This is a genomic window from Streptomyces marokkonensis (genome assembly GCF_008312835.1).
GTDB lineage: Bacteria > Actinomycetota > Actinomycetes > Streptomycetales > Streptomycetaceae > Streptomyces > Streptomyces marokkonensis_A.
In genome coordinates this window covers 284,475-342,145 of record NZ_VSKS01000005.1, presented here as the reverse complement: position 1 = coordinate 342,145, position 57,671 = coordinate 284,475, and the positions used below count along the sequence as shown (strand labels likewise).

Below are 57,671 nucleotides of genomic sequence, written 5' to 3'. Positions count from 1 at the left end.
GTCACGTCCTGCCTCCCGTCCTCCGATACCTGTGTGTCCCAGGAGAGGCACATTAGCGACGCAAGGTGAGACGAGTCTGAGAAGACGCGGCGGCCGGCCTGCCGTCCGCGCTCAGTCCACGAACAGCCCGCGTGCCGCCGCCTTCGCGTCGAACTCCTCGAGCCGCGCCTGCGCGTCGGGCAGGTCGTCGCACATCGCCTCCAGCAGCACCCGGCCCAGCAGCATCGGCGCGCACGCCGTGTCGAAGGCCAGCCCGGTGCCGACGGCGGCGGGCAGCAGCAGGTCGGACACCTTGGCGACCGGCGCGAACGGGGAGTCGGCGACGCTGACGACGGTCAGCCCCGTCTCCCTGGCGTGGGCGAGGGCGTCGACGACCTCCCGGGGATGGCGGGGCAGCGCGAAGCACAGCAGGGCGCTCGCCCCGGCGCGGGCGGCCGCGTCGATCCGGTCGTGGAGCATCGTGCCGCCCTCGTTGAGCAGCCGGACGTCCGGATGGACCTTGGCGGCGAAGTAGGCGAAGCCGTGCGCCTGTGCCGCCGCGGCCCGCAGCCCCAGCACGGGCAGGGGCCGGCTGGCCGCGAGGACCCGTCCCGCCCGCCGCACCGGGCCGGTGTCGGCCAGCGCCTCCGCGAGATGGCGCAGGTTCTCGATCTCGGCCTCGACGGCCTGCTGGTACTCGTTGTACGAGCCGGTCTCCGGCGCCGGTTCGGCGGGCGCGATCTCGCGCAGGTGCCGGCGCAGGGCGGGGTAGCCGTCGAAGCCGAGGGCGACGGCGAACCGGGTCACGGAGGGCTGGCTGACCCCGGCCAGCTCAGCCAGCTCCACGCTGGACAGGAACGGCACGTCGGCGGCCCGCCGCACCATGCTGTGCGCGATGCGCCGCTGGGTCGGTGTCAGCCGATGCCCCTCGAAGAGCGCCTGGAGGCGCGCGGCGGGGCTCTCGGTGCCGCTCATGACCTGACTTCCCCCTCGGCCCTTCGGCCCATTCATCGATCGCTACGTCTGCATGCCGTTATACAGGCGAACGGGACGTCGCGCCGTACACGCGTCGTGATGGGCGGAGATCACGCACTGTGCCCGGCCGGGGACAGATCCGGATCTCGACGATTTTGCTACGACGTCGGCGCATCCCGTACGGGCCGGATAGCGTAACGCCTCGAACAATTAAGCGCCTTGAGACGCAGACGCCCCCGGGGCGCCCGACGGAGGACTGGTACGAGCGTGGACGCGCGAAGCCGTGGGCAGGCGGACGGGACCGACCCCGCCGACCAGTGGGTACTCAACCCGGAGACCGGCGAGTACGAACTGCGGCTGAACGGTTCGCCCGGGCCGCCGCCGTTCCCCGGGCAGCGCGGCGCGTCCCGCCCCGGTTCCACCGCCCCCGCTCCCGGCCGCGTCCCCGGGCAGCGCGGTCGCCGCACCGTTCCCGCTCCCGCGCCCGCCCCGGACGACGCGCGTGACACCGGCCACCACGGGCGCCGGCAGCCGAACCGGAGGAACGGCAGGAAGAAGGCGCTGGTGTGGACGGGAGGCGTCCTGGGCCTGGTCCTCGTCGGCGGCTCGGCGTTCGCGTACTACTGGTACGACCGCCTCTACGGCAACATCGACACCGTCGACATCGGTGACGTGGGCAGTGACGAGGTGCTGGCGGACGGCCCGGTCAACATCCTGATCATCGGCAACGACGTCCGCACCGGCGAGGGCAACGAGGCCTACGGCAACCGGGACAACGTCACCGGCCACGCCGACACCACCCTCCTCTTCCACGTCTCGGAGGACCGCACCAACGCGACCGTGGTGAGCATCCCCCGGGACCTCATGACGAGGATCCCGGACTGCGAGACCAGGCAGCCCGACGGTTCCACCGAGGTCGTCGCCGGCTCCAGGGGGACCACCAGGTTCAACGAGTCCTACGGTGTGAACGGCCGCGACCCGGGCTGCACCATGCGTACGGTCGAGGAGATCGCCGACGTCGACGTCGACCACTTCATGATGTTCGACTTCAACGCGGTCAAGACGCTGTCCACCGCGGTCGGCGGTGTCAAGGTCTGCCTGGACAAGCCCCTCAAGGACCTGGACGGCGGGACCAGGCTCGACCTGCCCGCCGGGGAGAGCACGATCCAGGGCGAGGACGCGCTGGCGTTCCTGCGCAACCGGCACGGCCTAGAGAACGAGAGCGACCTGGACCGGATCGGGATGCAGCAGAAGTTCGTCGCGTCGATGATCCGCCGGCTGAAGGAGGACACCCTGGACAGCCCGTCGAAGATGCTCGACGTGGCCGACGCCGCCACCAAGTCCCTCACCGTGGACAAGGGGATAGGCAGCCCCGGGAAGCTGCTCACCCTCGCCAAGGAACTCGCCGGGATCGACCTGAAGAACATCACCCTGATGACGATGCCGGTGATCGACAACCCGGCCGAGCCCACGCCCGTCACCGTCGTCCCGCACCCGGTCAAGGCCCCGCAGCTGTTCAGCATGCTGCAGAACGACGTCTCCCTCACCGAGGTGAGGAAGAAGGAGAAGGACGCCAAGGACAAGCAGGCCGCGCTGCTGGAGGGTCCGCGGGCCGAGGCGTCCGCCGTCCGCGTCGACGTCCGCAACGGCGGCGGTCCGCAGGGCGCCGCGCAGGAGACCCTGGTCTGGCTGCAGACCGGCGAGGGCGTCTCCCGGTCCACGAACAAGGGGAACGCCCCGGCCGAGGTCGGCAGGACGACCCTGGAGTACGCGCCGGACCAGGCCGACCAGGCCCGCACGCTCGCCGACCTCATGGGCCTGCCCGCCGCCGCGCTGAAGCCCGGCCCGGCGGGCGCGGACGCGACGGCGCCGATGACCCTCACCCTGGGCCCCGACTTCAAGAAGGCCGGTGTTCCCGTCGCCGCCCCGAAGAAGGTGGACGTCGAGCAGTCCCGGGCCGACGAGAAGATGTGCGAGAAGTAGGGCGCGGCGAACCCGAGGGCCGAGACGGGGGTTACCCCCAGTGCCCCCGGCCTCCCGCCTGCCTACCGTGGAGCGCATGACCGGAATGGACGCGCGCGACGCCGAGCTGAAGAAGGAACTCAACGCCTCCCTGCAGGCGCGCAGGGAACTGGGCGAGGAGTACGAATCCGCGCTGGTCGACTCGTTCCTGGAGAAGGTCGACGAGCGCATCGACGGCGCGGTGGATCGCCGGGTGCGCCGGCAGCTCGCCGAGCGGCAGCTGACGGTGGCCCGGGACGCGCGGTCGCCGAGGGTCACGGACTCCTGGGGCGAGCGGTTCGGCTTCGGGATCGTGTCGCTGGTCCTCGCGGTGCCGCTGTCCGCGATCGGCGGGGGCGTGGGCCATCTTCCCGGTCTGCTGGTCACCTGGCTGGGCATCGTCGGCGTCAACGTCGTCCAGGCCGTCCGGACCAACCCGGGCCTGTTCGGCCGCCGTGAGGCCGCCAAGGACGGCGACTGGGACGACTGAGAGAGGTCTTGCGCGGGGACCGCCGCACCCCCGTGACCGGGGGGCGGGACGACGGCGGTCCCCGCGAGGGACGCGCGCCCGCTGAGGCGGACTGCGCGTCCGAGGCGTCCTTGGAGGTCCGGGAGCCGCTCCGGAGGTCCTTCGACGCCGTGTGGCCGCCGGCCGGAACGGGGAGCCGCTCCCGTCCCTGCCGACACCCACCAATGTGCCTGTCCCGTGTTAAGCGAGTGCTGCGCGAACGTGACGCCCTCGTACCACTTCCGCGAAGTCCACGAAGATCACGAACGCGGCAACACCCCGCCGTTCACGGCGGGTTCACCGGCGCTCGGCCCGACGTCCCGTCACTTCTCGTGCCTGGCGAGGAAGGACAGCAGGTCCTGGCGGCTGACCACACCCGTCGGCTTGCCCTCGACGATGACGATCGCCGCGTCCGCCTTGCCCAGGACGGCCATCAGGTCCGCGACGGGCTCGCCGGAACCGACCTGCGGCAGCGGCGCGGACATGTGCTTCTCCAGCGGGTCGTCGAGCGAGGCGCTCTTGCTGAACAGCGCGTCCAGCAGGTCCCGCTCCACCACCGAGCCGACGACCTCGGCGGCCATCACGTCCGGGTGACCGGCGCCCGGCTTGACCACCGGCATCTGCGAGACGCCGTACTCGCGCAGCACCTCGATGGCCTGGCCGATCGTCTCGTCGGGGTGCATGTGGACGAGGGAGGGGATGTGGCCGCCCTCCTTGTCCTCGAGGACGTCGCCGACGCGGGCGCTGGGGCCCTCGTCCTCCAGGAAGCCGTAGTCGGCCATCCACTCGTCGTTGAAGATCTTGCTGAGATAGCCGCGCCCGCTGTCCGGCAGCAGGACGACGACCACGTCGTCCTCACCGAGCCGGGAGGCCACCTCCAGCGCCGCCACGACCGCCATGCCGCAGGAGCCGCCGACCAGCAGGCCCTCCTCCTTGGCGAGGCGCCGGGTCATCTGGAAGGAGTCCTTGTCGGAGACGGCGACGATCCCGTCCGCGACATCACGGTCGTAGGCGGTCGGCCAGAAGTCCTCACCGACGCCCTCGACCAGGTACGGCCGCCCGGAGCCGCCGGAGTACACGGAGCCCTCGGGGTCGGCGCCGATCACCTTCACGCCGCCGTCGCTGACCTCCTTCAGGTAGCGCCCGGTCCCGGAGATGGTGCCGCCGGTGCCGACGCCGGCCACGAAGTGGGTGATCCTCCCCTCGGTCTGCTCCCACAGCTCGGGGCCGGTGGAGTGGTAGTGGGAGAGCGGGTTGTTGGGGTTGGAGTACTGGTCGGGCTTCCAGGCCCCCGGCGTCTCGCGCACCAGCCGGTCGGAGACGTTGTAGTAGGAGTCGGGGTGCTCCGGCGCCACGGCGGTCGGGCAGACGACGACCTCGGCCCCGTAGGCCCGCAGCACGTTGATCTTGTCCGTGGACACCTTGTCCGGGCACACGAAGATGCACTTGTAGCCCTTCTGCTGGGCCACGATGGCGAGGCCGACCCCGGTGTTGCCGCTGGTCGGCTCGACGATGGTGCCGCCCGGCTGGAGCTCCCCGCTCTTCTCCGCCGCCTCGATCATGCGCAGGGCGATGCGGTCCTTCACGGAACCGCCCGGGTTGAAGTACTCCACCTTGGCCAGGACGGTCGCCCTGATGCCCTTGGTCACGCTGTTGAGCCGCACCAGCGGGGTGTTGCCGACGAGGCTGATCATCGAGTCGTGGAATTGCACCGTTGTCTCCGGATGCTTTTAAAAGATGTGGTCGTGGTGGTCGAACCAGCCTAGGCCCTTCCGCGCCGGGACCCGCCCGGGTCGTTCACTCCCCGTTGGGATTGGACCACCGTCCGTACGGGGCAAGCACTGGGTACGGCTTCGAGGAGGTGGCGGCGGGCATGACGGGCATGTCGAGGGCGCGGGTGGCCCGGCGGATCGCGGCCGGTGCGGCGTACGGCGGCGGGGGCATCGGCCTGGCCGGCGCGGCCACCGTGGGGCTGCTGCTGGCGGAGGCGCAGCTGGCGCGGCGCCGCGTGGGCAACGGCACGAGCCCTCACGTCCCGAACGCGGACGGTCTGTACGGCGCCGCGTACACGGTGCCCGGCGTGCCGGCGCTGCGGCTGACGATGCTGGGCGACTCCACGGCCGCCGGGCAGGGCGTGCACCGGGCCGGGCAGACGCCGGGCGCCCTGCTGGCGTCCGGGGTCGCGGCGATCGCGGAACGTCCGGTGGGGCTGAGCACGGTCGCGCTGCCCGGGGCGCGCTCCGACGATCTGGACCGGCAGGTGACGCTGGCGCTGGCGGATCCGTCGCGGGTGCCGGACATCTGCGTGATCATGATCGGCGCCAACGACGTCACCCACCGGATGCCGCCCACCCAGTCCGTGCGGCACCTGTCCTCGGCGGTGCGCCGGCTGCGGACGGCCGGTGCGGAGGTGGTGGTCGGCACGTGCCCCGATCTCGGCAGCATCGAGCCGGTGCAGCAGCCGTTGCGCTGGCTGGCCCGGCGTGCGTCCCGGCAGCTGGCGGCGGCCCAGACGATCGGCGCCGTGGAGCAGGGCGGGCGGACGGTGTCGCTGGGCGATCTGCTGGGGCCGGAGTTCGCGGCGAATCCGCGGGAGCTGTTCGGGCCCGACAGTTATCACCCCTCCGCGGAGGGGTACGCCACGGCCGCGATGGCGGTGCTGCCGACGGTCTGCGCGGCGCTGGGGCTGTGGCCGGCGGACGAGGAACGGCCGGACGCCGCGCGCCGCGAGGGGTTCCTGCCGGTGGCCCGGGCGGCGGCGGAGGCGGCGTCGGAGGCGGGCACGGAGGTCACGGCGGCGATACCGTCCGGGCCGCGGGGGCCGTGGGCCCTCCTGAAACGCCGTCGCCGGCGCCAGGTCCCGGAGCCGGAGCGGGAGCCCTCGCCCCAGCGCGCGCCGTAGCGACGTGCGCGGTGGCGGCGGGCACCGTGGCCGCGGGCGGCCCTTCGGCCCGCCCACGCGGACAGCCCCCGACGCACCGCATGGCGAGCGCCGCGAGCGGTGTCGGTACGGGCCGGGGGGTGTCGCGCAGCCCGGCGCCCGCGGGGTTCCGTCGCGCCCACCCGCGCCGCCCCGGCGGCACGACTGCCCGCGGCCGTGGCGGCGGTTGCGGCAGTTTTGGCGGTTGGGGCGGGGCACGGTGTTGCGGCGGGCGCGGGGGCGGTGGACGCGGGGGCGGCGTCGCGGGAACCAAGCAAGCGCTTAGACAGTTGCGGTCCATGTCACACCGTGAGGGTCGTGACCCCGCTCATACGGCCGGGTAACTTCCCAGGAAGCCCTGTACCAACCCACTGGTATGCCCTCCCGTCGCCCGACCACCACCCCTCAACGAGGCGCTACGCGCCGCCCCAACCGTCTGGAGCCGTGATGCCCGAAGCCGTGATCGTCTCTGCCGCCCGCTCCCCCATCGGCCGCGCCTTCAAGGGCTCCCTGAAGGACCTGCGCCCGGACGACCTGACCGCCACGATCATCCAGGCCGCCCTGGCCAAGGTCCCCGGGCTGGACCCGAGGGACATCGACGACCTGATGCTCGGCTGCGGCCTCCCCGGCGGCGAGCAGGGCAACAACCTCGGCCGCGTGGTCGCCGTACAGATGGGGATGGACCACCTCCCCGGCTGCACCATCACCCGTTACTGCTCGTCCTCGCTGCAGACCTCCCGCATGGCCCTGCACGCCATCAAGGCCGGCGAGGGCGACGTCTTCATCTCGGCCGGTGTCGAGACGGTCTCCCGCTTCGCCAAGGGCAACTCCGACAGCCTCCCGGACACCCGCAACCCGCTGTTCGCCGAGGCCGAGGCCCGCACCGCAGCCGTCGCCGAGTCGGAGGGCTCGACCTGGCACGACCCGCGCGAGGACGGCCTGGTCCCCGACCCCTACATCGCGATGGGCCAGACCGCCGAGAATCTCGCCCGGCTCAAGGGCGTCACCCGCCAGGACATGGACGAGTTCGGCGTCCGCTCGCAGAACCTCGCCGAGGAGGCCATCAAGAACGGCTTCTGGGAGCGCGAGATCACGCCGGTGACGCTCCCCGACGGCACGGTGATCAGCAAGGACGACGGCCCCCGCGCCGGCGTCACCATGGAGGGCGTCCAGGGCCTCAAGCCCGTCTTCCGCCCGGACGGGCTCGTCACGGCCGGCAACTGCTGCCCGCTCAACGACGGCGCCGCCGCGCTCGTCATCATGAGCGACACCAAGGCCCGCGAGCTGGGCCTCACCCCGCTCGCCCGGATCGTCTCCACCGGCGTCTCCGGCCTCTCCCCGGAGATCATGGGCCTGGGCCCGGTCGAGGCGAGCAAGCAGGCCCTGTCCCGCGCCGGCCTGACCATCGACGACATCGACCTGGTCGAGATCAACGAGGCGTTCGCCGCCCAGGTGATCCCCTCCTACCGCGACCTCGGCATCCCGCTGGAGAAGCTGAACGTCAACGGCGGCGCCATCGCCGTCGGTCACCCCTTCGGCATGACCGGTGCCCGCATCACCGGCACGCTCATCAACTCCCTCCAGTTCCACGACAAGCAGTTCGGTCTGGAGACGATGTGCGTCGGCGGCGGCCAGGGCATGGCCATGGTCATCGAGCGCCTCAGCTGAGCGTCGCAGCCGCACGGTAGCCACCCGGCCACCGTCCGTGAGACATCGGCCCGGCACCCCGGTCGCACCGGGGTCCGGGCCGTTCCGTGATCCAATCTCCCCCAGGATGTGACCTATCCCTCTTGCCGAGGGAATCCCCGCAGGTCAGCGCCACACCCCTACCGGACTCACGACCAAAGAGCTGTCCGTTTCGTGACGTTACGCACTGACAGAAGGTTAGTCCGCCCTTCAAGCTGATGTAGGAAGTCGGGGGTCGACTTTGAACCGGGAGTACGTCAGTGAGCGCCATGCCGATCGCCCTGCTGATCACCACGGCCGCCACCGGCGCCGTGGGCGTCGCCGTCCTGCGCAGCATCATGGTGCTGCGCCGACAGGTCACGGCCCTGCACACCGAGCTGGCCAGGGACCAGGCCGCCGCCACGCGCGCGCACGTCCCCGCCGCCCGCTCGGCCGGGACCGACGAGATACGCGCCGCCGTCGCGGAGGCGCTCGCCGAGGAGCGCGAGCGTGAGCTCGCCGAGGCGCGGGCCTTCTGGGCCGCCCAGGAGGCGCGTGACGCCTCCGACGCGCCGTCCCTGCTGGGCCTGGCCGACAGCGAGCTGTTCCTGCCCCGGCAGGCCGATTTCGTGGGTCTGGAGCCGGTGAGCGAGCCGGGCGCCGACGCCCCCGAGGAGTACGCCGGGGACTCCCCCGAGCTGGCCGCGGCCCGCCGCCGGCACCCCTCGCACCCGGACTTCGTGCCCCACCCGTCACCGGTCGCGAACGACCACGAGCGCACCGTGGCCGCACTGGAGGAGCTGGCCTCCTCCCGCACCGAGCTGACCGACGTCCGCCCGGGCCCGCTGGGCACCCTGGACGTCTACGTGTTCGCCGACGGTACGACGCTGTGCATGACGCCGGGCCACCGCGAGACCTCGGAGCGCCTGGCCGCGGCCCTGCGCGCGGGCGAGACCCCGTTCCTGCTGGGCGGCTCCGGCATCTCGGGCGCGTACACGCTGACCTTCGCGTGCGGCGAGGAGAGCGTCTACATCCTGGCGGACCGCGTCATCGCGTCCCTCTAGCCTCCGCGGCCCCCGGAGCGGCTAGACCCCGGCGCGTTCGCGTGCCTCCTCCACGAGGCGCACGGCCTCCTCCACCTCGTCGCCGCTCTTCAGTACGAGGGCCAGGTCGTGCCCGGCGACGGTGATCTGGTCGGCGGCGGCGAACATCCCGGCGTCGGGCATCTCGCGGTGTTCGGTGCCCGGCTCCTCGACCAGCTGGGTGCGCCGCGCCAACTCCCTGGCCAGCGCGAGCGCTTCGGCGGCACCGCCCCGTTGCAGCCGGCTCTGCGGCGCGGCCCGGAGGCGGTCGGCGAAATGATCCACGGCACGGGTGAAGGGCGTCGTATCAACCACGCGGTGAGCGTACGCGGCGCGGCAGGACTGTTGCCAACGGGCGAACGCTCAGGCACGGTGACCTGAAGGACCGGCTTACATCCCAGCGTCCGGAGGCGCCGATGTCCCAAGTCTTCTCCACAGAGACCCACCGCAACATGCTCGCCCGCATCCCCCATTGCACCGGTCGTGAGATCTCCGACTGGCTGCGCACCGTCGAAGAAGGCCCCTCGCTCTTCCGCTTCGAGGAGAAGGTCAGCTGGCTCCGGCACGAGTACGACCTGGCGTACGGCCACGCCAAGGCGATCGTCCACGAGTACGACCTGAGAAGGGCCGCGCGCAAGCTGCGCTAGCTTCCGGCGCACACGACGAAGGGCCCCGGTGAACCGGGGCCCTTGCCTGTGACGTGGCGTACCAAACGCCGACTGCCGTCAGTCGCTGCTGTTGAAGATCGCGATGAGCCGCAGGAACTCCATGTAGATCCACACCAGCGTCAGCGTGAGACCGAAGGCGGCGAACCAGGCCTCCTCGCGCGGGGCACCGTAGGCGATGCCGTCCTCGACCTGCTTGAAGTCCAGGGCGAGGAAGCAGGCACCGAGGATGATGCCGATGACACCGAAGACGATGCCGAGCGGACCGCTGCGGAAGCCGAGGCCGTCACCGCCGCCGATCACCGCGAACAGCAGGTTCACGGCCATCAGCAGGATGAAGCCGAGCGCGGCCGCCATCACGAAGCCGTAGAAACGGCGGTTGACGCGGATCCAGCCCGCCTTGTACGCCACCAGCACGCCGGCGAAGACCGCCATGGTGCCGAGCACCGCCTGCATGGCCGCACCGTCGGCGATGCGGTTGTCGACGATGCTGGAGATGACGCCGAGGAACACACCCTCGAACGCCGCGTACGTCAGGATCAGCGCGGGTGTGGGCTTGCGCTTGAAGGACTGCACGAGCGCCAGGACCATGCCGATCAGCGCGGCGCCGATACCGATGCCGTAGGACCGGCTGATGTTGGCGTCGTCGACCGGCAGCAGCGCCCAGGAGAGCGCGGCGGTCACGATGAGCAGGCCGAGCGTGCTCGCCGTGCGCACGATGACGTCGTCGATCGTCATCCGTCCGGCGGCGGCCGGGGCCTGCGGCGGTGCGCCGTACTGCAGGTCCTGCTGTGCGTACGGGTTCTGGGCGTACGGGTTGCCAGTCGGCTGCGCGTACGGGTTGGCCTGCGTGGCGACAGCGGGACCCCCGGCCTGCGGCGCGGTGTTGAAGCCCGCGTAGCCGTTGTCGCGGCTGAACCCCCGTCGCGAGAAGACCGGGTTTCTGCTCCTCATTTCACTCCTCCATGGCCACTCGATGCGGCCTTGGCTCAAGAGTAATAGGTAGGCAAAGGATTGACCCTAATGCTTGGGGAGGATCTTTCCCTCGTCTTGCTGCGCAACACGCTACGCGGCCCGGCGATTCCCCTCACCACGAGGGGCCGGACCATGACCGACCCGGTACCTGCCCGGAACCGGCAGGAGATCATCCGCTTGCTCCGGTTACTCCAGCGGGGTACCCGTGCAGGCCTCGGGAGCCCGGAGACGGCCGGGGTGCGCAGGGACAGCAGGGCGAAGCGGCGTTCGTGGCGGGCGTGGACCGGCCCGTCGTGGGAGGGCGGCACGTCGGCGAGGATGCCGGGCCGACCGAAAGGGAACGTCCGTTCGGACACCGGCAGACCGGCGGGCCCGGCTCCGATGATTCCCACGGTGGTCCGCATCGGCCGTCCCCCTCGCCCACGCCGGACGTGAGTTTCCAGCCGCATACGGACGGGTGTCATCGGCCGCGCGGTGGCGTCCGGGAGTGCCGTCGACGATCAAGAGGGGGAAGCGTGATGGTGCCCGGAGCCGGACTCGAACCGGCACGCCCGCTCAGGGGCAGCGAGGTTTAAGCTCGCCGTGTCTGCATTCCACCATCCGGGCAGGCCGTGGGCTCCGCTTCGCGGCTCCGAGCCTATCGGTGACCTTCACGCCGCCGGCGGCGGGATGGGCCGATCTTGTCTTATTTTATTGGCGCCTGAGGGTGCATCAGCACCCGGAACTCGCCGTGAGCACGTGCCACCAGCCTTGCGGCTGACGCTCCGCCATGTATGCGGAATGACGGAATTTCACCGTCCGAACAAGGGCGCTCCACCTGTTCTCGCCACGGCCCGCTCAGGGTGCGCCGTCATCCCCAGGTATGACGCCGCGTCCGGCGGTCCGCCCCGAGTCGCCCCCCGGAACCGGAGCAGCGGGTGACTACACGGCGGCAAAGCGACGGAACGATGGACGACGTCCCCGAGAACACGTCGTCCCGACAGGAGCGTCCATCCCGTGACCACCGCACCCTCCCCCGGACTCCGTCCGGAGGGACCGCCGGCCGACCGGACCACCGCAGTGGCCGCGCGCGCCACGGAGCTGTCGAAGATCTATGGCCAGGGCGAGACCCAGGTGGTCGCCCTGGACCGGGTCTCCGTCGGTTTCCGGCAGGCCGAGTTCACCGCGATCATGGGCCCGTCCGGCTCCGGCAAGTCCACGCTGATGCACTGCGTGGCCGGGCTCGACACCTTTTCCTCCGGTTCCGTGCGCATCGGCGAGACCGAGCTGGGCTCGCTGAAGGACAAGCAGCTGACCAAGCTGCGCCGGGACAAGATCGGCTTCATCTTCCAGGCGTTCAACCTGCTCCCGACGCTGTCCGCCCTGGAGAACATCACCCTCCCGATGGACATCGCCGGCCGGAAGCCGGACAAGGAGTGGCTGGACACCGTGATCCGGATGGTCGGGCTGTCGGACCGGCTGAGCCACCGGCCCTCCCAGCTGTCCGGCGGTCAGCAGCAGCGCGTCGCCGTGGCCCGGGCGCTGGCCTCCCGGCCCGACATCATCTTCGGCGACGAGCCCACCGGCAACCTCGACTCCCGCTCCGGCGCCGAGGTCCTGGGCTTCCTGCGCAACTCCGTGCGTGAGCTGGGGCAGACGGTGGTCATGGTGACCCACGACCCGGTCGCCGCCGCCTACGCGGACCGCGTGATCTTCCTCGCCGACGGCCGGATCGTGGACGAGGTGTACGGGCCGACGGCCGACTCGGTGCTCGACCGGATGAAGCAGTTCGACGCCAAGGGCCGCACCAGCTGACCCCCGCCCGCCCTCCGCCCGCCCCCTCGTACGTCTGGACTCGAGAAAACACCCATGCTCCGTACCGCCCTGCGCAATGTGTCCGCGCACAAGGCCCGGCTCCTGATGACCTTGCTCGCCGTGATGCTCGGCGTGGCCTTCGTGTCGGGGACCCTGGTCTTCACCAACAGCCTCTCCGAGGCGCTGCAGAAGCAGTCCGCCAAGGGCTTCGACCACGTCGACGTCGCCGTGACCCCCCAGTGGAAGGAGGCCGAGGGCGACAAGGTCGGCGCGTACCGGGAGCTGACCCGCGAACTGGTCGACGACAGCGCCGCCGTGCCCGGCGCCGCGCGGGCCATCGGCACCGTCCAGGGCTTCACCGCGATCGCCGACAAGGACGGCAAGCTGCTCGGCGACGGCTTCCAGTCGCAGGGCGGCAACTACTGGGGCACCAACGACCCCCGCTACCCGCTGGTCAGCGGTCGCGCGCCGAAGGGCGAGGGCGAGATCCTCATCGACTCCGAGAGCGCGAAGCGGGCCGGTTACCAGGTCGGTGACACCGTACGGATGTCGGTCGACGGACCCGTCATCGAGCCGGTGGTCACCGGCATCTTCACCACCGACGACGGCAACGTCGCGGCCGGCGGCAGCCTCACGCTGTTCGACACGGCGAGCGCGCAGAAGCTGTTCGGCAAGGCGGGCACCTTCGACGAGATCGCCGTCAAGGCGAAGGACGGCGTCAGCGAGACCGAGCTGCGGGCCCAGCTGGAGAAGGCCCTGCCGTCCGACGTCGTGGAGACCACGACGGGCACGCGGCTCGCCGACGACCAGGCGGAGGCGATCGCGTCCTCCATGAGCGGCCTGAAGCAGGGCCTGCTGGTGTTCGCGGGGATCTCGCTGTTCGTCGGCACGTTCATCATCGCCAACACCTTCACCATGCTGGTCGCCCAGCGCACCAAGGAGCTGGCCCTGATGCGTGCGGTCGGCGCCTCGAGGCGTCAGGTCACGCGGTCGGTGCTGGTCGAGGCGTTCGTGGTCGGCGCGGTCGCCGCCGTCGCCGGACTCGTCGCCGGGGTCGGCGTCGGCGTCGGGCTGCGCTCCCTGATGGGGACGCTGGACGCGCCCATGCCCGACGGCCCGCTCGTGATCAGCCCGGGCACGATCGGCTCCGCGTTCGCCGTCGGCATCCTGGTGACCATGCTCGCCGCGTGGCTGCCCGGCCGCCGGGCCGCGAAGATCCCGCCGGTGGCGGCGATGAGCGCGGTGCACGCCACGGCGACCACCAAGTCGCTGGTGCTGCGCAACACGCTGGGCGCGCTGTTCTCGGCGGCCGGTGTGGCGGTGGTCCTCGCGGCCACGACGATGGAGGGCTCCGACGGCCAGGCGCCCATGGGGCTCGGCGCGGTCCTGCTGATCATCGGTGTCTTCATCCTGACCCCGCTGCTGTCCCGCCCGCTGATCGCGGCGGCCGCTCCGGTCCTGCGCGTCTTCGGGGTCTCCGGCAAGCTGGCCCGGCAGAACTCGGTGCGCAACCCGCGCCGCACCGCGGCCACCGCGTCCGCGCTGATGATCGGGCTCACCCTGATCACCGGGATGACGGTGATGGCCGGCAGCCTGCAGAAGTCCATCGACAAGATGGCGGCCTCCGCGATCGAGGCGGACTACATGGTGTCCATGGCGAACGGCCACCCGCTGTCGCCGGACGTCGAGAAGAAGCTGGAGCGGGCCGGGGACGTCACCGCCGTCAGCCCGATGCGCAACGCGCACGCCCGCATCGACGGCGAGACCGAGTTCGTGACCGGCGTGAACGGCGCCACGATCGAGAAGCTGACCGAATTCCCGGTGGTGCAGGGCTCCTTCGAGGTCGGCGGTTCGCGGGTCGTGGTGGACGAGGACACCGCGACGTCGTACGGCTGGAAGGCCGGTTCGGCCTTCACCATCGCCTACGAGGACGGCGAGAAGCAGAAGCTCACGGTCTCCGGCGTCTACCAGGCCAACGAGATGATGAGCGGCATCATGGTCGACACCGCGTCCCTCGACCCGCACCAGTCGGAACCGGCCGACATGATGGTCATGGTGAAGACCGCCGACGGTACGTCCGACGCGGCGAAGGAATCGCTGGAGAAGGCCCTCGGCACCAACCCGGCGATCAGGGTCCAGGACAAGCAGGACCTCTCCAACGAGATCGCGAAGATGTTCACCCTGATCCTGAACATGGTCTACGGCCTGCTGGCGATGGCGGTGGTCGTGGCCGTCCTCGGCGTCATCAACACCCTGGCGATGTCGGTGTTCGAACGCTCCCAGGAGATCGGCATGCTGCGGGCGATCGGCCTGGACCGCAGGGGCATCAAGCGGATGGTCCGGCTGGAGTCCCTGGTGATCTCACTGTTCGGCGGGGTGCTCGGCCTCGGTCTTGGCGTGTTCTTCGGCTGGGCGGCCGGTGAGCTGGTCGGGTCGAGGATGGCGACGTACGAACTGGTCCTGCCGTGGGCCCGGATGGGGCTCTTCCTGCTGCTGGCCGCGGTGGTGGGTGTGCTGGCGGCGCTGTGGCCGGCGCGGCGGGCGGCCCGGCTGAACGTGCTCCAGGCGATCAAGGCCGAGTAGGCCGCGGCAGCGGCTGTGACGCGGGCCCCGTTCCGGGTGGGACGGGGCCCGTTGCCGCGCGGGAGGGGCTTCGGGGGCGTCAGTTCCAGGTGCGGGCGCGCAGCGGGAGCGCGGAGGCTCCGGACTCGGGGGTCCGGACGGCGAGGACCTGGTTGACGCCGATGCGGTTGCGTTCGAAGGCGAGGGCGGAGGCGGCCATGTACAGCTGCCAGACGCGCGCCCGTCCCGGGCTGGTGAGGGCCACCGCGCGGGCCCAGCCGGCCTCCAAGTTCGCCACCCAGCGGCGCAGGGTGAGCGCGTAGTGCTCGCGGATCGACTCGACGTCGCGCACCTCGAAGCCGGCGCGCTCCAGCAGGGACACCGTCGTGCCCAGCGGGGCGAGTTCGCCGTCGGGGAAGACATAGGCGTCGATGAAGGCGTCCACCCGGTACGACGTCTCGTCGCGATGCGGGCGGCGCGCGATCTGGTGGTTCAGCAGCCGGCCGCCCGGCCTGAGGAGGCGGTGCAGGACGGTGGCGTACTCCAGGTAGCGCTCCGAGCCGACGTGCTCGGCCATGCCGATGGAGGAGATGGCGTCGTACGGCCCGTCCGTGACGTCCCGGTAGTCCTGCACGCGGATCTCGACACGGTCGGTCAGGCCCTCGTCGGCGACGCGCTTGCGGGCGTACGCGGCCTGCTCCTGGGACAGGGTGATGCCGACGACGCTCACGCCGTGCTCGCGGGCGGCGTGGATGGCCATGGAGCCCCAGCCGCAGCCGACGTCCAGCAGGCGCCCGCCCGGCTCCAGGCCGAGCTTGCGGGCGACGAGTTCGAGCTTGTCGTGCTGGGCCTGTTCGAGGGTGCCCTCCGGGGGAGGGGCGGGCCAGTAGGCGCAGGAGTACACCATCGACGGGCCGAGGACGATCTCGTAGAAGTCGTTGCCGACGTCGTAGTGGTGGCTGATGGCACGTCTGTCGCTGTGCTTGGTGTGCAGTCCGCGGCGGGGCCGGCGGGCCTCCTCCGGGGGCGGGGCGGGCGGCAGCGGGTGGCCCGCGAGCCCGAGGAGGCCCCGGGCGGCGGAGCGGAAGGCCGGGTCGCGCAGGGCCTGGGTGAGCGTGCGGGCGTCCTCGTCGCGCTCCCAGATGAGGCCGGCGAGCCGGTCCAGAGCGGGGTAGAGATCGCCCTCGACGGTGACGTCGCCGGCCACCCAGGCGCGGGCCAGGCCGAGTTCACCCGGCTTCCACATCAGATGACGCACGGCGCGGCGGTTGCGTACGACCAGGGTCGGGGCGCCCGGGGGGCCTGCCTGGGATCCGTCCCAGGTGCGGATGCGGACGGGGAGGGGTGTGCCGAGCAGTTGCTCGAGGATGCCTTTCAGCCGTGGGGCGGCGTCTGCCATGGTGTACACCTCCGTGACGGGGAATCCCGGAATGTCCTCACCACGAAAACACCTGCGGCGTGCCTTGGCAGTCCCTGGCGCGCGTCACATCTGGGCAAAGGACGGAATCGCACCCGCTGGGACGCACGGAGGGCTGCGCCGGCGGGGCTGTGCCTGCGGCCCGGCGCGTCGACCGGTTTCCCCTCCCGCACTCCCCACCAGGGGGCTGCGCCCCGAGGACGCACACCGCCGGGCCGGGTCGCCCTTCGACCCGCCGGGGGGCCGGGGGGAGAGCAGCGAGCGGGAACGGCGAAGGGGCCGCCCGCACCACGGATGGCGGGTGGCCCCTTCGGAGGGTGACCGGGTGTCAGGAGGCCTTGGCCTCGGTCCTCTTCGGCTCCTGCTGCGCCGCCGCGGGCGCCGGCGCCGGCTTGGCCGCCTCGTAGAACTCCTCGCGCGGGGACTCGATCGCGCCCAGGGACACGACCTCACGCTTGAGGAACATGCCGAGGGTCCAGTCGGCGAAGACGCGGATCTTGCGGTTCCAGGTCGGCATCGCCATGCCGTGGTAGCCACGGTGCATGTACCAGGCGAGACGGCCCTTGAGCTTGATCTTCATCTTGCCCATGACGATCATCGCCACGCCCTTGTGGAGGCCGAGACCGGCCACCGCGCCCTTGTTGGCGTGCGAGTACTCCTTCTGCGGGAAGCCCCGCATGCCGGAGATCACGTTGTCGCCGAGGACCTTGGCCTGACGCAGCGCGTGCTGGGCGTTCGGCGGGCACCAGGCGTTCTCGTTGCCGGCCTTGCGGCCCACGAGGTCCGGGACCTGGGCGTTGTCGCCCGCGGCCCAGATGTAGTCCGTGCCCTTGACCTGGAGCGTCGGCTCGGTGTCGACGTGGCCGCGCGGACCCAGCGGCAGGCCGAAGCGGGCCAGCGCGGGGTTGGGCTTGACGCCCGCCGTCCACACGATGGTGTTGGAGTCGACCTCGAGGCCGTTCTTCAGCACCACGTGGCCGTCGACGCAGGAGTCCATCGACGTGGACAGGTAGACCTCGACGCCGCGGCTCTCGAGGTGCTCCTTGCCGTACGCGCCGAGCTTGGGACCGACCTCGGGGAGGATCTTGTCGGCGGCGTCGACGAGGATGAAGCGCATGTCCTCGCGGGACACGCTGGTGTAGTACTTGGCCGCGTCCCGGGCCATGTCCTCGACCTCACCGATGGTCTCCGCGCCGGCGAAGCCGCCGCCCACGAAGACGAAGGTGAGTGCCTTGCGCCGGATCTCCTCGTCCGTGGTGGAGTCGGCCTTGTCGAGCTGCTCGAGGACGTGGTTGCGCAGGCCGATGGCCTCCTCGATGCCCTTCATGCCGATGCCCTGCTCGGCGAGGCCGGGGATCGGGAAGGTGCGGGAGACCGCGCCCATCGCGATGACCAGGTAGTCGAAGGGCAGCTCGTACGCCTCGCCGACGAGGGGGGCGATCGTGGCGACCTTGCGGTCCTGGTCGATGGTGGTGACCCGGCCGGTGAGGACCTCCGCCTTGGGAAGCACGCGTCGCAACGGGACGACGACGTGCCGCGGGGAGATGCTGCCGGCGGCGGCTTCGGGGAGGAAGGGCTGGTAGGTCATGTACGACCGCGGGTCGACGACGGTGACGGTCGCCTCGCCGTAACGCATCTTCTTCTGGATGCGCCGAGCTGCGTACAGGCCTACGTACCCACCGCCTACTACGAGGATCCTGGGACGCTCCGTGGTGCTCATGCCATCGAGTATCCACCCGCCTCAGGGGGGTACCTCGTGCGCCCCTTCACAAGCTCCGGCAGGCCCTGTGTTACCATCCCGCGCTTCTTGATCCAGATCACAGTGCCGACCGGGAACCGGAGCATCGCGCGGGGCGTTGTCAATGCCGCGTGAGCTGCCTCTCTGTCGGTTCGCGGCGGATGTGAGCCCGGCCGGCCGGTCCGCGTCACCTTCCCCGGCGAAGCGTCCCGCGACCCCTTCTGAACATGTTCAAAGGGGGGTTGAGGGGCCGAACGGGTCAACCGGACCCACTTCTTCGTTCCACCGGGGACAATTCCTTGTGAAGAACTTCACGAACTTTCCCGGCGCAGCCGTCCCGAGGGGCCCGCGACGGCCCCCCGAGCGTCGCTCAAACGCTATCCCGACTGCTCAGCGGAGTGCTACTGGTCAGTAGCAAAGGAGACCTAAGCCACGGACCAGGCGATGCCGTCGAGGATGTCGTGCTCCGACACCACGACCTCCCCGGCGCCGATCCGCTCCATGATCGACAGCAGCACGAGGGCCCCGGCGCCGATCACGTCGACCCGGCCCGGGTGCATGGAGGGCACCGCCGCGCGCTCGGCGTGGGTGGACCGCAGCAGCCACCCGGTGATCTCGCGGACCCGGTCGAGGGAGACGCGGGAGTGGTGGATGGCCTCCGAGTCGTACTCGGGCAGGTCCTGGGCGATCGCCGACACGGTCGTGACCGAGCCCGCCAGTCCGACCAGGGTGTGCGCCTCGCGCAGCGGGACCGTCTCCTCGGCGCGGTCGAGCGCGGCCTCGATGTCCGCCCGCATCGCCGCGATCTGCTCCTCGGTGGGCGGGTCGGTCACGGTCCCCTCGCGCACCAGGTGCCGCTCGGTCATCCGTACGCAGCCCACGTCCACGGAGCGGGCGGCGCGTACGTGGTCGTCGCCGACGACGAACTCGGTCGAGCCGCCGCCGATGTCCACCACCAGGAACGGCCGGTGCAGATCGGTCCGGCCGGTCAGCTCCCTGGTGGCGCCGGTGAAGGAGAACTCGGCCTCCTGGTCGCCGGTGATGACCTCGGGCTCCACGCCCAGGATGTCCAGCACCCCGCGCACGAACGCGTCGCGGTTCTCCGCGTCGCGGGAGGCGGAGGTCGCGACGAAGCGGAGGTGTTCCGCGCCGTGCTCCTTGATGATCTCCGCGTACGCGCGGCAGGCGGCGAAGGTCCGCTCCAGCGCCTCGGGCGCCAGCCGGCCCGTGCGGTCGACCCCCTGGCCGAGCCGCACGATCGTCATCCGCCGGTCCAGGTCGGTCAGTTCACCGGTGCCGGGGTCGGCGTCGGCCACCAGCAGCCGGATGGAGTTCGTACCGCAGTCGATGGCGGCGACCCGGGTCACCGGCCGCCCTCCGTCGCCGGGCCGGCCTCGGGAAGCGTCACGCAGGCGCCCTTGCTCCACCACTCCGGCAGCATCGCCAGCGCCTCGTCGCCCAGCGGGTTGACCCCGGGGCCGGCGGCCAGCGAGTGGGCGACCAGGACGTGCAGGCACTTCACCCGGTCCGGCATGCCGCCCGCGCTCGGGAAGCCCTTCAGTTCCTCGATCTCGTCACGGCGCCTGATGTAGTCCTCGTGCGCCGCGCGGTACGCGGCCGCCAGCTCCGGGTCGGTGGCCAGCCGCTCCGTCATCTCCTTCATCACGCCGTTCGCCTCCAGCGTGCCGATCGCGGAGTTCGCCTTCGGGCACGTCAGGTAGTACAGCGTCGGGAAGGGGGTGCCGTCGGGCAGCCTCGGCGCGGTCTCCACGACGTCCGGCTGCCCGCAGGGGCAGCGGTGCGCGATGGCGCGCAGCCCGCGCGGGGGCCGCCCGAGCTGCTGCTTGAAGGCCTCGACGTCGGCGCCGGTGGGCTCGGTGCGCGGGGTCGTGGGCGGAGGCGTTTCCATACCTGTGTTTCTGCGGCTTTCCGTGAGAGTCACTGGTCGGCGGCGTCGGACTTGTCGACGCCGTCCCAGACGTTGGAGTACCAGGGGCGGCCGGCGGCCTCGAGATCCGTACGGGACTTCTCGGCCGTGCCCGGGTCGATGACGATGTAGCCGGTCTCGCCGGGCATGACGTAGTGCAGTCGCCGGCGGATCTCCTGCTCGGCGTACGCGTCGTCCTGCCAGCGCGCCTTCATGTCGCGCAGCCGTTCGACCCGCCTGCGGGTCTCGTCCTGCTCCTGCTGGAGGTCGGCGATGTCCGCCCGCTGGGAGACGTACTGCCGCATGGGATAGGCGAGGGCCACGATCAGCGAGCAGACCACCAGGGCGAGCAGCGCCGCCCGCCCGGTCAGCCGGGAGCGGCGGGCCTGGCGTTTGGTCTGCGAACGGTAGACCCGGGCCGCGGTCTGCTCGCCGATCAGCCGGATCCTGGTCGCGGTGGAGAAACGGTCCCGGTCCTTCACCGCCATGTCCGCCTCCGGTTCGCCTTCATACGTGCGTACGTCCCCGCACACGGTACGGGACCGGGTACGGGGACGTACGTACGACGCTGCCTACCTGTCAGCCCTTGCCGCGCTCACTGGTTCGCGGAGCGGAACCGCGGGAAGGCCGAGCGGCCGGCGTACACCGCGGCGTCGTCGAGGATCTCCTCGATGCGCAGCAGCTGGTTGTACTTGGCGACGCGCTCGGAGCGGGCCGGGGCGCCGGTCTTGATCTGGCCGCAGTTGGTGGCCACGGCCAGGTCGGCGATGGTGACGTCCTCGGTCTCGCCGGAGCGGTGGGACATCATGCACTTGAAGCCGTTGCGCTGGGCCAGCTCGACGGCGTCCAGGGTCTCGGTGAGCGAGCCGATCTGGTTGACCTTGACCAGCAGGGCGTTGGCGGCGCCCTCCTCGATGCCGCGGGCCAGGCGCTCGGGGTTGGTGACGAACAGGTCGTCGCCGACGAGCTGGACCTTGTCACCGAGCTTGGCGGTGATGGTCTTCCAGCCCTCCCAGTCGTCCTCGAACAGCGGGTCCTCGATGGAGACGAGCGGGTACGCGTCGACGAGCTCGGCGTAGTACTCGGTCATCTCGGCGGCCGAGCGCTCCTTACCCTCGAACGTGTAGACGCCGTCCTTGTAGAACTCGGAGGCGGCGACGTCGAGCGCCAGGGCGATCTGCTCGCCGGGGGTGTAGCCGGCCTCCTTGACGGCCTCGAGGATGAGGTCGAGGGCCTCGCGGTTGGAGCCGAGGTTCGGGGCGAAGCCGCCCTCGTCGCCGAGGCCGGTGGCCAGGCCCTTGCTCTTCAGGACCTTCTTGAGGGTGTGGTAGACCTCGGCGCCCCAGCGCAGGGCCTCGGAGAAGGACTCCGCGCCGATCGGAGCGATCATGAACTCCTGGATGTCCACGTTGGAGTCGGCGTGCGAGCCGCCGTTCAGGATGTTCATCATCGGCACCGGCAGCAGGTGCGCGTTCGGGCCGCCCAGGTAGCGGAAGAGCGGGAGGTCGGAGGCCTCGGAGGCGGCGTGGGCGACGGCCAGCGAGACACCGAGGATGGCGTTGGCGCCGAGGGAGCCCTTGTTGTCGGTGGCGTCCAGGTCGAACATCGCCTGGTCGATCAGGCGCTGCTCGGTGGCGTCGTAGCCGACGAGCTCCGGGCCGATCTGCTCGATGACGGCCAGCACGGCCTTCTCGACGCCCTTGCCCAGGTAACGGCCTGCATCGCCGTCACGGAGTTCGACGGCCTCGAAGGCGCCGGTGGAGGCGCCGGACGGGACGGCGGCACGACCCGTGCTGCCGTCGTCGAGGCCGACCTCGACCTCGACCGTGGGGTTGCCTCGGGAGTCCAGGATTTCCCGGGCTACGACGACGTCGATGGACGGCACGAGCATCTCCTTCTTGGATGTGACGCGGGTGAGCAAGGCCACGGGGGTCTTGCGAGACCGAGCCTAACCGGCTCCGGGCGATCGGCCATCCGGCCGCCCATCCCATGGACAGGACCGAGCGTAGATTGTTTCTACACGGAACAAAGGCGGTTCCGGAAACCGTGACCCGAATGCGCCCGAGAAAAAGCCCCGCCCCGGTGCGTACGGGGGAGAACGCACCGGGGCGGGGAGCCCGTGGGGACGGGGAGGGACCTGCGGCTTGCCCTTACTTCAGGTGCAGCTGCTGACCCGGGTAGATCAGGTCGGCGTCGTCGACGATGTCGTCGTTCAGCTCGAACAGCTTCGCCCAGCCGCCCTTGACGTCGTGCTCCTGGGCGATCGTGCTGAGGGTGTCGCCCTTGACGACCTTGTACTCGCCGTCGCCCTTCTCGACCTTCTTGCCGGTCGGGGTGGTGACGGTCTTCTTCTCGGCCTTCGGCACGGCCTTGGGCTCGGCGGCCGGGCGCTCGGCGGAGCGGGAGGCCTTCTGCTCGGTCTCACGGGTCTCGGTGCCCTGCGAGGAGCCGGCCGAGGAGCCGTTCGAGGAGGAGCCGGTGTAGGCGGCGCCGGACAGGTTCTTGCCGCAGACCGGCCAGGCACCCTTGCCCTGGCCCGCCAGGACCTTCTCGGCGATCTCGATCTGCTGGGCCTTGGTGGCCTGGTCGGCGGTGGCGGCGTACTTCGTGCCGCCGTAGCCGGCCCAGGTGGAGGCGGAGAACTGCAGACCGCCGTAGTAACCGTTGCCGGTGTTGATGGACCAGTTGCCGCCGGACTCGCACTGGGCGACGGCGTCCCACTCGGAGGCGGTGGCGGCGGAGGCGTTGCCGGCCGCCATCAGCGGGGCGGCGACGGCGGCGGAGGCGACACCGGCGACGGCGATGGCGCGGGTGGCCTTGGACGGACGACGGTGCTTGCCCTTGCCGGAAAACAGCATGGATGGATCCCCTCACCGACGCCTGCGAGGTGAGCTGTCGGGTTCGGGCCGGTTGAGTTGCCCGGCCACGTCCCTCCCGGGACGCGGCTCCACCCCAAGCCGTATCCGGCGTCAACTGCCCGGATGCGGCACTTACCTTGGGTCCCCCGCTCCTGCCTACGGCGCATGACGCGACGACTGTTCCCGTGCTGCCACTGGCAGGATTCGGCGTGGCGGCAGCCGGGGCCCGCGGTGGCGAGCGGTCACGACCGTAGACACGCGATCCGCGGAATTTCAAAGACGATCAGGGCTTCTGAGACCTATCTCTCACAGCCTTTAAACCGGACATTCAGCGCGAATCATGACGTCAACTGCCGCTGTTCGCGGGCATTTTCAGCTGTCGCTTTCCGCCCGCTTCGTCCCGGGCCGCAAGCCCCTGACCCGGTTAAACGAGGCCCGCGCCGCCGCCGATGAGCTGCTCGTTCACCACGTGGAGCGCGCGCCATCCGTCGTCGGCCGCAAGGGGATCGGCGTCGGACGAGAGGTCGCCGCCGTCGCGCCCGGTCGAGGAGTCGGCGACCGTGCCGCCCCACGCGTTGAGTCCGCGCGAGGCATGCCGGCCGGACGAATCGGACGCACGGTCCTGTTCCTTGCCCTCCTCGGCGCTGGCACCGCGGTGACGACCGGTGCCCTCGGCGCCCGCGGCCGAAGAATCACCACTCTGCCCCGACTTGTCCGACTCGCCGCCCTCGGGTCCGGACGAGGGGGAGGAGGAAGCACCGGAGTCCGCGTCCGCGTCACGGTCCGAACCGGCGCCCGAGTCGGCGGACTTGTCGGAGTTGCCCGATTCATCCGCCGAAGCGTCCGGGGTCTTCCCGTCGTCGGCGGTCGCCGACGGTGAGGCGGAGGGGGAGGACGAGGGGGAGGGAGCGGACGCGTCACGGGAGTCCGGTGAATCCGGTGAATCCGTCCCGTCCGACGCCGAGTCGTCGGTCACACCCGTGCCGGCATCGGCCGACGGCGCGTCCTGGTCCAGGCCGCCCGCGAGCAGTCCGCAGGTGCGCCAGGCGCCGACCCCCTGGTCGGCGAGGATCTTCTCGGCCACGGCTATCTGCTGGCCGCGGCTGGCCTGGTCGGCGCTCGACGCGAAGTCCAGACCGCCGTGCTTCTCCCAGTCCTCCTGGGTCAACTGCAGGCCGCCGTAGTAGCCGTTGCCGGAGTTCTGGCTCCAGGAGCCGCCACTCTCGCACTCGGCGACCCGGTCCCAGTTCATACCCTCGGCCGCGCTGGCGCCGCCCGCGCCGAGGAGGGGGATCGCGATGGCGGAGCCGGTCACGCCGGCCGCGACGAGGAGAGCCGGAGCCTGGCGAGGACGACGGTGCCGACCGTTCCCGGAGAGCATGCGGAGACCTTTCACACGACAGCGATGACCGGCGCGGTGAATGGAGCTCAAGCCACCGCACTTGATGGGTGAACGTATCGGCAGACGATCACTTGTCACAAGTTCATGCCGCGCAGATCACGTGAAGATCACAAAGTTGAAGGCGTGTCATGTTTGCGTTGACCGGACCGGGGGCACGGGAACGTGGCCTGGTCCGTCACTTGTGCGGAGGGGTGAATTCCACCGGAAGTGTGCGCAGTCCGCGCATGATGAGCCCGCCGCGCCAGCGGAGTTCGGCCGGTTCCACCGCGAGCCGCAGGTCCGGAAGGCGGGTCAGGAGCGTGGCGAGCGCGGTCTGGCCCTCCAGGCGGGCCAGCGGGGCGCCCAGGCAGTAGTGGATGCCGTGGCCGTAACCCAGATGCTGGTTGTCGCGCCGCCCGAGATCGAGCACGTCCGGGTCGGCGAAGCGGTCCGGATCCCGGTCGGCGGCGGCCAGTACGACGAGGACCGGGTCGCCCGCCGCGACGCGCTGCCCGCCGATGGTGACCGGCTCGGTGGCGAACCGCCAGGTGGCGAGTTCCACGGGGCCGTCGTAGCGCAGGAGTTCCTCGACACCGGTCTCCAGCAGCCCGCGGTCGCCGGCGGCGAGGGCCTGCTGCAGACGGTCGCGCTGGCCGGGGTGGGTGAGCAGCGCGTAGGTGCCGTTGCCGATGAGGTTCACGGTCGTCTCGAAGCCCGCGAACAGCAGGATGAACGCCATGGCGGCGGCCTCGTTCTCGGTGAGGTGCTCACCGTGGTCGGAGGCGCGGATCAGACCGGAGATGAGGTCCTCGCCGGGCGCGGGCTCGGCGGGCAGCGCCTCCCGCTTGCGGTGGATCAGCTCGGCGAGGTAGCCGCGCATCTTCTTCACGGACCGGGCGACTCCGCCGCGGGGTCCGCCGCCGTGACGGATCATCATGCCCGCCCAGTCCCGGAAGTCGTCCTGGTCCTCACGCGGGACGCCGAGCAGGTCGCAGATGGCGTAGATGGGGAGGGGGAAGGCGAACTCGTGGATGAGGTCGGCGGAGCCGGTGTCCGCGAACCGGTCGATGAGCCCGTCGGTGAGCTCCCGCACCCGGGGGGCGAACTCGGCGACGCGACGCGGGGTGAACGCCTTGCTGACCAGTCGCCGCAGCCGGGTGTGGTCCGGCGGGTCGATGTTCAGCAGATGTGTCATCAGCTCCGCCTGCCGTTCGCCGGGGATACCGGTCTTGCCCTTGGCGTGCGCGGGCTCGTCGTGATGCGCGGGGTTCTTGGACAGGCGGTGGTCGGCGAGGGTCTGCTTGGCGTCGGCGTACCGCGTGACCAGCCAGGCCTCCACCCCACTGGGCAGCCGGGTCCTGCGCACGGGCGCGTGCTCACGGAGCCAGGCGTAGGCGGGGTACGGATCGGCGGCGAACTCCCAGCTGAACAGCTCGGGAACGGGGCCCTGCGGGGCGGAGGCGGCGGACTGGTCATGCATGCGGCGACCCTAACGGGCGGGGCGCCGTGCGGCCCGGGGCGCCGTGCGGTGCGGGGCGCCGTGCGGTGCGGGAGAGCTCGGGTGGTTGGGACGTCGGGCGGGTGCGGATGCGTCGTGGTTGTTCGCGCAGTTCCCCGCGCCCCTGGAGGGCGCGGCCCTCAGGGGCGGCGAACGACGAAAACCCTGCTGCCCAGGCCCTCGCTCAGCCCTCGCCCCGCCCGCCCTCAGCGGAGCGAATCGCGTCGCGGTACACCCGCGCCGCCGCCCGCAGCGCCGCCTCCGGGTCGACCCCCTCCGCCTCCGCCCGCGCCGCCAGCGCCAGCAGCTCGTAGCCGACGCCCTCCCCCGCCGGCAACGGCACGTCCAGCCCCGCCGTCCGCGCCCGCGACGCCAGCTTCGCGGCCAGCGCCAGACCCGGCTGCCCCAGCGGCACCCCCTCCGTCACCGAGCTGCGCCGCTTCTCCTCCGCCTTGGTCCGCAGCCAGTGCGCCTTGACGTCCTCCGGCGTGTCCGCCGTCTCCTCGCCGAAGACATGCGGGTGCCGGTGGATCAGCTTGGCCACGATGCCGCCCGCCACGTCGTCGACGGAGAACGGCTCCTCCGGGTGCTCCTCGGCGATCCGGGCGTGGAAGACGACCTGGAGCAGCACGTCCCCCAGCTCCTCCCGCAGCTCCTGCCGGTCACCCTCCTCGATGGCCTCGACCAGTTCGTACGCCTCCTCGATGCCGTACTTCGCCAGGCCCTCGTGGGTCTGGCGGGACGACCACGGGCACTCGGCGCGGATGCGGTCCATGACCTGCACGAGGTCGAGCAGACGGGCGCCCGGCAGGTCGTAGGAGGCGGGAAGCAGCTCCAGCTCGGGCATCCGCACCCGGCCGGACCCTGCCAGCCGCGCCAGCCCGTCGGTCAGCGCCGGTTCGCCCTCCCCCGTCGCCACGACCACCACCGTCCGGCCGCCCGCGCAGGCGTCGACGATCTCCTCGGCGGCGGGCGACGCCTCCTCGACGGATATCCCCGCCTCCCGCAGGTACGGCAGCTGCGGGTGGGCGCCGTCCGCGCACAGCACCCGGTCGGCGGCGTGCAGGGTCCGCCAGGCCGGCCAGGACAGCAGACCGGGCGCGACGCGGTGGCTGGTGGTGAGCAGGACGACACGGCCGGGGCCGTCCTCGGGGGTCGGTGCGGGGCTGATTGCGTTCACGCTCCGAAACTAGCCCACCGGGCCGACAGGCCCCGAGTTGTCCACAGGCCGGGTATCCACAGGCGCGGCATCCGCCGCCCGGCCGTCCACAGGACCGGTCAGAGGCCCTGCGGCGCGGAGGCGGCGCTGACGTCCCGCACCCACGGCGTCCGGGCGTCGACGCGGCTGCTCTTCTCCACGTCCCAGTCGCCGTAGCGCGGGTTGAGGTCGACGTCGAGTTCCTTGCTCGCCTCGGACAGGGCCTGCCAGAACTCGGGCCGGCTGGTGTCGGTGCCGAGCCGCTGGGCGAGCTTCTGTGCCTGGAGCTGGAGGCGGAGGTTCGCGTCGAGACGCTTCGGCGGGATGCCGTACTGCTGGAGCCAGGCGGCCTCCAGCGCCTCCCCGCCGCCGGCCTGCTGCTCCAGACCGGACCGCATCTGCTGGACCTCGCGGTCCGTGACCGTCACACCCGCGTCGCGCGCGGCGCGCTCCAGCACCCGGTCCAGGACCATGCCCTGCAGGGTGTCGCGGGTCAGGCTGCCGGTCCGCGCGATGGCCTGCTGGTACTGCGCCTCGTCCGGTACGGCCGCCCGCTGTGCCGCGCGGACCTCGTCGACCCGGTTCTCCAGCTGCGACACGGTGATCCGCTCCCCGCCGACCACGGCCGCGGCACCGGGGTGCGCGTCGTTTCCGCATGCGGTGAGCAGGGGCGCCGCCGCGGCGATCGCGGCGGTGAAGAGGAGCGCGGTGCGACGGCGGCGGTGCAAGGAGACCTCCTGAGGAGAGCTTGTGCGGCGGTGCACAAAGTCTTGCGGTGATCGATGGTAGGCATCGGCCAAGCTCTGGCCAACCCATTCGACCAACGATTCACCGGGACTTCCGGCACCGCCCCGCCCCGCCGTCCGGCCGTATGGCCCCTTTGCGGTCCGCTGTCCCGTTATCCGCGCACCTGGCCCAGCCACTGCAGGGTGCGGCGGATCTCCGCGGCCACCGGGGATCCGGGGCCCTGGAGGCGCTCCACGTCGTGCAGCAGCCGCACCAGTGTGTCGTGCGCGGCGGCCCGGTCGCCGAGGGCGAGCAGCAGATGGCCGATGCGGCGGCGGACGTCGTGGGCGAGCTGCGGGTCGCCGGCGGCCACGTACTGGTTCTCGTAGTACGTCAGCAGCGCCCGGTACTCGGCGAGCGCCGCGGCCGGTTCGCCGAGCTGCTCCAGGCACTGGGCGGCCTCGTAGCGGTAGCGCAGGCACTGCGGGTCGGCCTGGCCCGCCTCGGCGGCGCGTTCATCGGCGAGGCGGCGCAGTTCGGGCAGGGCGCGCCGGTACTGGCCGTCGTCCAGGAGGGTGGCCGCGTACTGCTTGCGCAGGGTGCGGACGACCGGGGAGTGCTCTCCGTGCTGGTCGGCGGCGACGGGCAGGATCGAGCCGAGGATGTCGACGGCCTGGGTGATGCGGCCCTCGCCGAGCAGCCGCTTCACCTCGTCCACGGCGGCGGCGACATCGGTCTTCCCCGCCACGGGCGCGGGCGGCGCGGCCGGGGCGGGCTGGGGCGCGGGCGTGCGCGCGCGGTCCGGCCAGGGGGCGTGCGGGCGCAGGAAGGGGCGGGTGGGGTCCAGGGGCGAGCCGGTGGGCGTTCCCCGCGCCGGGAGCAGCTGCGACAGGTGTTCGTAGACCTCCTGCGCGGAGTCCGGACGGTGCTGCGGGTCCTTGGCGAGCAGCCGCAGCACCAGCGACTCCAGGGCCTCGGGCACCTCCGGGCGGATCCGGCGCACCGGCACCGGCGGCTCGTACAGGTGCCGGTGCAGCACCCCGAGCGCCGTGGAGCCGGCGAACGGCACGTCGCCGCTGAGCAGCTCGTGCATCAGCACCCCGAGCGCGTACAGGTCGGTGTACGGGCCGACCGCGCCGCCCATCGCCTGCTCCGGGGCCATGTAGGCGGGCGAGCCGATCGGGGTGCCGGTGTGGGTCAGGCGGGTGGTGTCGGCGTCCATCACGGAGGCGACACCGAGGTCGAGCACGGTGACCGTGCCGTCCTGCTTCACCATCACGTTGCGCGGCTTGAGGTCGCGGTGGACGATCGGCACGGCGTGCACGGCGCTCAGCACGGCGCACAGCTGCGCGGCGACCGCAACCGCCCACTGCCACGGGTACGGGTCGTGCTCGGCGAGGTGGTCGCCGAGGTCGGCGCCGTCGACGAACTGCATGACGAGGAACAGTTCCTCGCCCTCGCTGCCCGCGTCGTGCACGGTGACCAGGCCGGGGTGGTCCACCTGGGCGGTCACCCGGCACTCGCGCACGAAGCGGCGGCGCAGTTCGTCGGCCTCCTGGCCGGCCACCTTGTCCGGGCGCAGCAGCTTCACGGCCACGCGCCGGTCCAGCCGTTTGTCGTAGGCCGTCCAGACCTGGCCCATGCCGCCCTGCCCGATGAGTGTGGACAGTTCGTAGCGGCCGGCGACGACACGTCCCGTCGTCACGCTCACCTTCCGCCCTCGTTGTGGCCCTGCTGCCCGTCCTGGCGGCGCAGGTAGTCGCTGAGTTCGTCGAGCTCGGCACGCACCTGGTCGATCCGGGCCGGCGCGGGACGCTGCGGCTGCGGCGGTACGGGGGTGGGGGGCACCGGGGTGTGGGGGGCGGGGGTGTGGGGGGCCTGCGGCTGCGGTACGGGCGTGGGCGCGTACGGCGAGGCCTGCTGCGGGTAGCCGTACGGGGTGTGGACGCCGGGGGCGTGCATCGTCGTGGCGTGCGGCGACGGCGGCATCTGGGCCGCGTAGGGGCCCTGCCGCCGGTGGAGGCGGATGTCCACGGTCAGGTAGTACGCGCTCGCCGCGGCGCCGAGGATCAGGACCGCGGCCAGGGCGACGTCGGTGCGGGGGTCCGACTCCGGGAGCGAACCGACCACCGCCAGGCAGGCTATGGACAGCGGGATGCTCACCCAGGCAGCCACCCAGTCGAGCAGCCGTCCGCGCAGGACCGCGACGCGGAACAGTGGCACGGCAGCCAGCAGACCGCAGCACAGGACGCCGGCGGCGGCGTACAGCACGCGCTGCGTGATGACCGATGCCGCGCTGGGTGTGGGCGGCGCCACGCCGTGGCCGTACATGACTGCTCCTGGTCAGGTGTAGCCGATGGGAACTCGGTTCGAGACTCCGAGCGTATAGGCCGACAGGGACAACGGATCCCTGATGTACCGAACCGTTGTCGTCCCGATCACTTCGTCCGGCTGCGTGAAGTCCCGCGCGGGCGCCCGGCCGACGCCTCAGTCCGGGGGGATCGTCCCGTCGGTCAGACCGTCGTCCATCCCGCGCACGAGCCGCTCGCCGAGCCGGCCCGCCTGCCTGAACGCCCGCTCGAACTCGTCCGGGGCCCGGAAGCGGGCGCCGTGGCGCCGCTGTTCGTCGAGCCGTTCCGGAGAGGACGTCGTGGTCGGTGAGCATGGGCACGCGCGCGTGGCCGCCGCTTCCGCCCGTACGCATCACCAGGGCGCCCCCGCGGGCCAGTTCGCCGACGGTGGTGAGGGGCAGCCGCCCGGAGGCGGCGGGCGGCCGGGATCCACCGAGGGGGGCGGGGTCGGTTCGGTGGTCAGGCGCAGCGTCTCGCCGAGCCGGCCGCGCACGTCGGAGAGCCGGCCGACGCCGTCCGCGGCGGCCGGGGGCGGGAGGTGGCGGGTCGGGGCCGGGTCGACGTCGTCGTCGAGGAGTTCGATGACCGGCATGGAGCGCGGACCCGGGCCTCCCTCGCCCTCGGCAACCACGACGAGCCGGTCCCGGCGCGCAGGCCCGCCGGCGAGGTGCTGGACCTCGATGCCCTGGCCTGACCCGCCCGGGGCTCACAGCGGGTGCCGCATCCAGACGTTGGGCTCGACGTACACCGCGTACCCGCGCTCCGTCTCGCAGCGCACCGGCGCCAGCGCTCCGGGCACCTCGACCTCGCCGTCGGTGCCGAAGGGCAGCCCGGTCCAGCGGCGCCGGTCCTCCAGCGAGGCCGAGACGGTCATCGACGCCGGCGCCACGGAGTCCACGGTGGCGCCGGCTCGGGCGTGGACGCGCAGCCAGAGGCCGTGGGGCAGGCCGCCGGGGCGCACGCGACGGGTGTACTCCGCCATGGGCGTGTGCGGTTCGAGGTGCTTGGCGCTGGGCCGGACGGGAGCGGCGACCTCGTGGAAACCACGGGCCCGGGCGTTGTCGCGCATCGCGGAGAGCATCACCGCGGACAGTCCGCGGCCCGGTCGGGACGGGCCGCGAGGCTCGATACCGTGAAGTCCATGACGTCACCGCAGGCGTGGCGCCGTGGCCCGGGGAAACCGTTTCCCGGCGCCCGGCCGTTCCTCAGCCGCCGCACTGCTCCAGCATCATCCGCCGGTCGGCCGACGTCACCGGCATCTCGTACTTGACGGCGACCTGCGCGAACCGGACCGCGTAGGCGCACCGGACGTCCTTGTTCGGGGGGAGCCAGGCCGCCGGGCCGGAGTCGCTCTTGGCCGAGTTGGCCCGGCCCTCGACCGGGATCAGGTTGAGGGTGTCGTTCGCCAGTTGCTCCCGCTTGGACTCCGGCCAGCGCGAGGCGCCCATCTGCCAGCTGTAGGAGAGCGGTACGACGTGGTCTATCTGCACCTCGGCGGCCTGCTGCTTGCGCCACTCGATCGTCTTGCCGGTGTAGGGGTCGGCCAGTGTCATGGCGACCACGACGCAGTCGGACCCGGAGCGGAAGCGCAACTCCCGGCCGTCGCGCTGGAGGAGGTCGTTGCGGGTGTCGCAGCCGTTCCTCGCGAGGGGCACCCCGTCGGCGGTGTCCATCCAGGCGTAGCCGAACTCGTCGCGGTCGTAACCCGTCTTCGGGCCCCGGCCCTTGGTGGTCACCTTCTCGATGAGGGCGACGGCCGCCGCGCGGTCCTTCCCGCCGGTCACGGGGGCGAGGCCCGGTTGGGTGCCGTCGGGGTTGTCCAGCGGGCCGACGGCGCGGCCGTCGGGCGCCGCGGCCCCGCTTCCGCCGCCGGCCGGGGATCCGGAGTCCTGCAGTCCCTCGCAGCCGGCGAGCAGGGCCACCGCGGCGATCACCGCGGGTCCCGTGTGCCGGAGCCGCCCGTCCCACCCCATGTTCCGCGTCACCGCGCCCCTCCCTTGTTCTCCTGTAACCCTGCCCCGACGGGGGCGGTCCGATCCCGGGTCTCACCGTAACGAGCGAGAGGTCCAGACCATAACGGGGACCATCTGGGCATTCGTCCCACACCGCGCGTATTGTCGGTTTTGAGTCATCTCCGGAAGGAGCTCTGGATGGGCATCCTCGACAAGTTCAAGAGCAACAAGGCGGCACGCGAAAGGGCCAGGCAGGCCTCGGACGCCGCGGAGAAGAAGGCGAACGAGAGGACCGGCGGCAAGCACGAGCAGCACATCGACACGGGGCAGCAGCAGGCCGAACGCCGGCTCGGCATGGACCGCGACCGCCCCGACCAGCCGTAGGGCCTCACACACCCGTCAGGGTCCGTCCACGGCGGCCTCCGCCGTGGACGGACCGCTGTCCGCGCCCGGAACCCCTCAGGAACCCAGGACCGACGTCAGGAACTCCCCGACCCAGCCGAGCAGGTCCCGGCCGACCAGCGGCTTCCCGCCCACCTTCGCGGTCTTCGGGCGCGGCACCAGCACCTGGTGTGCCGCCGCCTTGATGACCGTGCCCGGGTACAGGCGCTTGAGCCGCAGCTCCTGGGACTCGCGCAACTCCACCGGCGCGAAGCGGATGTTGGTGCCCTGGAGCACGATCTCGCCGACCCCGCACGCACGGGCCAGCATGCGCAGCCCCGCCACCAGCAGCAGGTTCTCCACCGGCTCCGGCAGCTTGCCGTAGCGGTCGACGAGTTCCTCGCGTACGGCCCTGACGTCCTCCTCGCTGTTGGCGGAGGCGATCGCCCGGTACGCCTGGAGACGGAGCCGCTCGCCGGGGGCGTAGTCGTGCGGCACGTGCGCGTCGACGGGCAGCTCGATCTTGACCTCGAGCGGCGGCTCCTCCTCGATCCCGCCGGTCTCCAGCTGACGCCGGTAGTCCGCGACCGCCTCGCCGACCATTCGCACGTACAGATCGAAGCCGACGCCCGCGATGTGACCGGACTGCTCACCGCCGAGCAGGTTTCCGGCGCCGCGGATCTCCAGGTCCTTCATCGCCACGTACATGCCCGCGCCCATCTCCGTGTGCTGGGCGATGGTGGCGAGCCGCTCGTGCGCGGTCTCCGTCAAAGGCTTCTCCGGCGGGTACAGGAAGTAGGCGTACCCGCGCTCCCTGCCCCGGCCGACGCGCCCGCGCAGCTGGTGCAGCTGGCTGAGCCCGAAGTTGTCGCCGCGCTCGACGATCAGCGTGTTGGCGTTGGAGATGTCGATGCCGGACTCCACGATCGTCGTCGACACCAGCACGTCGAACTTCTTCTCCCAGAAGTCGACCACGACCTGCTCCAGCGCCGACTCCGACATCTGCCCGTGGGCGGTGGCGATCCGCGCCTCGGGCACGATCTCGCGCAGCCGGGCCGTCGCGCGGTCGATCGACTCCACCCGGTTGTGGATGTAGAAGACCTGGCCCTCGCGCAGCAGCTCACGGCGGATCGCGGCACCGATCTGCTTCTGCTCGTACGGCCCGACGAACGTGAGCACCGGGTGCCGCTCCTCCGGCGGGGTGGTGATCGTCGACATCTCGCGGATGCCGGTGACCGCCATCTCCAGGGTGCGCGGGATCGGCGTGGCGGACATGGTCAGCACGTCGACGTTGGCGCGCAGCTTCTTCAGCTGCTCCTTGTGCTCCACGCCGAAGCGCTGCTCCTCGTCGACGATGACCAGGCCCAGGTCCTTGAACTTCGTCTCGGAGGAGAACAGGCGGTGGGTGCCGATGACGACGTCCACCGAGCCCTCCCGCAGGCCCTCGAGGACCGCCTTGGCCTCGGTGTCGGTCTGGAAGCGGGACAGCGCCTTCACGACCACCGGGAACTGCGCGTACCGCTCGCTGAACGTGCCGAAGTGCTGCTGCACCAGCAGCGTGGTGGGGACGAGTACGGCGACCTGCTTGCCGTCCTGTACGGCCTTGAAGGCGGCCCGTACCGCGATCTCGGTCTTGCCGTAGCCGACGTCGCCGCAGACCAGGCGGTCCATGGGGACCGACTTCTCCATGTCCTCCTTGACCTCGGCGATGGTGGTGAGCTGGTCGGGCGTCTCCGCGTAGGGGAAGGCGTCCTCCAGCTCGCGCTGCCAGGGCGAGTCGGCGCCGAAGGCGTGGCCGGGGGCGGCCATGCGGGCGCTGTACAGCTTGATCAGGTCGGCGGCGATCTCCTTGACGGCCTTCTTGGCGCGCGCCTTGGTCTTCGTCCAGTCCGCGCCGCCGAGCCGGTGCAGGGTGGGCGCCTCGCCGCCGACGTACTTGGTGATCTGCTCGAGCTGGTCGGTGGGGATGTACAGCCGGTCGCCGGGCTGGCCGCGCTTGGCGGGGGCGTACTCCACGACCAGGTACTCGCGGGTGGCGCCCTGCACGGTGCGCTGCACCATCTCGATGTAGCGGCCCACGCCGTGCTGCTCGTGGACGATGTAGTCGCCCGGCTCCAGGGTGAGCGGGTCGATGGTCTTGCGGCGCCGCGCGGGCATCCGGGCGCCCTCGCGGCCGGAGGCCTTCTGGCCGGTCAGGTCGGTCTCGGTGAGGACGGCCAGCCCCAGCACCGGGTCGACGAAGCCGTGGTCGACGCAGCCGCACGCGACGTGCACGACGGACGGGGTGATCTCGCCGAGATCCGTGTCGAGCCGTGCGGCGATGCCCTCGCCGCCGAGCACCTCCACCGTGCGGGCGGCCGGGCCGTGGCCCTCGGTGACGAACACCGTGCGCCAGCCGTCGGCGAGCCAGCCCTTGGTGTCGGCCAGCGCCCGCGCGGTGTCGCCGCGGTAGGCCTCCGGGGCGCGCATGCCCAGCTTGAGGGTGTCCGCCTCCAGCTCCTCGTCGGCGGCGAACGGCGACACCGACCACCACATCATGCCCAGCTCGCGGGCCCGGTCGCGGACGTCCGCGATGGACCACAGGGAGGCGGCGCCGACGTCGATGGGCGCCTCGCCCCCGCCGGCCGTCGCCGCCCAGGAGGCCTGCAGGAACTCCTGGCTGGTCGCCACCAGGTCCGACGCGCGCGTGCGCACCCGCTCCGGGTCGCAGACGACCGCCATGGCGCCCTCGGGCAGCACGTCCAGCAGCAGCTCCATGTCGTCGACGAGGACCGGCGCCAGGGACTCCATGCCCTCCACCGCGATCCCCTCGGCGATCCTGCCGAGCAGTTCGCCCAGCTCCGGGTGGAGCTCGGCGAGGACCCGCGCGCGCTCCCGCACGTCCTCGGTGAGCAGCAGCTCACGGCACGGCGGGGCCCACAGGCCGTGCTCGGCGACCTCCAGGGAGCGCTGGTCGGCGACCTTGAAGTAGCGGATCTCCTCGACGTCGTCGCCCCAGAACTCGACGCGCAGGGGGTGTTCCTCGGTGGGCGGGAAGACGTCCAGGATGCCGCCGCGTACGGCGAACTCGCCGCGCTTCTCGACCAGCTCCACGCGCGTGTACGCGGCGGCGGCGAGGGCTTCGACGATCTCGTTCAGGTCGGCGCTCTGACCTGTCCGCACGGAGACGGGCTCCAGGTCGCCCAGGCCCTTGACCTGCGGCTGGAGCACGGAACGCACCGGCGCGACGACGACGGAGACCGGGCCGGTCTCCGGGTCGTCGGGGCGGGGGTGGGCCAGGCGGCGCAGGACGGCGAGGCGGCGGCCGACGGTGTCGCTGCGGGGGCTGAGCCGCTCGTGCGGGAGCGTCTCCCAGGAGGGGTACTCCACGACGCCCTCGGGCGGGAGGAGGGAGCGCAGGGCCGCGGCCAGGTCCTCGGCCTCGCGGCCGGTCGCCGTCACGGCGAGCACGGGGCGGCCGGTGTCGCGGGCCAGGGCGGCGATCGTGAAGGGACGGGCCGCGGGCGGGCCGACGAGGTCGACGTGCGTGCGGTTGCCGTCGGTGGCCGCGGTGACCGCTTCCGCGAGGGCGGTGTCCTTGACTACGGCGTCGAGCAGACCGTGCAGGCTCATTCGGGGCGCTTTCCGTCCGGGGGTGTGCAACACGACGGGCCCGACGCGCGCTGCGGGCCGGGGGTGTCCAGGGTACGTCGCCGCGTCCGCGGGTGCGGGGGCTGTGGATGACGTCGGTCGGCTGGTGAGCGGGGTCGCCGCTGGGCCACCAGGGAGCTCCGCCCCCCTGGCACCCGCGTGCTCCGCACCGGGGCGCCGGACCTTCTCGCCGTGGGACCGCCGGCCCATGGGCGGCTGCGGCCCGGTCGGGGCTGGTGGCGCGGTTCCCCGCGCCCCTGGGGAGCCGGACGGACCCCGGGTGACGACGCACCCGGAGCCCGTGCGGGCATGCACGCGCCCGGCGCCGGAGAGTCCCAGGGGACTCTCCGGCGCCGGGTGTTCCCCCGCAACCCCCGTGTGCGGTGGCTAGTCGGTGGCGATGGCGTTCAGGACGTTCATGCGGCCGGCGCGGAAGGCCGGGACCAGGGCCGCGAAGAGGCCCACGAAGGCCGAGCCGATGAAGACGCCGATGATCGTCGGCCACGGGATGTCGAGGACCTTCAGGCCCTCCAGGGCGAGGAGCTGCTGCGCGGTGGCGCCCCAGCCCATGCCCAGTCCGAGGCCCAGCAGGGCACCGAACAGGGCGATCACGACCGACTCCATGCGGATCATGCGGCGCAGCTGCCGGCGCGAGAGGCCGATGGCCCGCATCAGGCCGATCTCCCGGGTGCGCTCCACCACCGACAGGGCCAGGGTGTTCACCACGCCGAGGATCGCGACGACGATCGCCAGGGCCAGCAGACCGTAGATCATGTTGAGCAGCTGGCCGATCTGGTCCTTCAGCGCCTCCTTGTAGTCGGTCTGGTCGCGCACCTCGTACTGCGGGAAGCCGTCCAGCGACTCCTTCAGCGCCTTGTACGCCGCGTCCTTCTGCCCGTCCGCCGCCGAGGCGAAGACCAGCAGGTCCAGCGGCATCCTGTCGGCCGGGACGTACGTGGCGAGGGTGTCGATGGACGTGTACATCGCGCCTGCGTCGACCACGCCCTCGCTGCTGGTGATGGCGCGGACCGTCAGCGTCCCCGTGGTGCCGTCCTTGAAGGCGACGTCGATCTTCGAGCCGACGGTGACGCCGTGGTCCTTGGCGAAGTCCTCGTGGACGGACATCGAGTCGGGCCGGTAGGCGTCGGCGAGCTTGCCGGCGACGGTCTCGACCCGCAGGTCGGTCGCGTACGTCGGGTCGGCCGCGGTGATCGCGGTGTCGTCGGTGGTCCTGCCGTCGGGCGTGGTGAAGTCCGCCTCGGTCCACTTGTACTCGGTGACCCGGTCGATCCCGGGCGTCGACTTGACCGCCGCGACGGCCTGCGGGATGACCGGCTGCTGGTTGTCGTCCTGGATGATGAAGTCCGCGCCCACCGTCTTGTCGAGCTCCTCGGTGGCCGAGGCGACCATGGAGGATCCGACCACCGACAGGCACGCCACCAGCGCCAGCCCGATCATCAGCGCGGCGCCCGTCGCGCCGGTGCGGCGCGGGTTGCGCAGGGCGTTGCGTTCGGCCATGCGGCCCACGGGGCCGAAGGCCCGCAGCAGGACCGCGCCGAGGACGCGGACCATTCCGCTCGCCAGCACCGGGCCGATGACGACGAAGCCGATCAGGGACAGCACCACGCCCAGGCCCAGCCACACGGAGCCGTCGGTGGCCTTGTCCGCGGTTCCCGCGAGGTAGAGGGCGAAGCCGCCGGCGCCGGTGAGGACCAGGCCGATCGCGGCCCTGATCCATCCGGCCTTGGCGTCCGCCGGGGTACCGGCGTCGCGCAGCGCGGCCATCGGGGAGATCTTCCCGGCCCGCCGGGCGGGCAGGTAGGCGGCGAGCACGGTGACGACCACGCCGAGGAGCAGTCCGAGCGCGGGGGTCGTCCAGGCCACCGTGAGGTCGTCCGTGGACAGTTCCATGCCCATCAGGCCCATGAGCTTCATCAGGCCGACCGCGAGGCCGACGCCGGCGCCGACGCCGAGGACCGAGCCGAAGACTCCGAGCAGCAGCGCCTCGACCAGCACGGAGCGGTTGACCTGCTTGCGGGACGAGCCGATCGCCCGCATCAGGCCGATCTCCCGGGTGCGCTGGGCGACCAGCATGGAGAAGGTGTTGATGATCAGGAAGATGCCGACGAGGAAGGCGATCCCGGCGAAGCCGAGCATCGCGTACTTCATGACGTTCATGAAGTCGCCGACGCTCTCCTGGTTGGCCTCCGCCGTCTCGTCGGCGGTCAGCACCTTGTAGTCGCCGCCGAGTTCGGCCGTGACGTTCTTCTTCAGCTGTGCGTCGCTGACGCCGGACGCGGCGGTGACGTTGACGTTGGTGTAGACGCCGCTCTCGCCGACCAGGGTCCGCTGGGCGGTCTCGGTGTCCAGGTAGAAGATCGCGGCGCCGGGGTTGGTGACGGTGAAGTCGGTGATGCCGGAGATCTTCGCGGTGTGCGTGCCGACCGCGGTGATGACGCCGATCTCGTCACCGAGCTTCAGGTCGTGCTTGTCGGCGGTGTCGGCGTCGACCATGATCTGGCCGGCGCTCTCGGGCGCCGCACCGGTGGTGATCTCCATGGTGCGGGCCTCGTTGGCGTTCCAGCTGCCGACGATGGTCGGTCCGCCGCCGGTCGGCGAGAGGCTGTCCTTGGCCCCGTCGACGACGGTCACCGAGGTGGAGAACACCGCGCCCTCGGCCGACTTCACACCGTCCGCGCCCTTGACGTCGTCGAGCACGGAGGCCGGGATCACCGGCGGCTTGCCGTTGCCGGAGGTCGTCTCCCCGCTGTCGGAGGCGTCCTTGGAGCTGACCGTGACGTCCGAGGAGGTGGCCGCGAACAGCTTGTCGAACGTGGTGTTCATGGTGTCCGTGAACACCAGGGTCCCGCACACGAACGCCACCGACAGCAGCACCGCCACCGCGGACAGCGCCATGCGTCCCTTGTGCGCGAAGAAGTTGCGCATCGAGGTCTTGAGGACGGTCATGACGTGCGCCCCCGGGCGTCGAAGTCCTTCATGCGGTCCAGGACCTGCTCGGCGGTCGGCTGGTGCATCTCGTCGACGATGCGGCCGTCGGCGAGGTACAGCACCCGGTCCGCGTAGGAGGCGGCGACGGGGTCGTGGGTGACCATCACGATGGTCTGGCCCAGTTCGTCCACCGAGCGGCGCAGGAAGCCGAGGACTTCGGCGCCCGCGCGGGAGTCGAGGTTCCCGGTCGGCTCGTCACCGAAGATGATCTCCGGCCGGGCGGCCAGCGCCCGCGCCACGGCGACCCGCTGCTGCTGGCCGCCGGAGAGCTGCGTCGGCCGGTGCTTGAGCCGTCCGGCGAGCCCGACGGTCTCCACGACCCGGTCCAGCCACGCCTTGTCCGGCTTGCGGCCGGCGATGTCCATGGGCAGCGTGATGTTCTCGATCGCGTTCAGCGTCGGCAGCAGGTTGAACGCCTGGAAGATGAAGCCGATCCGGTCCCGGCGCAGCCGGGTGAGCTTCTTGTCCTTCAGGCCGGTGATCTCGGTCTCGTCGAGGTAGATCTGCCCGGAGGTCACGGTGTCGAGCCCGGCGAGGCAGTGCATCAGCGTGGACTTGCCGGACCCCGAAGGGCCCATGATCGCGGTGAACCGGCCGCGGGCGATGTCCACGTCGACGTGGTCGAGGGCGACGACGCGGGTCTCGCCCGACCCGTACGCCTTCACGACCTGCCGCGCCCGCGCGGCGACGGCCGTGCTCCCTCCAGTGCCCCCGTGCCTGGGAATGGTCACAGCCGTTGTCACGGTAAGTCTCCTATGTCGGTCAGCAAAGTGAATGCGGTGCCCCGGCGGCCGCCCTCCGTACTCGGCGGCCGTTCGGTGCGTTGTGGTGCGGTGTGCTTCAGTCTCGCGGTGCGAGGGGGTCGGGCGCCCTGGTGTTCAGCGCAGTCTTTTCCTGAGGAAAACCCCACCCCCGCCGCTGTGCCTGGCCACCCCCGGCGGCGTAAAGCCAGGTTAAGGACGACTCCGCCCCCTTCTCGTCCTCCGCCGGTACGAACCCTCCCCGAGCCGTAGTACGGAGGTACCCCTAGGGGCTCTCCGCCGACGGGCGGAGTCCGTCTCGGGGTCGGCTCCTCCTCCGGACGCATCCGAGGCTCCACCCTCCCGTCGCGTCAGGGTCAAGTCGGGCCCCGCGCACGGGACTTCGTGGCGCAAAAGTCTGAGTTAATCCGGGTAACACCCCAGGTCAGACCCGGGGACGACGCGGTAAGCGCATACCGACCGCTCAGTTCGGCCAAAACGCAGCGCACCCCCGTACGCGCGAGTAGCGTGCGGGATCCGCTCCCCACCCCCTCCCTGCCGTCCCCGCACGGACCCGAGCCACGCAAGGAGAACGGGATGTCCACCGACCCGTACCGGCACCGTCCCCACCCGCACCGGGCCCCCCACCCGCACCCCCCGAACGCCGCCTCCCCCTCCTACGCCACCTACCCCTGGCAGCCCCCGGCCCCGCCCGCCCCCGAGCCGAGACCCGCTCCCCACCACGCCCCGCTCGGGCACCACTCCGACCTGCGCCGGCTGCGCAGCGCCTACCGCTGGCAGCGCCGCACCGCCACCCTCACCGCACTCGGGTACTTCGTCCTCTTCCTCGTCCTGTCGGCGTTCGCCCCGTCCTTCATGACGGGCACCGTCACCGACGGCGTCCCCACCGGGCTGCTCCTGGCCGTGCTCCAAGTGCCCGTCACCTGGCTGGCGATCGCCCTGTACGAGGGCACCGCCCGCCGCCGCGTCGACCCCCTCGCCGACCTCATCCGCCGTCAGGCCGCGCTGGACGCCAAGCGGGAGGCGACACGATGACCCCGCAGTCCGGCGGCGACACGCAGGCCATGGCCCTTGTCGGCTTCTCCGCGGTCGCCACGGTCACCCTGCTGCTGTGCGTGATGACCGGCCCCGACCGCGACGACCTCGACGAGTTCTACACCGGCTACGGCTCCCTGTCCCCCATGCGCAACGGCCTGGCCATCGCCGGTGACTACATCTCCGCCGCGACCGTCCTCGGCACCGGCGGCGTCATCGCGCTGTTCGGGTACGACGGGACCGTGCTCGCGCTGAGCACCGCCCTGTCCCTGATGCTGCTCATGTTCCTGCTGGCCGAACCCCTGCGCAACGCGGGCCGGTTCACCATGGGCGACGCGCTCACCCGGCGCATGCCGCAGGGACGCGGGATACGGATCACCGCGAGCGTCGTCACCCTCGCCGCGCTGCTGCCGCTGATGCTGGTGCAACTCGCCGGCACCGGCCAGCTGATGGGGTTCATCCTCGGTTTCTCCGGCGAGTCCCTGCAGACGGGCTGCATCGTCGGCGTGGGCGCCCTGATGATCAGCTACGCGGCGATCGGCGGCATGAAGGGCACCGCCCTCATCCAGATCCTGAAGATGGTGCTGCTGCTCGGCTCCGGCATCGTCGTCGCCGCCCTCGTCCTGAACCGGTTCGACTGGAACCCGGGCGCCCTGTTCGACGCGGCCGCCGCCAACAGCGGCGTGGGCGACGCCTTCCTCGCCTCCGGCCTGCAGTTCAGCGGCGGCGCCAGTCCCGGTCTTGACATGATCACCTCGCAGCTGACGGTCGTCCTCGGCGGCGCCTGCCTGCCCCACGTCACCATGCGCATGTACACCGCCTCCAGCGCCCGCCAGGTGCGCCGCTCGATGTCCTGGGCGGTGTCCGGTGTGGCCCTGTTCGTGCTCGTCATCACCGTCATCGGCTTCGGCGCGACCGCGCTGGCCGGGCGGGCCGCCATCGCCCAGGCCGACCCGCGGGGCAACACCGCCTATCTGCTCGGCACGCAGGCCGCGTTCGGCCCGGAGGTGTCCACGGCGGAGACCTTCCTCTTCACCACCGTCACCACGGCCATCTTCCTCACCGTCCTGGCCTCCGTCGCCGGCATGATCCTCGCCTGCGCCAACTCCCTCGCCCACGACGTCTTCGCGTCCCGCGTCCAGGAGATGTCACCGCGCCGCGAGATGGTCCTGGCCCGCCTCGCCGCACTCGCGGTGGGCGTCCCCGCGATCGTGCTGGCCACCGTGGTGCAGCACCACAGCCTGCAGCCCCTGGTCACCCTGTCCTTCTGCCTCGGCGCCTCCGCCATCGCGCCGGCCCTCGTCTACAGCCTCTTCTGGCGCCGCTACACCCGCACGGGCCTGCTCGCCACCCTCATCGGCGGCTCCCTGGCCGTGCTCCTGCTGATGCCGGGCACCAACCTGGTCTCCGGGTCGCCCGTCTCCGCCTTCCCCGACGCCGACTTCAACTGGTTCCCGTTCACCACCACCGGCCTGCTCTCCATCCCCGCCGGCTTCCTCTGCGGCTGGCTCGGCACGGTGGCCTCCGGCCGGGCCCGGGCGGAGGAACAGCGGCGCCAGTACGAGGCGGTGGAGGGCTGGATCCTCGCCGGGGCGGCACGCAGGAGGACGTGAACCCCGCTCACTCCACCACGCGGCCGGTCAGCGCGCTGAGGCTGGCGCACACATGGTCCATGTGCGTCTGCACGTCCTCCCGCCGGCCGGCGTGGTCGCGCAGCACCCGTTCGGTCTCCCGCGCGATGCCCTCCGCGCGGGCGCGCGCCTCGGCGAGCACCTCCGCCGCGCGTTCCTCCGCCTCCTCCGCGCGGCGGCGGGCCGACTCCTCCGCGTCGGCGAACACCTGCCGCGCCTCGGCCACCGCGGCCTGCGCGCGGGCCTCCGCCTCCGCCTGACGGGCGTCCAGCGCGGCCACCCGTCCGGCCTCCTCCCGCTCCACCTCGTCCAGCCGTGCCGCCTGTTCCCCGGCCACCTCGGCGAGCATCCCGGAGGTGCGCTCCCGCATCTCCCGCAACACCGACAGCGTCTCCCCGCGCCGCTCCTTCACCTCCAGCCGGGCCTCGATCCGGATCCCGTCGGCCTCCTCGCGGGCCGCGAGGAGCAGCTCACGGGCGTGCTCGTCCGATCCGGCGCGCACCGTGTCCGCGTACGCCTGTGCGGCGTCCCGCACGCCCGCGGCCTCGTCCCGGGCCAGATCCGTGACGTCCTGCGCCCACTGCCGGGCCGCCTCCCGTACGGCCGTCGCCTCCTCCCGGGCCAGCTCGAACAGCCGCCGGGCGCCCTCCCCGAGCGATTCGTACGTCTGCGGAGGCAGCGCGGCCACCCGTGCGCGCAGCAGCTCCAGCTCCTCCTCCATCTCGCGGGCCAGCACGGTGAGCCGCGCCGCCCGCTCCCAGGCGGCGTCACGATCGTCCGAGAGCGCCTCGACGTACGCGATCACCTGCAGGGGACGGTACCCGCGCCCCCGCACCACCTCGAAGCCCTGCGACGACACCGATGCACTGCTCACCCTGGAACCCCTCTCCACCGACGGACACGAAGCCCACCACGACGACCGAGTACGAAATGGGATGAATCGCGCACATCTTGATGGATCACACGGAAGTGTTCATAACGCGACACTCCGCGGAGCGGGCACGCAGAAGCCGGGCCCGGTCGTCCCACGACCGGGCCCGGCTCCTCGCGTCACGCGGGTTCAGCGACGACGGATCACAGCAGCCCGTCCCACATCTGCTCCAGCAGCACCGACCACCAGCTCTCCGGCGAACCCAGCGCCGCCGCGTCCAGCGCGGCCAGCTGTGCCTGGAAGTCCACGGTCCAGCGGCCCGCCTGCTCCTGGTTCAGCCCGAACCGCAGCCGCCACATCCGGCCGAGCAGCGCCAGACAGCGCGCGAACTCCGGCAGACCGGTGTTCACGAACTGCGGCGGCACCGGCGCACCGCCCGGCCCGGCCTCCACCGGCACCGCGACGATGTTCGCCGTGCCGTACTGCACACAGATCGCCTTGCCGAAGTCGCTGCCCATCACCAGGTACGAACCCGCGTCCGGGGCCGCCGGCACACCCCGCTCCGCCGCCAGCTCCGCCAGTGTCGGCACCGGACGGCCCGGCTGCGCCTGCGCCCAGAAGAACGGGCCCATGTCCACCGGCAGCCCCGCCATCACCAGCGTGTGCGCCACGACCGGCGGCACGCCCTGCCGGGACACCGCCGCCTGCTCGAAGCGGAACACACCCGGCCCGAACGCCCCGGCCAGCTCCTGCGCGACGGCCTCCGGCGGAACCGGCGGCGCCGGCTGCACCGGCGGAATCGGCGCGCGGATGGGGGCGGGACGCGCCGGACCGTCCGCGACCTGGTGCAACTCCCCCTGGTGGGCGAGCAGTTGCTGCATGCCCTGCTGCCTGCTCGCGTGATCCGTGCCGTACGGGGCGATGCTCGTGATCCGCGCCTGCGGCCACTGCTCGCGGATCATCCGCGCGCAGTACGCACCCGGCAGCTCGCACGACTCCAGCTCGGTGTGCAGCTCCAGCACCTGGTCCGGCGGCACGTTCATGGCGCGCAGCTCGTGGAAGATCTGCCACTCCGGGTGCGGCGTGCCCGGCGCCGAACGCCGGATCAGCTGCTGCTCGGAACCGTCTTGTGCGCGGTAGCGCAGCACGGCCTGGTAGCCGGGCCCGACGGTCGGCAGGCCGGTGGGCTGCGGCGGGTAGCCGTACGCCGGCGGCTGCCCCGGACCGGGGACACCGGGCGGCACGGCGCCCGGCGGCACCGCTCCGGGCGGCACCGCTCCGGGCGGCATCGGGTGAGCGCCGCCGGGCACACCGGGCGGAGCCGGGGGCGGAGGCGCACCGGGGCCGCCCACCGGGGGCGCGGCCAGCACGGTCTCCGCGTGGTGCACGGGCGGGCGGCCGCCTCCCGCCGCTCCGGGAGCTCCCGGAGCACCAGGAGCACCCGGGACGCCGGGCGGCTGGGGAGCTCCGGGGGGCCCCGGAGGCGCCGGTGTTCCGGGAGCACCCGGGCCCGTCCCTCCCGGGTCGGCGAACATCGTCGCCGCGTGGTGGACACCACCGGGCGGCGTCCCGCCGGGCGCGCTCGGCGCACCGGGCGGAGGCGGCGTCGGGGTGCCGGGCCCCTCCGGGCCCAGCGACGACACCATCTGCGTCGGTACGTACCCGCCCGCCGGACCCGGCGGAGACGGGGGCGTGCCGCCCGGCCGCGCGCCCGGGGTCCCCGGGGCGCCCGGAGGAGGCGGCGTCGTCGCACCCGGGCCACGACGCGGGGGCCGGGTCGCCTTGCTGGTCGCGGCGTCGGCGATGTCACCGGCGTGGGGCGCGAGCGGCCGCTCCGGCGCACCCGGACCCGCCGGCGGCGGCGTCGGCGCACCCGGCGCGGGTGTGCCGGGCGCGGGCGTGCCGGGCACACCACCCCGCGAGGGCGGCGGCGTTCCCCGCTGCGCCTCGGGATCCGGAAGCGCCGGCGCCACAGCCGTCGGCGGGAGCTGACTGCCGCCCGACAGCAGCGCCGTCCGCGCCTCCGCCGTCGCCGAGGGCGGAGGCGTCGGCGTGTCGTCACCGGACTCGCTCAGCTGCGGCGCGAACACGGTCTCCGGCAGCGGTACGGAACGGTCCTCACCGGCATCGGCGTTGGTGTCCGTACCGGCCCACGGCGTCGCCCCGGCGGGCGCGCCGGCACCCGCCGGAGAACCACTCCCCCCGGCGGCGGGCCACGCCGCCCCGCTCCCCGCCCCGGCGGCCGGACCCGCCGAAGCGCCCTGCGGCGCCGCGTCCCGGCCCGACACGGCCGGGACGGAGTCCGCGGCCCAGCCCGAACCCGCACCGCCGGACACACCCGAGCCGGAATCGGAAGATGAAGAGGGAGAAGAAGAGGAGGCGGAAGCGGAGGACGCAGCCGCGCCCGGTTCCGGAGCCTGCCCCGGAACCCCACCGGCCCCCGCGGCACCCCCCGCACTCTCCCCGCGCCGATCCGGAATCCCCAGCCGGTCCGCCGCCTCCTGCAGCCACTCCGGCGGACTCAGCAGGAACGACGTCTGATTCAGATCCACCCGCGCCGGCGCCGGCGCCGGCTCGGGCGCCGCGGCGGCACGGCCGTACTCCTCCTCGTACCGGCGGATCACCTCACCCACCGGCAGCGCGGGCCACAACGTCGCCTCACCGCTGTCGCGGGCGATCACCAGCCGCTGCGCACCACCGTCCGAACGGGGCCCGTCCGCACGGTCCTCCGGCCACACCACGAACCCGAGGTCGAACTCCCGCACCCGCACCTCACGATGCTGGTACGACGGGACATCCCCGTTGATCCACTCCTCCGCGCGCTCCTGCGCCTGCGCGAACGTCACCATCGCCGAAGCTCACTCCCCCGCGGAAGAAACCGGAACGGCACGCGCGAACCCGCCGTCCACCATCAGATTCGCCACCGTCTCCAGCTCCGGCGGAGAGCCCGCCAGCCGCGCGAGGAACGCGTCGAAGTCGTCACCGCACGCCAGCAGCAGCCGCTCCACCCGCTCGGCAGGCGCCCACGACGGATCGACGTCGCGCGCGTCGTCGTACGCGCAGAACCACACCGAACCCTGCCGCTCGCCCCGCACCTTCACGGCCAGCAGGCCGCCCTGCACGAAGGCCACGCACAGATAGTCCTTGGTCAGATGATCCCGCAGGCACTTGTTGACGTACACGAGGTCGTTGACCGCCGCCTCGTCCCGCACCGTGAAGAACGGCTGGTCCACCAGCAGACCCAGCTCCGCGTCCAGCGCCGTCCCCACCGGCGCGCAACCGCCCGCCGCCTTCAGGAACGACCGGTACGCACCCGGCAGCCGGTAACCGAGATCCTCCTCGACACCCAGCACCTGCGACTCCGTCACCGCCACACCCGACTTCGGCAGCCCGAAATGCGCCGGACGCGTCTCCTGCAACGGCCGCGTACCCCGCTTGCCGTGGTCCACCGCCGACGTCGCCACCCCGCCGTGATGCCGCAGCAGCGCCTTCACCTCGACCGGCACCAGCTCCAGCCGCCGCGTCCCCACCACGTGGTGCCACGTCCAGCCGTGCGGCGTCGCCACCGTCGGCACCGTGTCCCACAGCTCGTGCCCGCTCGCCGCCAGCGCCGCGTTCGCCGACACGTAGTCCGTCAGCCGCAACTCGTCGACACCGAAACCCTCCGGCGGCTCCGCGATCTCCACGGCCGCACGCGCGTAGGGCGAGAAGTCGGGGTAACCACGCTCGTCCACCCGCACCCCTCTCGGGTGACGGGCCGCCCGCACCGGATCCGGGAAGTGCACGACCTGCCCGGCGTAGGCCGCGTTCGGCGGCGCGGCTTGTCCCCCGGCCTGGCGGCCGGGAGGTGCCCCCAGCCCGAGCCGACCTGTCGTCATGGCGGTTGCCCCCTGCGGCACTCTGTACGCCCGCACCGCCCACCTTCGGACCGTTACGGAACGTATTCGACTGTCACGTCTGTCTCGACTGCTTTCCGCCACGACCCGCACGGCGCCCGCACGCACAACCGCGCGGATCACCGCATGGATCGCGGTGCCGACAGCCTATGCGGTACGACCCGACCGGTCACCGGCACCGGTCACCCACCCCTCCGCTTCCGTGACCAGCCGTCACCCTCCCGTGACAGCCCGCCCGGGCACGGGCGTGTCGCACCGCCCCAGCTTCCCCATCAGCCACGCCGTTTGGCACTCTGTGACCTCCGGGGGGATGCTCGGGAGGGGATGATGATCATGAACATGACGCAGCCGGGGACGCACACCGGCCCATCCGGCGACCCCCGCTCCGGCGACCCCCGCATCGGCTGGAGCGCCACCGGAACCACCCACACCCCCACCCTCCACCACCGCCGCGACGGCATCCTGCCCACCATCGCCGCCGCCCTCTCCGTCCGCGGCGAAACCCTCACCGGCACCGCCGCCCGCGGCGACACACCCCCCGCCCTCCACCCCCTCGTCAAGGACTTCCTCGACACCCTCACCAGCGACCAGCGCGACCGCTTCACCGGCCGCTGCGCCGAAACCATCCTCATCTCCCGGCACATCACCACCGCCGACGCCGCCCGCAGCAAACGCGCCGCACGAAAACCCATGACCAACGGCGAAGCACGCAAAGCCCTCAAACAAGCCAAACTCACCACCCGCCGCATCCGCGAGGACGGCGACCCCCTCCACGGCAGCTACGCCGCCCCCTGCCGCGCCTGCACCGCCCTCACCGCCCACTTCGGCGTCCGCATGGTCGACCCCGCCGCCACCACCGGCTGAACCACCTCGCACCAACCACGACCTCGACGAACGAAGAGCCGATGCACACCGACCGCACCTCCACCACCCGCTTCGCCGTCCCCGTCGACGCCGCCCTGCGCGCCGCCGGATGGCAACCCGGCCGCTGGGACATCAAACAGGCCGAGATCTGGGCCGACACCCTGCGCGACCACACCTCACCCGCGGGCCACCGCCACACCGTCTTCCCCGCCGCCGTCGAAGCCTGGGCCGAATTCGGCGGCCTCCACATCAAACCCACCGGACCCGGCCGCCAAGTCGCCCCCGCCAACCTCCACATCGACCCGCTCCACGGACTCCACATGGCCCGCACCCTCGGCGACCTCGGCCGCGCCCTCGACACCGAGGTCTGCCCCCTCGGCGCCGAAACCGACACCCAGGCCCTCCTCGCCATCGACACCCAGGGCCGCGTCTACGCCCTCGACCACACCGGCGACTGGTACCTCGGCCCCACCATCGACCAAGGCCTCGCCACCCTCGTCTCCGGCATCGAACCCGTACGCCTCACCGCCGGCTGACCACCCCGCACCCGGCTACGACGCCGGAATCACCGCCGACACCCGGAAACCCCCCGCGTCCGTCGGCCCCGACACGAACACCCCACCGAGCGCCGACACCCGCTCCTTCATCCCCACCAGACCGTTCCCACCCGACGGCAGCCCCGCCGACGACGCCGCCTCCGGCGGCGGCTCGTTCTCCACCTGCATCGCGATCTCCGACACCCGGTGCGCCAGACGCACATACGTCTTCGCACCCGCCGCATGCTTGTGGACGTTCGTCAACGCCTCCTGCACCACCCGGTACGCCGTCGACTCCACCTCCGGCGCATACGCACGGCTCTCCCCCACCACCGACAGATCCACGACCATCCCCGCGGCCGCCGACTGCCCCACCAACTCGTCGATCTCCGACAGGGACGGCCCCTCGCCCGACCCCCCGCCCTCGTCCACCGCCCGCGACGCGGCCACCGCCGCGGCCACCCCCACCGCCGCCAACGGCACCGACGCCCGCTCCCGCCGCTGCACCCCGTCCCCACCGGACCGCAGCACCCCGAGCATCTCCCGCAACTCCGTCAACGCCTGCCGCCCCATGTCCCCCACCAGCGCGGCGTTCTTCACCGCCTTCTCGGGGTCCTTCCGCGCCACCGCCTGCAACGCCGCCGCATGCACCACCATCAGACTCACCCGGTGCGCGACCACGTCATGCATCTCACGGGCGATCCTCGTCCGCTCCTCGTTCCGCGCCCACTCGGCCCGCTCCTCCGCCCGCTCCGCCAGCAGCTGCAGCTCCCGCTCCAGACTGTCCGCCCGCTCCCGCAGACTCTCCATCAACCGCCGCCGCGCCCCCACATACAGCCCCAGCAGCAACGGAGGAGCCGTCACCCCCAGCGCCGTCGTGATCGACGCGAACGGCACGATCCAGTCGCCGACGTCCACGTCCTCCTTCGCGATGTCCTGCCGCATCCGCACGAACATCACGATGAGCACACCGACCATCTGCATACCGGCCAGCGAACCGATGATCCGCCGCGGCAGATCCGACGCGGCCAGCGAATACAGGCCCACGATGCCCAACAGCAAACCCATCGAGGCCGGCGTCACCGCGATCGCCACCAGCACCACCGCGATCGGCCACTTCCGCCGCACCAGCAGCACCGACCCGGCCAGCACACCGAACACGATCCCCGCGGCCGCCGGGATCCCCGCCTCCCGCGCGAACGGGATCCCCTCCAGCCCGCACTCCAGCGCGGACACCACCGCGAGCCCTGCATCGAACACGGCACTGCGGCGCCGCTCCCACCACCACGGCCCTCCCCGGGCCGTCACATGGTCTTCCCCCGTCGTGGTCATGCCTCCAGCCTACGGGCGCCCCCCACCCGTTATCCGGCGAGTTTCCACGACAAACCCGCACCACACAGGGTGACCGATCGGACGCGGTACGCCCCGAAATCCCTCGAACTGCTGAATCGGCCACCGTTCGAAGGGGGAAGCCCACATTCCGCCCGGACGGTAGGGGTGTGACACACGCACCAGGCAAATACGCCGACTTCGAGGGCCTGCGCGAGCAAGCGGTGGCACTGCGACGGGCGGGACTGAGCCGGCGCCAGATCCGCGACCGGCTCCACGTGGACAACAACGACATCCTCAACCGCCTCCTGCAGGGCGAACCGGCCCCGGAATGGACGAAACGGCCGAACGCGAAGGACGACCTACGGGAGAAGGCGAGGGAGCTCCGACTCCAGGGCTGGACGTACGACCAGATCCAGATCGAGCTCGGCTGCTCCAAGAGCTCGATCTCCCTGTGGGTACGGGACCTGCCGAAGCCGGAGCGGAAACGAACCCGCGAGGAGGCCTCGACGATCGCCAGGCGCGGCTGGGAGGCCACACTCCGGCTGCGCGAGAAGGAACGACAGCGGACCAAGGCGACTGCCGCGAGCGAGATCGGCGCACTGAGCGACCGCGAACTGTTCGTCGTCGGCGTGGCCCTCTACTGGGCCGAGGGCGCGAAGGACAAGCCATACGCCAGGCGCGAGAACGTCCAGTTCGTCAACAGCGACCCCGGAGTGATCCGGGTCTACCTGGCCTGGCTGGACCTACTGGGAGTGGAGCGCAGCCGCCTGCGCTACCGGGTCATGATCCACGAGACGGCCGACGTCGAGGGTGCCGAAAGCCACTGGGCCGACCTCCTGGGGGTCGACGTGGCACTCCTCCAGAAGACGACCATCAAGAAGCACAACCCCAAGACCGTCCGCAAGAACGTCGGCGACGACTACCGGGGCTGCCTCGTCGTCAGCGTCCTGAAAGGTGCCGAGCTGTACCGTCGCATCGAGGGCTGGTGGTACGGCATAGTAGGAGCTGTCCGTCCGGACGATCTATCGAACCGGACATAAGGGCTATCCCGGGTCGTCTAAGGGCAAGACGGTGTCTTTTGGTGTCACTTATGGGGGTTCGAGTCCTCCCCCGGGAGCCCAGTGAGTGCGGGCCCTGACATCTGTGTCAGGGCCCGCACTCATGTCCCCCCGGAAACGCCCCGGTATCCTGCGGATGTCACCCCCACCCCAACACAGCCGAAGGGCATCCCGTGAGCGCCATTCGCCCGGCAGCCGTCGTCGTACTCGCAGCGGGTGAGGGCACCCGTATGAAGTCGGCCACACCGAAGGTCCTGCACGACATCTGTGGCCGTTCCCTGGTGGGTCATGTGCTCACCGCCGCCGGTGAACTCGAGCCGGAGCACCTGGTCGTCGTCGTGGGGCACGCCCGCGAGAAGGTGACCGCGCACCTCGCCGAGATCGCCCCCGCCGTGCGCACCGCGGTGCAGGAGGAGCAGAACGGCACGGGTCACGCCGTGCGGATGGGGCTGGAGGAGCTGGGCGGTTCCGTGGACGGGACCGTGGTGGTCGTGTGCGGTGACACCCCGCTGCTGACGGGTGGGACGCTGCGGCAGTTGTCCGCCACGCACTCGGCGGACGGCAACGCGGTGACGGTGCTGACGGCCGAGGTGCCGGACGCGACGGGTTACGGGCGGATCGTGCGTGACGGCACCGGTGCCGTGACCGCGATCGTGGAGCACAAGGACGCGTCCGGGGCGCAGCGGGAGATCCGGGAGATCAACTCGGGTGTGTTCGCGTTCGACGGGGCGTTGCTGGCGGACGCGTTGAAGAAGGTGCGTACGGACAACAGTCAGGGTGAGGAGTACCTGACGGACGTCCTGGGGATCCTGCGTGAGGCGGGGCACCGGGTGGGCGCGTCGGTGGCGGGTGATCACCGGGAGATCGCGGGGATCAACAACCGTGTGCAGTTGTCGGAGGCGCGGCGGATCCTGAACGACCGGTTGCTGACGGCGGCCATGCTGTCGGGGGTGACGGTGGTCGACCCCGCCACGACGTGGGTGGACGCGACGGTGACCTTCGAGCGGGACGTTCTGGTCCATCCGGGTACGCAGTTGCACGGTGCCACGCATCTCGCCGAGGGGTGCGAGGTGGGCCCTCACTCGCGGCTGACGGACACGCGGGTGGGTGCGGGTGCGCGGGTGGACAACACCGTGGCGCTGGGTGCCGAGGTGGGTCCCGAGGCGGCGGTCGGGCCGTATGCGTATCTGCGTCCGGGGACGCGGCTGGGCCGCAAGGGCAAGATCGGTACGTACGTGGAGACGAAGAACGCGTCGATCGGTGAGGGGACGAAGGTTCCGCACCTGTCGTATGTCGGTGATGCCACGATCGGCGAGTACTCGAACATCGGTGCGGCGAGCGTGTTCGTCAACTATGACGGGGAGCACAAGCACCACACCACGGTCGGCTCGCACTGCAAGACGGGTTCGGACAACATGTTTGTGGCGCCTGTCACGGTCGGGGACGGTGCCTACACGGCCGCCGGCTCGGTGATCACGAAGGATGTGCCGCCCGGTTCGCTGGCCGTGGCCCGTGGCCAGCAGCGGAATATCGAGGGCTGGGTGGCCCGTAAGCGGCCGGGGAGTGCCGCGGCGAAGGCCGCGGAGGCGGCGTCCCGGGAGCCGGCCGAGGAGGGGTGACCGGATTTCGCCGCCGCGGACACCGCGTACCGTGATAAGTGCACATCCGCATCCCCACCTGCCGCGACACCTCTGAGGAGAAAGTGCTGTGACCGGGATCAAGACGACCGGCGAGAAGAAGATGATGTTCTTCTCCGGCCGCGCACACCCCGAGCTTGCCGAGGAGGTCGCCCACCAGCTGGGTGTCGGGGTCGTCCCGACGAAGGCCTTCGACTTCGCCAATGGCGAGATCTATGTGCGGTATCAGGAGTCGGCTCGTGGTGCCGACTGTTTCCTGATCCAGAGCCACACCGCTCCGATCAACAAGTGGATCATGGAGCAGCTGATCATGATCGACGCGCTGAAGCGTGCGTCGGCCAGGTCGATCACGGTCATCGTGCCGTTCTACGGTTACGCGCGGCAGGACAAGAAGCACCGGGGCCGTGAACCGATCTCGGCGCGGCTGATCGCGGATCTGATGAAGACGGCGGGCGCGGACCGGCTGCTGACGGTGGATCTGCACACGGACCAGATCCAGGGCTTCTTCGACGGTCCGGTGGACCACCTGTTCGCGTTGCCGCTGCTGGCGGACTACGTGGGTGCGAAGGTGGACCGTTCGAAGCTGACGGTGGTGTCGCCGGACGCGGGCCGGGTGCGCGTGGCGGACCGCTGGTGCGACCGGCTGGGTGCGCCGCTGGCGATCGTGCACAAGCGCCGGGACAAGGACGTGGCGAACCAGGTCACGGTGCACGAGGTGGTCGGTGAGGTGAAGGGCCGCGTGTGCGTTCTGGTGGACGACATGATCGACACGGGTGGCACGATCTGTGCAGCGGCGGACGCGTTGTTCGCGCACGGTGCGGAGGACGTCATCGTGACGGCGACGCACGGTGTGCTGTCGGGTCCGGCGGCGGACCGGCTGAAGAATTCGAAGGTGAGTGAGTTCGTGTTCACGAACACGCTGCCGACGCCGAGTGAGCTGAGCGAGAGCCTGGACAAGATCAAGGTGCTGTCGATCGCGCCGACGATCGCGCGTGCGGTGCGTGAGGTGTTCGAGGACGGTTCGGTGACGAGCCTGTTCGACGAGCAGTAAGGGTTCTGCAGTCGGGCACCCGTACGGGTTCCGTTGATCGTTTTGGGTACGGCCTCCTGGTCCGAGTAGACTGCTGCAGTTGCTCGGCGAGGGAGGCCGTACCGCTTCATCCGAGGCTTGTACGGCGGTCCGTTATCGACGCGCTCTTCGTAGCAGGCCGTTCGTGGCCGGGTGACCACGTCCGTTTCTGACTTCGAGGAGTGACCATGTCCGAGGTGAAGATCGCCGCCACGACGCGCACCGAGTTCGGCAAGGGTGCCGCGCGCCGTATCCGCCGCGAGAACAACGTTCCGGGTGTCCTGTACGGGCACGGTTCGGACCCGCTGCACCTGACCTTCCCGGGCCACGAGCTGCTGCTGGCGCTGCGTACGCCGAACGTGCTGATCGCGCTGGACATCGACGGCAAGTCGAACGAGCTGGCGATCCCGAAGGCCGTGCAGCGTGACCCGCTGAAGGGCTTCCTGGAGCACGTCGACCTGCAGCTGGTGCAGCGCGGCGAGAAGGTCCAGGTCGAGATTCCGGTGCAGACCGAGGGTGAGCTGGCCCCGGGCGGCAACCTGCTGGAGCACGTGCTGTCGGCTCTGCCGGTCGAGGCCGAGGCCACGCACATCCCGGAGGGCGTGACGGTCTCCGTGGAGGGTCTGGCGGCCGGTGCCTCCGTCCTGGCCAAGGACATCACGCTGCCCAAGGGCGTGACGCTGGCCGTCGAGGAGGACGCGGTCGTGCTGCAGGTCCTGGCCGCGCAGGCCGAGGAGGCGCCCGAGGGTGCCGAGGAAGAGGGCGCGCAGGCCGCCGAGGCCTGATCCTCTTCGGAGTCGTCGTTTCGTCGGCCGCTGTTCCCGCCCGGGGCAGCGGCCGACGCGTATGAAGGAGACATGGCGTGACGACGGATGCGGCAGGCGCGGCGGGTCCCTGGCTGGTGGTGGGGCTGGGCAATCCCGGGCCGGGGTACGCGATGAACCGCCACAACGTGGGTTTCATGGTGGCGGATCTGCTGGCGGAGCGGATGGGGGGCCGGTTCAAGCGGGCCGGCCGGGCTCAGGCGCAGGTGGTGGAGGGCCGGATCGGGCCGCCGGGGCCGGCGAACCGGCGGGTGGTCGTGGCGAAGCCGATGTCGTACATGAACCTGTCGGGCGGGCCGGTGAACGCGCTGCGAGAGTTCTACAAGGTGCCGGCGGAGCGGGTGGTCGCGGTCCACGACGAGCTGGACATCGACTACGGGATGCTGCGGCTGAAGCTGGGCGGCGGGGACAACGGTCACAACGGGCTGAAGTCGCTGACGCAGGCGTTCGGGCGGGACTATCACCGGGTGCGGTTCGGGATCGGCAGGCCGCCGGGGCGGATGCAGGTGGCGGACTTCGTGCTGAAGGACTTCTCGTCGGCGGAGCGCAAGGAGCTGGACTACTTCGTGGACCGGGCGGCGGACGCGGTGGAGTGTCTGGTGATCGAGGGGCTGGAGCGGGCGCAGGGCACGTACAACTCGTGATCTGCCGAGAGGGGCATCGGGCGGCTTGTCCCGTACTGCCCCCCGACGAAGTTGACCGACCGCGAGGTCATGGCCAAGGATCTCGGCCATGCCTTCTGCGGTCAGCTCCTCCCGTGGCTCCTCCGCCCTGCGGTTCGGCCGGTTCGCGGCGATGGGCGCGGTCGCCGTGCTGATCCTGATCGCGGGTGTGTGGGCGTCGTGGGGTACGGCGCAGCACGCGATGCTGACGAAGGGGCGCGAGAGCGGCACGGTGGAGGTGACCTCGTGCGGCGGCCGGACGTGCTCGGGCCCGTACACGCCGTTGTCGCAGGGGTCGCAGCCGCGGGAGAGGGTCGTCCTGGAGGACTCGGTGGCCGTGGAGAAGGGGCGGACCTACACGGTGGTGCTGAAGCCGGGCGGCGGGGAGGCGGTCCGCTCCGGTCCCGGAGGGATCCTCTACTCCTGGGTGCCGCTGGGCGGTGCGCTGCTGCTGGCGTCGGTCGTGGTGGCGGGCGGGCTGCTGCGGATGCGGACGGCGTGGGTGATGGCGCTGTCGGGAGCGGCTCTGCTCACGGCGGCTTTCCTGGCCGTCTGAGGCGTTTTGCCGGGCCCTTCCGGCCGCCCGTGCCGGTGAGGCACCGGTGCGTTGCCGCTTCGTGATTGACCTGCGGTCGCGGCAGGCAGGATGCTGAACCGCCCCCTCCACATCTTCCCCGTTCGTCACTCGAAGATGGACTGCCTCATGCGTACCCCCGCCCGCGCCGGCGTGCTCGCCGTCGCGTTCTCCGCCGCTGTGCTGACCGCCCCCGCCGCGCACGCCGCGCCGCCCGGCGACAACGGCACCGTCAAGATCCACGATGCCTCGACCGGCGAGGAACCGCGCCGCAACGAGCCGCACGTGTGCACGTTCTACCTGGACGCCTTCGGCTTCGACGGCGGTCAGCGGGTCGACTGGCACATCGAGGCCTGGGCCCCGACCGCCGGCACCAAGGGTGAGACCGTCGAGTCCGGTGCGATCACGCTGGACGGCGAGGGGCACGGCCGCACCGCGGACCTGTCGCTTCCGGACGGTCACTACAAGCTGTTCTGGACCTTCGAGGGCGAGCACGGAGCGGCCAAGCACAAGGTGTTCTGGACGGACTGCGAGGAGGACGGCGGCACCCCGTCCGGTTCCCCCTCCGCGTCGCCCTCCACCGGTCCCTCCGCCGGCTCCTCCTCCGGCCCCTCGGACGCGCCCTCCTCCGCCGCGCCGTCCGGCGCGCCCTCGTCCGCCGCCCCGGCCCCCGGGTCGTCCTCGTCCCCGCAGGGCGGCTCCGGTGATCTCGCCGAGACCGGCAACGGCGCGCCCGTGGGCCTGCTGGCCGGTGCGGCCGCCGCGCTGGTCGCCGCGGGTGCCTTCCTGGTGCTCCGCCGCCGCGGGTCCGCCGGCTGAGACCAGGACCGGCGGAGGTGCCCCCGGCCCGTACGGGCCGGGGGCACCTCCGCGTGCGGGGCGGGTCAGCCGGTGTTGCGCAGGCCGGCCGCCACGCCGTTGACGGTGAGCAGCAGGGCCCGGGAGAGCAGCGGGTCGGGTTCGGTGCCGGACTCGGCGGCGTCGCGCTGGCGCTTGAGGAGGGCCACCTGGAGGTAGGAGATCGGGTCCAGGTAGGCGTCGCGGATGCTGAAGGTCTGCTTCAGGACGGGGTTGGCGTCGAGGAGTTCCTGTTCGCCGGTGATCCGCAGGACCTCGGCGACGGTCAGCTCGTGCTCGGCCTTGATGGCGTCGAAGACGTGCTTGAGCTCGTCGGGGACGAGGGTGTCGACGTAGTGCTGGGCGATGCGCAGGTCGGTCTTGGCCAGGGTCATCTCCACGTTGGAGATGAAGTTGCGGAAGAAGTGCCACTGCTGGTGCATCTCGTCCAGGACGGTGTCCAGGCCGGCCTCGCGCAGGGCCTTCAGCCCGGAACCGACGCCGTACCAGCCGGGGACGATCTGCCGGGACTGGGTCCAGCCGAACACCCACGGGATGGCGCGCAGTCCGTCGAGCGAGACGCCGGAGCCGGGGCGGCGGGAGGGCCGCGAGCCCAGGTGCAGGTCGGCGAGCTGGTCGACCGGCGTGGAGGCCAGGAAGTACGTCGGCAGGTCGGGGTCCTCGACGAGCCTGCGGTAGGCGGTGTGGGCGGCGTCGGAGACGACGTCCATGGCGGCGTCCCAGCGGGCCAGCGCCTCGTCGGACTGGCGGGGCGCGGTGTGCAGGGCGGACGCCTGGAGGGTGGCCGCGACGGACAGCTCCAGGTTCTCCCGGGCGAGCGCGGGGATCAGGTACTTGTCGGAGATGACCTCGCCCTGCTCGGTCACCTTGA

Annotated in this window: 47 protein-coding genes, 2 tRNA genes, 3 pseudogenes and 1 riboswitch (2 of these 53 cut by a window edge); of the genes and pseudogenes, 21 read left to right on the top strand and 31 right to left on the bottom strand. The window is 71.7% G+C overall.

Translation table 11 applies throughout. The features are described from left to right. Positions 1-5, bottom strand: partial view of a hypothetical protein gene (locus F1615_RS11970; protein ID WP_149548890.1) — the 5' end (the start) only. 580 nt of this gene lie to the left of the window's left edge; the window shows 5 of its 585 coding nt (coding positions 1-5); its start codon is at positions 3-5; its stop codon lies beyond the left edge, outside the window. Between the two features lie 106 nt (positions 6-111). Further along, positions 112-954: a MurR/RpiR family transcriptional regulator gene (locus F1615_RS11965; protein ID WP_149548889.1), complete on the bottom strand. Its 843-nt coding sequence runs from the start codon at positions 952-954 to the stop codon at positions 112-114. Between the two features lie 267 nt (positions 955-1,221). Between F1615_RS11965 and F1615_RS11960 the strand changes: the two genes are divergently transcribed. Both F1615_RS11960 and F1615_RS11955 read left to right on the top strand, forming a co-directional pair. Then, positions 1,222-2,937, top strand: a complete 1,716-nt coding sequence (locus tag F1615_RS11960; RefSeq protein ID WP_149548888.1) for an LCP family protein — start codon at positions 1,222-1,224, stop codon at positions 2,935-2,937. A gap of 85 nt (positions 2,938-3,022) precedes the next feature. Then, positions 3,023-3,445, top strand: coding sequence for a hypothetical protein (locus F1615_RS11955; protein ID WP_167533725.1), 423 nt, complete (start codon positions 3,023-3,025; stop codon positions 3,443-3,445). A 341-nt stretch (positions 3,446-3,786) separates the two neighbouring features. On the opposite strand, the gene F1615_RS11950 is transcribed toward F1615_RS11955, so the two are convergent. Beyond that, complete coding sequence (locus F1615_RS11950) at positions 3,787-5,175, bottom strand: cystathionine beta-synthase (RefSeq protein ID WP_149548886.1); 1,389 nt, start codon at positions 5,173-5,175, stop codon at positions 3,787-3,789. A 161-nt stretch (positions 5,176-5,336) separates the two neighbouring features. Here F1615_RS11950 and F1615_RS11945 point away from each other — a divergent pair, with 161 nt between their 5' ends. The 3 genes from F1615_RS11945 to F1615_RS11935 all read left to right on the top strand — a co-directional run bounded on the left by F1615_RS11945 (position 5,337) and on the right by F1615_RS11935 (position 9,112). Then, a complete protein-coding gene (locus F1615_RS11945) occupies positions 5,337-6,365 on the top strand; it encodes an SGNH/GDSL hydrolase family protein (RefSeq protein WP_149548885.1) in 1,029 nt (342 codons plus the stop codon). 465 nt (positions 6,366-6,830) lie between these two features. Next, complete coding sequence (locus F1615_RS11940) at positions 6,831-8,051, top strand: acetyl-CoA C-acetyltransferase (protein WP_149548884.1); 1,221 nt, start codon at positions 6,831-6,833, stop codon at positions 8,049-8,051. A 278-nt stretch (positions 8,052-8,329) separates the two neighbouring features. After that, on the top strand, positions 8,330-9,112 hold the full coding sequence (locus F1615_RS11935; RefSeq protein ID WP_149548883.1) for a hypothetical protein: 783 nt from the start codon (positions 8,330-8,332) through the stop codon (positions 9,110-9,112). Between the two features lie 21 nt (positions 9,113-9,133). Here the strand turns inward: F1615_RS11935 and F1615_RS11930 are convergent, their stop codons facing one another. After that, positions 9,134-9,445 carry a hypothetical protein gene (locus F1615_RS11930; RefSeq protein WP_149548882.1) on the bottom strand — a complete coding sequence of 104 codons (312 nt, stop codon included), beginning with the start codon at positions 9,443-9,445 and terminating at the stop codon, positions 9,134-9,136. 101 nt (positions 9,446-9,546) lie between these two features. Here F1615_RS11930 and F1615_RS11925 point away from each other — a divergent pair, with 101 nt between their 5' ends. Then, the gene (locus F1615_RS11925; RefSeq protein ID WP_149548881.1) at positions 9,547-9,777 is read left to right on the top strand and encodes a DUF4287 domain-containing protein; all 231 of its coding nucleotides are present in this window, start codon (positions 9,547-9,549) and stop codon (positions 9,775-9,777) included. A 78-nt stretch (positions 9,778-9,855) separates the two neighbouring features. Here F1615_RS11925 and F1615_RS11920 read toward each other — a convergent pair whose 3' ends face one another. The 3 genes and pseudogenes from F1615_RS11920 to F1615_RS11915 form a co-directional block, all read right to left on the bottom strand. Then, on the bottom strand, positions 9,856-10,749 hold the full coding sequence (locus F1615_RS11920) for a Bax inhibitor-1/YccA family protein (protein WP_149548880.1): 894 nt from the start codon (positions 10,747-10,749) through the stop codon (positions 9,856-9,858). Positions 10,750-10,988: 239 nt separating this feature from the next. After that, positions 10,989-11,126 (bottom strand): annotated as a pseudogene (locus F1615_RS36210) (4-hydroxybenzoate 3-monooxygenase); the annotation flags it as partial. A gap of 163 nt (positions 11,127-11,289) precedes the next feature. Continuing rightward, positions 11,290-11,376: transfer RNA gene (locus tag F1615_RS11915), tRNA-Leu, on the bottom strand. Positions 11,377-11,766: 390 nt separating this feature from the next. Here F1615_RS11915 and F1615_RS11905 point away from each other — a divergent pair. Together F1615_RS11905 and F1615_RS11900 are read left to right on the top strand one after the other, a co-directional pair. After that, on the top strand, positions 11,767-12,564 hold the full coding sequence (locus tag F1615_RS11905) for an ABC transporter ATP-binding protein (protein ID WP_149548879.1): 798 nt from the start codon (positions 11,767-11,769) through the stop codon (positions 12,562-12,564). 54 nt (positions 12,565-12,618) lie between these two features. Beyond that, complete coding sequence (locus F1615_RS11900; RefSeq protein WP_149548878.1) at positions 12,619-15,147, top strand: ABC transporter permease; 2,529 nt, start codon at positions 12,619-12,621, stop codon at positions 15,145-15,147. Positions 15,148-15,226: 79 nt separating this feature from the next. Here the strand turns inward: F1615_RS11900 and F1615_RS11895 are convergent, their stop codons facing one another. The 16 genes and pseudogenes from F1615_RS11895 to F1615_RS11820 form a co-directional block, all read right to left on the bottom strand. Beyond that, positions 15,227-16,525, bottom strand: coding sequence for a class I SAM-dependent methyltransferase (locus F1615_RS11895; RefSeq protein ID WP_149548877.1), 1,299 nt, complete (start codon positions 16,523-16,525; stop codon positions 15,227-15,229). Positions 16,526-16,871: 346 nt separating this feature from the next. Next, on the bottom strand, positions 16,872-18,263 hold the full coding sequence (locus F1615_RS11890; RefSeq protein ID WP_149548876.1) for an NAD(P)/FAD-dependent oxidoreductase: 1,392 nt from the start codon (positions 18,261-18,263) through the stop codon (positions 16,872-16,874). A 443-nt stretch (positions 18,264-18,706) separates the two neighbouring features. Continuing rightward, the gene (locus F1615_RS11885; RefSeq protein ID WP_149548875.1) at positions 18,707-19,648 is read right to left on the bottom strand and encodes a Ppx/GppA phosphatase family protein; all 942 of its coding nucleotides are present in this window, start codon (positions 19,646-19,648) and stop codon (positions 18,707-18,709) included. Beyond that, entirely contained in the window at positions 19,645-20,190 is a 546-nt protein-coding gene (locus F1615_RS11880) for a DUF501 domain-containing protein (RefSeq protein WP_149548874.1), read from the bottom strand. The genes F1615_RS11885 and F1615_RS11880 overlap by 4 nt, the downstream gene beginning before the upstream one ends. Before the next feature lie 29 nt (positions 20,191-20,219). After that, the gene (locus F1615_RS11875; RefSeq protein ID WP_149548873.1) at positions 20,220-20,696 is read right to left on the bottom strand and encodes an FtsB family cell division protein; all 477 of its coding nucleotides are present in this window, start codon (positions 20,694-20,696) and stop codon (positions 20,220-20,222) included. A 107-nt stretch (positions 20,697-20,803) separates the two neighbouring features. Next, positions 20,804-22,093: a phosphopyruvate hydratase gene (gene eno, locus F1615_RS11870; RefSeq protein ID WP_149548872.1), complete on the bottom strand. Its 1,290-nt coding sequence runs from the start codon at positions 22,091-22,093 to the stop codon at positions 20,804-20,806. Between the two features lie 265 nt (positions 22,094-22,358). Further along, complete coding sequence (locus F1615_RS11865) at positions 22,359-23,066, bottom strand: transglycosylase family protein (protein ID WP_149548871.1); 708 nt, start codon at positions 23,064-23,066, stop codon at positions 22,359-22,361. Positions 23,067-23,070: 4 nt separating this feature from the next. Continuing rightward, a riboswitch (cyclic di-AMP (ydaO/yuaA leader) is annotated at positions 23,071-23,240 on the bottom strand. Positions 23,241-23,490: 250 nt separating this feature from the next. Next, positions 23,491-24,447 carry a transglycosylase family protein gene (locus F1615_RS11860; RefSeq protein WP_149548870.1) on the bottom strand — a complete coding sequence of 319 codons (957 nt, stop codon included), beginning with the start codon at positions 24,445-24,447 and terminating at the stop codon, positions 23,491-23,493. A gap of 196 nt (positions 24,448-24,643) precedes the next feature. Next, complete coding sequence (locus F1615_RS11855) at positions 24,644-25,927, bottom strand: cytochrome P450 family protein (protein ID WP_149548869.1); 1,284 nt, start codon at positions 25,925-25,927, stop codon at positions 24,644-24,646. Between the two features lie 202 nt (positions 25,928-26,129). Then, positions 26,130-27,125, bottom strand: coding sequence for a nucleoside triphosphate pyrophosphohydrolase (locus tag F1615_RS11850; RefSeq protein WP_149548868.1), 996 nt, complete (start codon positions 27,123-27,125; stop codon positions 26,130-26,132). A 98-nt stretch (positions 27,126-27,223) separates the two neighbouring features. After that, positions 27,224-27,871 (bottom strand): SurA N-terminal domain-containing protein, encoded by a 648-nt coding sequence (locus F1615_RS11845; protein ID WP_149548867.1) that lies wholly within the window; start codon positions 27,869-27,871, stop codon positions 27,224-27,226. Positions 27,872-28,041: 170 nt separating this feature from the next. Then, positions 28,042-29,538 carry a serine/threonine-protein kinase gene (locus F1615_RS11840; protein ID WP_280118890.1) on the bottom strand — a complete coding sequence of 499 codons (1,497 nt, stop codon included), beginning with the start codon at positions 29,536-29,538 and terminating at the stop codon, positions 28,042-28,044. Positions 29,539-29,576: 38 nt separating this feature from the next. After that, positions 29,577-30,200: a hypothetical protein gene (locus F1615_RS11835; protein ID WP_149548865.1), complete on the bottom strand. Its 624-nt coding sequence runs from the start codon at positions 30,198-30,200 to the stop codon at positions 29,577-29,579. A 156-nt stretch (positions 30,201-30,356) separates the two neighbouring features. Then, positions 30,357-30,818: pseudogene (locus tag F1615_RS11830) on the bottom strand (hypothetical protein); the annotation flags it as partial. A gap of 108 nt (positions 30,819-30,926) precedes the next feature. After that, positions 30,927-31,334: pseudogene (locus F1615_RS11825) on the bottom strand (N-acetyltransferase); the annotation flags it as partial. Positions 31,335-31,425: 91 nt separating this feature from the next. After that, positions 31,426-32,193: an HNH endonuclease family protein gene (locus F1615_RS11820; protein ID WP_149548962.1), complete on the bottom strand. Its 768-nt coding sequence runs from the start codon at positions 32,191-32,193 to the stop codon at positions 31,426-31,428. A gap of 177 nt (positions 32,194-32,370) precedes the next feature. On the opposite strand from F1615_RS11820, the gene F1615_RS11815 reads away from it, so the two are divergent. Further along, on the top strand, positions 32,371-32,556 hold the full coding sequence (locus tag F1615_RS11815) for an antitoxin (protein ID WP_149548864.1): 186 nt from the start codon (positions 32,371-32,373) through the stop codon (positions 32,554-32,556). Between the two features lie 75 nt (positions 32,557-32,631). Here F1615_RS11815 and mfd read toward each other — a convergent pair whose 3' ends face one another. The 3 genes from mfd to F1615_RS11800 all read right to left on the bottom strand — a co-directional run bounded on the left by mfd (position 32,632) and on the right by F1615_RS11800 (position 39,935). After that, entirely contained in the window at positions 32,632-36,165 is a 3,534-nt protein-coding gene (mfd, locus tag F1615_RS11810) for a transcription-repair coupling factor (RefSeq protein ID WP_149548863.1), read from the bottom strand. Positions 36,166-36,570: 405 nt separating this feature from the next. Next, entirely contained in the window at positions 36,571-39,150 is a 2,580-nt protein-coding gene (locus F1615_RS11805) for an ABC transporter permease (RefSeq protein WP_149548862.1), read from the bottom strand. Continuing rightward, on the bottom strand, positions 39,147-39,935 hold the full coding sequence (locus F1615_RS11800; RefSeq protein WP_149548861.1) for an ABC transporter ATP-binding protein: 789 nt from the start codon (positions 39,933-39,935) through the stop codon (positions 39,147-39,149). The genes F1615_RS11805 and F1615_RS11800 overlap by 4 nt, the downstream gene beginning before the upstream one ends. Positions 39,936-40,529: 594 nt before the next feature. Here F1615_RS11800 and F1615_RS11795 point away from each other — a divergent pair. Both F1615_RS11795 and F1615_RS11790 read left to right on the top strand, forming a co-directional pair. After that, the gene (locus tag F1615_RS11795) at positions 40,530-40,988 is read left to right on the top strand and encodes a DUF485 domain-containing protein (protein WP_149548860.1); all 459 of its coding nucleotides are present in this window, start codon (positions 40,530-40,532) and stop codon (positions 40,986-40,988) included. Beyond that, positions 40,985-42,601, top strand: coding sequence for a cation acetate symporter (locus F1615_RS11790; protein WP_149548859.1), 1,617 nt, complete (start codon positions 40,985-40,987; stop codon positions 42,599-42,601). Before F1615_RS11795 ends, F1615_RS11790 begins: the two co-directional genes overlap by 4 nt. Positions 42,602-42,608: 7 nt before the next feature. Here the strand turns inward: F1615_RS11790 and F1615_RS11785 are convergent, their stop codons facing one another. From F1615_RS11785 to F1615_RS11775, 3 genes are all read right to left on the bottom strand, one after another. Then, entirely contained in the window at positions 42,609-43,493 is an 885-nt protein-coding gene (locus F1615_RS11785; RefSeq protein WP_244328702.1) for a cellulose-binding protein, read from the bottom strand. A 200-nt stretch (positions 43,494-43,693) separates the two neighbouring features. Beyond that, on the bottom strand, positions 43,694-46,339 hold the full coding sequence (locus F1615_RS11780; RefSeq protein ID WP_149548857.1) for an SUKH-4 family immunity protein: 2,646 nt from the start codon (positions 46,337-46,339) through the stop codon (positions 43,694-43,696). 9 nt (positions 46,340-46,348) lie between these two features. Next, positions 46,349-47,368: an SMI1/KNR4 family protein gene (locus tag F1615_RS11775; protein ID WP_149548856.1), complete on the bottom strand. Its 1,020-nt coding sequence runs from the start codon at positions 47,366-47,368 to the stop codon at positions 46,349-46,351. A 351-nt stretch (positions 47,369-47,719) separates the two neighbouring features. On the opposite strand from F1615_RS11775, the gene F1615_RS11770 reads away from it, so the two are divergent. Next, positions 47,720-48,250, top strand: a complete 531-nt coding sequence (locus tag F1615_RS11770) for a YwqJ-related putative deaminase (RefSeq protein WP_149548855.1) — start codon at positions 47,720-47,722, stop codon at positions 48,248-48,250. Between the two features lie 41 nt (positions 48,251-48,291). After that, positions 48,292-48,786 (top strand): SUKH-3 domain-containing protein, encoded by a 495-nt coding sequence (locus F1615_RS11765; protein WP_149548854.1) that lies wholly within the window; start codon positions 48,292-48,294, stop codon positions 48,784-48,786. Between the two features lie 15 nt (positions 48,787-48,801). Here F1615_RS11765 and F1615_RS11760 read toward each other — a convergent pair whose 3' ends face one another. Further along, on the bottom strand, positions 48,802-50,118 hold the full coding sequence (locus F1615_RS11760) for a sensor histidine kinase (protein WP_149548853.1): 1,317 nt from the start codon (positions 50,116-50,118) through the stop codon (positions 48,802-48,804). Positions 50,119-50,285: 167 nt separating this feature from the next. On the opposite strand from F1615_RS11760, the gene F1615_RS11755 reads away from it, so the two are divergent. The 8 genes from F1615_RS11755 (at position 50,286) to F1615_RS11720 (ending at position 56,761) form a co-directional block, all read left to right on the top strand. After that, the gene (locus F1615_RS11755; protein WP_149548852.1) at positions 50,286-51,158 is read left to right on the top strand and encodes a hypothetical protein; all 873 of its coding nucleotides are present in this window, start codon (positions 50,286-50,288) and stop codon (positions 51,156-51,158) included. Between the two features lie 6 nt (positions 51,159-51,164). Further along, a tRNA-Gln gene (locus F1615_RS11750) sits at positions 51,165-51,235 on the top strand. Between the two features lie 114 nt (positions 51,236-51,349). Continuing rightward, complete coding sequence (gene glmU, locus F1615_RS11745) at positions 51,350-52,795, top strand: bifunctional UDP-N-acetylglucosamine diphosphorylase/glucosamine-1-phosphate N-acetyltransferase GlmU (protein WP_149548851.1); 1,446 nt, start codon at positions 51,350-51,352, stop codon at positions 52,793-52,795. 88 nt (positions 52,796-52,883) lie between these two features. After that, entirely contained in the window at positions 52,884-53,864 is a 981-nt protein-coding gene (locus F1615_RS11740) for a ribose-phosphate diphosphokinase (RefSeq protein ID WP_149548850.1), read from the top strand. Positions 53,865-54,070: 206 nt separating this feature from the next. After that, the gene (locus tag F1615_RS11735) at positions 54,071-54,667 is read left to right on the top strand and encodes a 50S ribosomal protein L25/general stress protein Ctc (RefSeq protein ID WP_149548849.1); all 597 of its coding nucleotides are present in this window, start codon (positions 54,071-54,073) and stop codon (positions 54,665-54,667) included. A gap of 77 nt (positions 54,668-54,744) precedes the next feature. Next, positions 54,745-55,350 (top strand): aminoacyl-tRNA hydrolase, encoded by a 606-nt coding sequence (gene pth / locus F1615_RS11730; RefSeq protein WP_149548848.1) that lies wholly within the window; start codon positions 54,745-54,747, stop codon positions 55,348-55,350. Between the two features lie 88 nt (positions 55,351-55,438). Then, complete coding sequence (locus tag F1615_RS11725) at positions 55,439-55,924, top strand: hypothetical protein (RefSeq protein ID WP_149548847.1); 486 nt, start codon at positions 55,439-55,441, stop codon at positions 55,922-55,924. Positions 55,925-56,071: 147 nt separating this feature from the next. Further along, the gene (locus F1615_RS11720; protein WP_149548846.1) at positions 56,072-56,761 is read left to right on the top strand and encodes an LPXTG cell wall anchor domain-containing protein; all 690 of its coding nucleotides are present in this window, start codon (positions 56,072-56,074) and stop codon (positions 56,759-56,761) included. Between the two features lie 65 nt (positions 56,762-56,826). On the opposite strand, the gene ppc is transcribed toward F1615_RS11720, so the two are convergent. Next, positions 56,827-57,671 carry the final stretch of a phosphoenolpyruvate carboxylase gene (ppc, locus tag F1615_RS11715; protein WP_149548845.1) on the bottom strand. It continues 1,888 nt past the right edge of the window, so only the last 845 of its 2,733 coding nucleotides appear in the window; its start codon lies off the right edge, out of view — the gene reads right to left on this strand; it ends in the stop codon at positions 56,827-56,829.

Coding starts and splice junctions, on each gene's coding strand:
- F1615_RS11760 (WP_149548853.1), bottom strand. CDS start 50,118: ATGACCACGACGGGGGAAGACCATGTGACGGCCCGGGGAGGGCCGTGG.
- F1615_RS11795 (WP_149548860.1), top strand. CDS start 40,530: ATGTCCACCGACCCGTACCGGCACCGTCCCCACCCGCACCGGGCCCCC.
- F1615_RS11790 (WP_149548859.1), top strand. CDS start 40,985: ATGACCCCGCAGTCCGGCGGCGACACGCAGGCCATGGCCCTTGTCGGC.
- F1615_RS11865 (WP_149548871.1), bottom strand. CDS start 23,066: ATGCTGTTTTCCGGCAAGGGCAAGCACCGTCGTCCGTCCAAGGCCACC.
- F1615_RS11820 (WP_149548962.1), bottom strand. CDS start 32,193: ATGGGGTGGGACGGGCGGCTCCGGCACACGGGACCCGCGGTGATCGCC.
- F1615_RS11925 (WP_149548881.1), top strand. CDS start 9,547: ATGTCCCAAGTCTTCTCCACAGAGACCCACCGCAACATGCTCGCCCGC.
- F1615_RS11955 (WP_167533725.1), top strand. CDS start 3,023: ATGGACGCGCGCGACGCCGAGCTGAAGAAGGAACTCAACGCCTCCCTG.
- mfd (WP_149548863.1), bottom strand. CDS start 36,165: ATGAGCCTGCACGGTCTGCTCGACGCCGTAGTCAAGGACACCGCCCTC.
- F1615_RS11965 (WP_149548889.1), bottom strand. CDS start 954: ATGAGCGGCACCGAGAGCCCCGCCGCGCGCCTCCAGGCGCTCTTCGAG.
- F1615_RS11725 (WP_149548847.1), top strand. CDS start 55,439: ATGCCTTCTGCGGTCAGCTCCTCCCGTGGCTCCTCCGCCCTGCGGTTC.
- F1615_RS11875 (WP_149548873.1), bottom strand. CDS start 20,696: ATGGCGGTGAAGGACCGGGACCGTTTCTCCACCGCGACCAGGATCCGG.
- F1615_RS11765 (WP_149548854.1), top strand. CDS start 48,292: ATGCACACCGACCGCACCTCCACCACCCGCTTCGCCGTCCCCGTCGAC.
- F1615_RS11805 (WP_149548862.1), bottom strand. CDS start 39,150: ATGACCGTCCTCAAGACCTCGATGCGCAACTTCTTCGCGCACAAGGGA.
- F1615_RS11860 (WP_149548870.1), bottom strand. CDS start 24,447: ATGCTCTCCGGGAACGGTCGGCACCGTCGTCCTCGCCAGGCTCCGGCT.
- F1615_RS11890 (WP_149548876.1), bottom strand. CDS start 18,263: ATGAGCACCACGGAGCGTCCCAGGATCCTCGTAGTAGGCGGTGGGTAC.
- F1615_RS11900 (WP_149548878.1), top strand. CDS start 12,619: ATGCTCCGTACCGCCCTGCGCAATGTGTCCGCGCACAAGGCCCGGCTC.
- F1615_RS11880 (WP_149548874.1), bottom strand. CDS start 20,190: ATGGAAACGCCTCCGCCCACGACCCCGCGCACCGAGCCCACCGGCGCC.
- F1615_RS11920 (WP_149548880.1), bottom strand. CDS start 10,749: ATGAGGAGCAGAAACCCGGTCTTCTCGCGACGGGGGTTCAGCCGCGAC.
- F1615_RS11835 (WP_149548865.1), bottom strand. CDS start 30,200: ATGTACGGCCACGGCGTGGCGCCGCCCACACCCAGCGCGGCATCGGTC.
- F1615_RS11895 (WP_149548877.1), bottom strand. CDS start 16,525: ATGGCAGACGCCGCCCCACGGCTGAAAGGCATCCTCGAGCAACTGCTC.
- F1615_RS11815 (WP_149548864.1), top strand. CDS start 32,371: ATGGGCATCCTCGACAAGTTCAAGAGCAACAAGGCGGCACGCGAAAGG.
- F1615_RS11735 (WP_149548849.1), top strand. CDS start 54,071: ATGTCCGAGGTGAAGATCGCCGCCACGACGCGCACCGAGTTCGGCAAG.
- F1615_RS11720 (WP_149548846.1), top strand. CDS start 56,072: ATGCGTACCCCCGCCCGCGCCGGCGTGCTCGCCGTCGCGTTCTCCGCC.
- F1615_RS11770 (WP_149548855.1), top strand. CDS start 47,720: ATGAACATGACGCAGCCGGGGACGCACACCGGCCCATCCGGCGACCCC.
- F1615_RS11855 (WP_149548869.1), bottom strand. CDS start 25,927: ATGCATGACCAGTCCGCCGCCTCCGCCCCGCAGGGCCCCGTTCCCGAG.
- F1615_RS11945 (WP_149548885.1), top strand. CDS start 5,337: ATGACGGGCATGTCGAGGGCGCGGGTGGCCCGGCGGATCGCGGCCGGT.
- F1615_RS11780 (WP_149548857.1), bottom strand. CDS start 46,339: ATGGTGACGTTCGCGCAGGCGCAGGAGCGCGCGGAGGAGTGGATCAAC.
- F1615_RS11940 (WP_149548884.1), top strand. CDS start 6,831: ATGCCCGAAGCCGTGATCGTCTCTGCCGCCCGCTCCCCCATCGGCCGC.
- F1615_RS11775 (WP_149548856.1), bottom strand. CDS start 47,368: ATGACGACAGGTCGGCTCGGGCTGGGGGCACCTCCCGGCCGCCAGGCC.